The sequence below is a fragment of the Butyrivibrio proteoclasticus genome, from assembly GCF_900115735.1.
GTDB classification, from domain to species: domain Bacteria; phylum Bacillota; class Clostridia; order Lachnospirales; family Lachnospiraceae; genus Butyrivibrio; species Butyrivibrio proteoclasticus_B.
This window is the reverse complement of sequence record NZ_FOXO01000017.1, coordinates 1-57,671: the sequence shown is the minus strand read 5'-3', so window position 1 is coordinate 57,671 and position 57,671 is coordinate 1. Positions and strand designations below refer to the sequence as shown.

Sequence of the window (57,671 nt, the reverse complement as noted above, 5' to 3'; positions counted from 1 at the left end):
AGACATTTCCAATGCATGTTCATTAAATGCCACTCCATTCACCTCCGATACATCTTTTAATGCCTTGCTGCAATCCATTCTCTATCGCATATATAGCATCTATCTTCATTGTTGAGCTGTATAAACTTCCCTTTACTGCCCCAACATGTAGAACAATAATGAATCTGATCTTCATCACCCTCAAGAGTTATATATAATGCATCTTTGTGGCGAATAACTTTCTTCTTTTGATTCAATTCATCTTTCAGTTCTTTATTTTCATTGCGTAGCTGCATTATTTCATTTTGCATATCAAGGGCTTGACTCCCCAAATCAAGAAGTTGCTTATAAAGCTCTATATTATCAGCTTTTTGCACAATACCAGCTACATCTTTTATTCCTTCATATAATCCCATTATTTTAATCCCTTTCATATAAATGATAATTTAGAAGCACAAGCTCAAGCGCTTTTCACTTCATGGTTTATTAATTATGACCCTTTTCAACACTCTATAGATGAAGATGGATTACCGCTTCCTCTTACAGGATGGGAAAATGGAATTCTTGATAATTGTGTTGAATTCATAAATGGTTACGCCTTTAAGAGTGATGATCTCCTTGATGAGCCGACAACAGATTGCTTTGATGTCTTTAAGATGGGAAACATCAAAAAAGGCGGTGGGCTCAATTATGATGGCACCAAAAGCTGGATTGAACGAAAGTACTGTTCTAGTTTAATGCGCTTTGTATTGTCATCAGGAGACATTCTTATGTCCATGACTGACATGAAAGAAAACGTAGCACTCCTAGGACATACTGCTCTTATGGACATCAATAACAAATATATAGTAAATCAACGAGTAGGATTATTACGAACAAATGGCTATCTTGGAATTAGTCCATATCATATTTACCTTCTTACAAATAATCCAACTTTTTTACGTGAATTGAGGCGTCATGCACATATTGGTGTTCAGGTAAATCTCTCAAAAGAAGATATAGTAAACTCACGAGTTATATATGCACCAGAGAATGTAAATATAGCCTTCACCAAAATGGTTAAACCATTATTTGATGCAATATCTCTTAACAATAAAGAAATACAGCAACTCAAAGATGTAGCTTATCAAATACAAGCTCAACTAAGCCGCTAAATTATCATTTATCTTCTTTTTTAACTCTATTCTCTCCTCAATAGTATTATAGGCTTTAACTATTTCTAATTGTTCTTCCATAGGAGGAACCGGAACTTCCATTCTACATAAATCATCCCATGTTATTCCACCTCTGACAGAACCATCTGTCCTAAGCCAGCATTGTCTATCAAATTCAGGTCTTCTAAACCACATCATCAAATATTCTGCATTCAGCAAATCTGTATCAACTACATCAAACATAAAATATGCGGGTGACACTATTCCTGGTTCATCCTCATTGAATAGTGCTATAGGCAATCTTTCATCTCTTCCAACATGCATAGGATTACAAGCAAAATAACCTTTTTTCAGCAGTTTGTATTTGGACAAATCCGTTCCAATTACATTTGCCACTGAAGGCATAAAAAATTTATCAATATTAATTCCCAGTACTCTATCGGTTATTTCTTCCCTATTTCTATCATCTACCAATTGTATGTGATTTCCTAATGGTTCATATCCCTTATGCAATCTTCTCACCTCATCCTATATATTTTCTATGAGCTATTTTTACGTTGCTCTGTTTAACCATCGCATACTGCAATGTCGTATCTATCCGCTGATGTCCAAGTAACTGCTGTAGCTGTTCTATCGGCATTCCTTTATCTATAGCGACTGTAGCTAGTGTCCTTCTAAATCTATGCGGATGCACATTCCGAATTCCAAGATCTCTACCAATTTTCCTTAATCTACTCTCCACACCCCCGATTTTTAAACGATTATGTGGATTATCCAGACTCACAAATAGTGCTGGATTTTCGTCATCTCTTGAATTAAGATACTGCCTTAGATGTAACTTGCTTCTGACATCAAAATAAACTATCCGTTCCTTATCCCCTTTGCCAAGAACCGTACATTCTCTTTCTTCAAAATCTATGTCATCTATATTGAGCTGTACCAGCTCTCCGACTCTCATACCTGTTGAAGCCAAAAAATCAATCAAAGCTAAGTCTCTTATTTCTTGACAAGAATCACGCATCTTCTCAAGATCCTCATCTGTATATGCTTCTTTAATTACCTTACTAGCTTTGACTTTGTGAATGCGCCTAACTGGGCTTTTTATAATCAACTCTTCATCTTCTAGCCATCCAAAAAAACTCGAAAGAATTCTCCGCATATTATCAATCGTAACTTTGCTTGATCCTTTTTTCTCCTGGTAGTCTGCTAAGTACTTCCTCAAGTCCTCAGTAGTAATGCGCTTCACTGTCTTACCTATACTATTAACAGTTTTCTCTATAACACTCTTATAGTAATCAAGCGTTTTCTCTGATCTACCCTCAATCCGCTTAGCAGCAATAAAATCGTCAAGATAATTTCTAGCATCCTCAAGCGAACCATTTTCGATACACACATCCAAAGTTTCAGATAATCTCTCCATCTGTGCATTATCTAACACAGCTAGCATTCTTTGCTTTACAAATAATGCTTGTTCCTCCGTCATAATCAAAATCTCCTTTTTTCATATAAGATAACGATTATGACGTCATTTAGCTAAATGATAATTTAGCTAACATGGCAGATACGATATTTTTTGATAAATTTATAAAGGAAAGCTCAAATAATACCGTATCCTTTACTGATATAGTGCAACTAATGGGTGGTGGAACTCCAAAAACCGAAATTGGTGATTACTGGAACGGAGATATACCTTTTTTCACACCCAAGGATGTATCAGATTCACCGTTTTGCTTAAGCACTGAAAAAAAGCTAACAAATGAGGGCTTAAACAATTGTTCCAGCCGACTCTATCCACCGTACACAACGTTCGTAACCTGCCGCGGTACAGTAGGAAACCTTTCTATGGCAGGAGTTCCGATGGCTATGAATCAGTCATGTTATGCCTTAAAAGGTAAAGATGACTATCCGCCGTTATTTGTCTATGCTTTTACTCGTTATGTTATAGCGACTATGAAAAAGAAAGCATCGGGAGCTGTTTTTAGCGCTTTAGTTACACGTGATTTTGAAATGGAAAAAGTTTTTCTTCCCGACAAAGGTGATGCTATACATTTTCAGAATCTTGTGTACCCTTTATTCTGTGAAATTCTTTCAAATACAAAAGAAATACAGTTGCTTACAGAACTTAAGGGTGGTTTGTTAACACAGATCTCAAGCCGCTAAATTATCATTTATCTTCTTTTTTAGTGCTATCCTATTATCTATCGTCTTATAAGCAGCCACAATTTCATTCTGCTCTTCGATGCTTGGTACAGGAAGTTCAACATCACACATGTCATCCCATGAGAAAATTTCTCTCACGCTTCCATGTGACATATACCTTGCATATCTATCAAACTCTGGTCTGTTAAACCATAGCATCAGGTAATTTGGAGATAATCGATTTTCGTCATTTACTTTGAACACAGAATAGGAGCTGGAGATAATACACTCATCCTCATTCAATAGCGCAACTGATATCTTATCTCCATTCCTTGAAGTAACCGGTCCATATGCAAACTGATTTCTTTTAACAACTTTATAATTAGAAAAGTCTGTTCCAACTGTATTCGCGATTGACTCGATAAATGTTTTTGAAATGCTTACACCAAGAAGCCTATCTATTGCCAAATCTTTATTCCTAATATCCACCGGGCTTATGTAATCGCCAAGTCTTTTATAATTTGATTTCATAACCAAGCTCCTTAAATACTCCAAGCAACTCTTCCTTTGACTTTTCCTCCTGCACTAACAACTCCTGAAGCTCACTCTGCAATGTCTTCATTTTTGTGTCAAAGTCAATGTTTTCATCACGATTTACAAATTCAATATATCTACTTGGAACCAGGGTAAATCCTTTTTCAGCGACTTCATCATAGCCTGCTGAATAACAGAATTCTGGTATATTTTCGTATGTGTTCTCATATCCAACTTGTTGCCAGTTATGATATGTTTCTACAACCTTTGCTCTATCTTCTTCTGTAAGCTCAATATATTTCTTCTCATATGGGCTTCCCATCTGACGAAGATCCATGAAGAGAATTTCCTTTTCTCTGTTACGATAGTGTTTCTCAACACCATTGTTATCAACAGTACGCTCTTTCTTATTCTTGTTAAGAATCCACAGTGTAACACTGATGTCGGTTGTGTAGAAAAGATTTCGAGGCAGAATCAGAATTGCCTCAACCAAATCGTTTTCAATAAGCTGCTGTCTTATCTTAAGCTCAGTACCATCATCAGAAAGTGCTCCATTCGCAAGAAGGAATCCTGCAACACCATTCTGAGAAAGCTTAGATACCATATTTAAAATCCAACCATAGTTTGCATTACTTGTTGGTGGAACCTCATACCCATTCCATCTTGGATCATCAAGGAGCTCATCATCTGCACGCCATTCTTTCTGGTTGAATGGCGGATTTGCCATGATATAATCTGCTTTCAGATCCTTGTGCTGGTCATTTGAAAAAGTATTTGCTGCTGTTTCTCCAAGATTTGCAGCGATACCTCTTATGGCAAGATTCATTTTGGCCAGTTTGTATGTAGTATTTGTATACTCCTGACCATAAATAGAAACTTTCTTTTTATTACCATGATGTGCTTCTACGAACTTAATCGACTGCACAAACATACCACCAGAGCCGCAGCATGGATCGTAAAGTATACCATCATAAGGCTCAATCAATTCTGCAATCAGATTAACAATGCTCTTTGGAGTGTAGAATTCTCCCTTACCCTTTCCTTCAGCAATAGCAAACTTACTGAGGAAATATTCATACATTCTGCCGATGATATCATTTTCTTTATCTTTTGTTGTATCAATCTTATTTATTTCATCCAAAAGTGATGCCAGCTTAGTTGTATCAAGCTGTAATCTTGAATAGTAATTATCCGGTAATGCCCCCTTTAATATAGGGTTGGTATTTTCAATTGTATAAAGGGCAGTATCAATCTTAAGCGCAATGTCATCCTGCTTTGCATTCTCCATCACGTAAGACCATCTGCTTTCAGGTGGTAAGTAGAAAACATTATCCTTTGTATAAAAAGCTATGTTATCTACAAACTTGTCATGTCCTTCTGCAATGATTTTTGCCTTTTGCTCTTCAAATTTATCACTTGCAAATTTAAGGAAGAACAAGCTCAGTACTACATGCTTATACTCTGCAGATTCAACAGAACCTCTAAGTTTATCCGCAGATTTCCAAAGAGCTTCCTCCATTGATACTTCTTTTTTAGCCTTAGGTGCCATGTATATACCTCTTTCAACTATTTATATTTGTTCAATTATAATTGTACGCTTTTATGTATCCTAAAAAATAGACTCTTAAACTTTTCTCTTAAAGCTTTTCTCTTAAATAACAACTGCTATCAGTATATCATATATAGTCTTCGTCAATCAGCCTTTGAAGCATTTCTCTGAAGTTGGATTTTGTAATTTTAAGCTCCTGTCCACTCAGTAATCTTTCAACTCTTGGATAAGCTTCTGACTTTTCAATCTCCGCAATAATACTTCCGCTGTCTCCCTTACCATGTCCACTATGTGGGGTAGGACCAAAGAGAACGACACGATACTGCGGAGCATACTGCATCTTTCTGAAATCGTACTTCTGAGCATCTTCATAATCCAAGCAGAATTCAAAACGCTTTTTATCTATACCAAGCTGTTTGCCAATAGATGCCAGAACATCTTCCTTGACTTCGGTTCCACCTACTACAACAATTTTGCCATCCTTGTATGTTTCAAATTGATTTTCACTGTTAAGAAGATCTGATAGTCCCAGGAGCCTCAATAATTCTTCAAGCTCACCACTTCTATTGGCTCTCGATAAAATCTGTGTTATCTTGTCGGGCAAAACTTCCATGATAGCGTCTTCAAGTTCTGACAATTCTTCAATAGACAACATATCACTTCACCTCCCCGAAGATACCTCTCAAATCATTCTGTGCTTTCTGAATCTTAAGCTGCAGCACTTTTATTTCGTCCTGCTTAGCCTGGTACAGATTTGCAATTTCATTTTGCTTTTCCATTGATGGCAATGGAACAATCAGCTTCTTAAGTGACTCAGCTGAGATATTTGGAATTGTTGCACCTACGGCAATTGACTTAAGAACAGCAGTTCCAACTTCACTATCAAAAAAGGCCTTGATAAAATATGGATTAACCTTTTCTTCATCCAACTCAATGATAAAAAGATTACCATTTCCTAATATCTTTCTTCCTTCCTCAACCTCAGCAACCGCAACCTTGAATGGTGCACCATTTTTTGAAAGCAAAAGGTTTCTATTCCCAATACAATACTTATCTAGCTTTGCATCCAGCTCTTTAAGATATGGTAAATCTTCGGAAATCATTCCATTCTGAATATTTGCAAGCATAAGATACTGTGTATCTGTAGGTTCATCTGAAACCATTTCATCTAACTCACTTGCCCTAAGTGGAGCCCCTCTGGTGATGCGCTTCATTAAACTGCCAAGCTCAACACCATCCTCAATCTCAATGGTCTTTTCAAGATATCGTGAAGGATTAAGCACAAATTCATTATTCTGCAAAGTCTTCAAATCTACAGTAATAGTCTCGTCTCCATCCTCTTTTAATAAACTTATAATGTGTTCAATATTTTCATCAGTAATGACGTTCTGTCTTCTACCCTGCTCACATAAGGCTGTTGCATCTACCAACCTAACTTCTTTATTGCCCCTGCTAAGAACAATCATAGTTGTAGCAATATTTGTAAACTCAAATAGCTTTGCAGGAAGAGAAATAACTGCTTCAACATATCCATTTCTAATGAAGTATTCACGGATTCTCTGATCTATACTGTTCCATGTACTGCCATTAGTCATAATGGCAACTGCCTTACCATTTTCTGTAAGATGATCAAAAATCACTGAATTAAAAATCCAGTCAGATGAAGTAGCTCTTTTTATCTCCGGCATTCTCTTAAGAAGGTCTTCAATATAAGCTGAGCCAGTCTGCAGATGGATTAACCTCATACCAAATGGATAATTTGAAAATATCTTTTCAAACTTTTTATCCATTGAAACCGCAAACATATCGCCAAGTTCAAATTCTGTATTATCAGCAAATAATTCTGCTCTGATTTTTGAGATTTCATATGAATAGGTATTAAGCTCTATTCCGTAGAATGGATTTATCTCATGTCCCTCAGTAGCAAGGGTAATAAAATCACCAGCTCCACTTCCAAAGTCTGCAACTCTCTCATTCTCTTTGATATCCAAAACTCTCACTGCAAGTTTTGAAAGAGACTCTGGTGTTCCATATTCTCCGCCAAATCTTCCTGAGTATTCTCTCGGAAATACAAATAGATAAGCAAGCAAGTCCTCTTCTGAAAATGTTTTTGATAGTTGTAAAGCTATCTCAATACTATCTCTAGCAACTTCTTTTGCGAACATTGCCCTCTGCTCAGAAATTTTATCTTCTATAAAGAAAAGTAAATCATCAATATTATCAATCTCATTTGTTAAAGCTACAAATGCTAAGTACACAAGAACAAAATTCTGCTTTGGATCGGCTGGTGCCATTCCTCTCATAAAGTTAGCTATCTTCCAACTAATCTCACTTACAACCTTAGCATCAATCTTTCTAATTTCGTTTCTATCTAACATGGGTTTCCTCCTTTGGTTATTTATAACCATGTTGTTATCTGATGAATAAAATATATCAACAGATTCTTTGGTTGTCAATAACCAATTTTGGTTTTTAATAACCATGTCGCTTAATTATCTCAATAAATGTGCAAATTATCTACTATGCAAAGCAAAAGCAGACAGCCCATGACTTTTACTAATTCACAGAACTGCTCCTAGTGTTCAATTTACAATCTCAAATGTTTTTACAATTGGTCTCATCAAGAGCCAATCATCACATATCATCCAAATCATCCTCAAATTCCAGCCATCCGAGAAGTCTATCTTCTTCTCTTTCTCTTCTCAGTTCATCCTGACGACGATCAAATTCTCTGCGCTCCTTTTTGCTCATTTTGCTTGTAAGGTCCTTGTATTGCTTATCTGTTAATCTGACATCTTTATCTTTCTTTCCAAAAAACATAACGCTACCTCTCTTTCAATCCAAACTTCCATCTCTCTTGCAGATTTCATAGAACTCGCAAGTGACACAGAAGTGTTTACAGAATCTGTTGTTCCTATGAATACATTTCCTAAGCCAATACAGAAGTTTCTCCATAATGTGTTCTCCTCAAAAAGCAACCTTCTCTTCACCTTGTAACTAAAGTGTAAACCTCTATCAGTCCCATAAAAATAACAGTTCTTTTGTCCAGTATCCATGCGGCTTTCGGAGATTCAACCAGAAGTCCAAATGCAAATAGAGGTAGATATGTGCTATGATCATTTACAAAAATGATAACCACAGGAGTTCTATAATTATGAATGGCATTACAAAAGCTGATTGGAAATTATTCATGGATAAGGTTCCCGAATGGCAGGAAGCGTATATGGAAAGGCTTTTAAAAGAATATGTTAAGATGCTTCAGAACAAGAAACCAGCATCTACCAAGTTCTGGGATCTCGATAAACGAATCAAGAAAGATAAGAAGAATCCCGGTGTGCAGATGCAGCTTGATAAAGGTGAAGCCATTTTTGATATTGTGACCATGATAAATCTTGGAATCATTACACAGGAAGATCTCGCTGACTTCAGTGATGATTTGAAAGAATCGGTTCAGGAACTGATAGACCGTAATTATGGGAAGTAGTAAGTAGAAAGAGCTGTTGATGTTTAACAAATAACACCAGCAGCTCTTTTGCAATTATCTATAAGCTTTTGCCGATTTTGTTTAATAACTGCTGAATCAACTCTTGCAGTAGCACTGTAATTGTAAGAAGGAGTGCTAATACTGTGGCCGCCACTTTCAACAAAATTCTTTTTATCTTTACCTGATATTGTTCTTTATTCTTCAAATAATGTCTAACTGCAACAATGATTATTGCAAGGAATAATTCAAAAATAGCTAACATGTTATCACCGCCTTTCCCAAATGGCACAGGACGGGAAATGATATATGATCATTCCCCGCCCCAACTATAAATCTGTTAATCAATATCCCCATACCATCCAGGAAGCGTGTAGCCATCCTCTCCCTCAGGAAGTCCAATTACATGAAGTTCATCTGCCGAATACACCCAGCCTTTGCCGGAAGTTGTGTTTCCACTAGATGAAGAGCTTCCGGAATCGCTGTATTTATTTGAGCTTTTATTTGATTTACAATTTGGTTTTCTCTTTGAAGTTCCTTTGCTTATGGAATCGATTGCTTCCTGCGTCAGGGTCCCCTCTGCTTCTAACTCGTCCATAAGTTTCTCGTCACGCTCAAGTTGTTTCTGTAGCCATCTCTCGCAATACTCCTCATAACTTTCAGCATCCACTCTGATGCTACTAACCAAAAGCATAAGAGTCATAACTGTAATGGAAGATAATACAATAATCATTTTTCTCATAAGAATCACCTTTTCCTTTCACAAAACTATTGTTATCTTCCCCCAACTGCTTTTCTATGATTCAAATTTTAAACTGTCAATTGTCCAATAATTTCCACAATGAAAAAGCGCATGAACACTGGGATGAGGAGATGTATTTTGAAATCATCTCTCACGTCAGTATCCATGCGCACTTTTTATGCTTGCTTTTTGTTTATTCTTTAAAGCAATCCGGTATTTCTTTTACCCCGCGCCCCATACATAGCGCTGAAGAAGCACCTGTGTATGGAAGGGGATTTCCTTCAATGTCTGTCACGCTGCAGCCTGCTTCCTTGGCGATAAGCGCAGCTGCCGCGTAGTCCCAGATCTGAATCTTCAGTTCAAAGTATAGTCCGCATCTTCCAAGAGCAACGCAGCACATGTCCCATGCAGCAGTTCCGGATCTTCGAAGATCAACGCACTGAGGCAGGAGTCTTTTTGCTATGTCAAAAGATCTGTCTCTGTATTCTTCGTAGTAAGGAGCGGTTCCAAAGCATGCGAGCTGATCAGAAAGTGGTGCCTCTGATGACATTATCTTTTCACCATTCATGTAGGCGCCCTGGCCTGCTGCCGCAGAGAACATCATGTCATCATAGGGATTGTAGACAACGGCCATGTATGGCTTTCCATCCTTGAGAAGTCCCACAGATACAACTGAAGGTCTATACGCATAGATGAAATTTGATGTTCCATCTATTGGATCTATGACAAAGCAGTATCCGCTTGCCATCTTAGCGGAAAAGACATCCTGCCCATCTTCTTCTCCAAGGAACTCAGCCTCAGGCAGCACCGCCTTCAACTTTTCCACAAGGAATCTCTGAACCTTCTCGTCTGTTTCAGTAACAAAATTTGCATGTCCGGACTTTTCCATCACCTTAGGGCGTTTTGCTGTCAGTAGTATATTTCCGGCCTCTCTTACTATTTCAATAATCTCATCTATTTTCATTTTTTCTTTTAACCTATCCTTCTTTTGATCTGCCTTTCGTTTGAGACAGCTACATCCTTAAGGTCCTTTGGTATCATCAGCTCTATCACTACATTCATCCGATTACCAAATCTGCGGCTCTTTTCAACTTTAGTAATCGAAGCATGGGTCTGCACTTTGGGATCTTCCAGAAGTGGAAGGACCACGTAGTAAAGCTCATCCTCATCAAAAGATACTGATCCAAGCACCTTACCTGTCACAATTTCTTCAACAACTGCCCTGTCTTCTCGAAGAAAAATGTTCAAAGGCTCCCCTATAGTTGGTGCAGAAGCTTTCGGATCTGCAGGATTTTCTTTTACAAATCCATTGAAGGTGAATACCTCTGTGTCTCTATCCTCACGGACCTTATTGCCAATCTTTCTGGCTGCATCAGCAGGAAGGACATACTCCTGCATCATGAAATGAAAGATGTCTTTTACCTTATCAGGTGTGAGCCTTGCGCTATAGTCTGTCATGATATCCTTGCAGGCTTCCAGAACGCTCTTGGAAAAGAGCTTGAACTCTTCCATATCAGGATCCCAGACAAACCTCCCTCTGGCCATCTTGGAAAGTGGCAGCTCCTCATCATACATCTTGAACTGAACGTAGATGTTCCTCTCAGAGAATGCAGCCTTGTTCTCAAAGGCATCCCAGGTAAACTCATAAGTGTCGAAGTAGGGCTCTCCTTCAGACTCCTTGATCTTTTTATAAGCTTCAATGACCTGCCTGATCTTATCATCATCCTCAGGATTTCTTTTCCTGGTCGGATCAGAATCCGGATGGTACAGGATAAGAAGCTTTTTGTATTTGGCTTTTATCTCCCGGTCGTCGTCATGTTTAGAGGCGCCGAGGATCTTGTAAGCTTCCTTAAGTGTCATACAGATTAATGTGATATCCTTTTCTCATGTAAGAAACTGATCAGTTCCTCTGAACAATTTGCCTTGATTAGCGTTCTAAGACTGATCTTATCCGTACGTCGCCAGAATATCACTCCTAAAACAGCTCTTTTTCTGGGGAGTGTACGGATAAAATCATGTTCTAGGACTAATCTTATCCGTACGTCGCTAGAATATCACTCCTATAACAGCTCTTTTCCTGGGAAATGTACGGATAAAATCATGTTCTAGGACTAATCTTATCCGTACGTCGCCGGAATATCACTCCTAAAACAGCTCTTTTCTTTGGGAATGTACGGATAAAATCATGTTCTAGGACTGATCTTATCCGTACGTCGCTGGAATCTCACTCCTAAAACAGATCTTTTTCCTGGGGATTGTACGGATAAAATCATGTTCTAGGACTGTTCTTATCCGTACGCCGCTGGAATCTCACTCCCGAACCGAATCTCACTCCTAGAATCTCCCCAAAAAACATCTCTTTTAACATCCCCTACTGTTCCATTATTGGAAGCAATATCTGCAGGGTAAATATGCCGTCCTTGGCATTTACTGTCATAGTGCCGCCGTACTTCTCGGCAAGATATCTGATGCTCTTGACGCCAAAGCCGTGCTGGGTCTTGTCTGTCTTGGTTGTGAGGGGCATGCCATCTTCAAATGACAGGACTCCGTTGTAATAGTTCTGAAGCTGCAGCATGAACATGTTGTTCTGATTAAGGACCTTCAGATTTATAACTCTCTTTTCCTTATCACTTATCTTCTCAACCGCTGTAATGGCGTTATCCAGAGCATTTCCGAATATTGCATAGACATCCTCGAGTTTCATGAATGAGAGTGATCCTGCGTCGGCCATGCAGCTTAGCTGTATATCATGTTCGCAGCAGTACAGCCCCTTATCCATCATCAGGACATTAAGGGCCTCGTTACCAGTATCTATGGCCACATCGTAGATCATAATATCTTTCTTCAGCTCTTTATAGAAAGCCTCTCTGTCGCTATCCTTCTCCATGTGATGAATAGCCTCGATCTGATGCTTTAGATCATGGCACTTTCTATTGATACTGTCGATGGTCTCCTGCTTGATCTTGAACTGCTCCTTTTGGATCATAAATGCCTTATTGATACCCTCAAGCTCGCTTGCATAGTACTCGCTGAGCCGCCTTGTACCCTGTGTCCACAGAATATATACGCAGCAAAGAGCATCAACAATCCTGTAATATACATAATTCCAGGAGAATTCCACATCATAAAAGGTATTGCCTTTATACATGACACTTACAAATAGCACGATCATCATGATCGTTATGATTGGTACCAGATCTGTCTGCTTAAAGCTCTTGGCTTCCATCTTGGCAAAGATTCTTTTGATAACAAAGGCAAATATCCCATAGATAAGAATATAGACAACTATATCTATTACCTGTATTCTGCCAAATATCGCATCAAAGATCTCGCATATATCAAAGGCAACATGCTGCACTGCAAGAGCTACAATGGAGTAGTACAGAACCTGCCTCATGTTGTACTCTGTGCACAAGAATATCTGGAACAATACCCCCGCAATATACAGCGACCAGTAGCCCACAAAGCCTATTACCTCCATGATATTCCTGGAAAAATGATTCATAAAAAGAGATACCAAAATGAAAAGAGCTGCTGAAACAGCATAGCGCAGTCCCCAGTATTTTTTCCTGGGACTAAAAATGATCACTATAGTTCCGGACAATATCAGCTGTACTGCATATGAAATTAGATCCCATATTTCAAACATGGTATTCACAAAGTCTTACCTCCCATGTATTCAGCAATTGCCTGCAAGAACTCCCTCTTTTTGGGGCGGCTTATCTTAAGTCTGTCTCCGCCTACAATTACATCATCCTTATCGACACCGCTTACATGTTTAAGATTGATCAGATAGCAGTTGTTACACCTCTTAAAGGGCAGTTCTGATATCTTAACCTCTATCTCTTTTAGCGTGCCTTTTTGTTTGTAAACCTGATTGGTAGTGTGATAGTAAATATAGTGACCGTTCACCTCTATGTAATAGAGATCGTCACTTGAGATCATGACAAAGCCATGCTCTGTCTGAACTTTAAAGCTCTCTGACCTGTGCCCCTGATAAAAACCAAGAGCGTTCCTCATCTTCATGGCAAAATCACCGTAATTGACAGGTTTTACTATGAAATCAAAAGCCCTGACTTCATAGCCTTTGATAGCCATCTGAGCCAGATTAGTAATAAAGATGATAATGACATCAGAATCGACCTGCCTTATCTTTTTGGCAAGTTCAATTCCATTATCACTATCATCTTCTGTATTAAGCTCAATGTCGAGACAGAGCATCGCATAGCTCTTATCGTACCCGGACAGGAAAGACTCCCTGTCTGAGAACGTAACGACAGACAGGTCGATCCCTATCTCTCCACCAAGTCTTGTGAACATATCTGATAATTTTTGCTGTTCATTAAGATCGTCATCTACAACAGCGATTTTAATCACGTTCTACCTCTGGAAAAATAATCTTATAAACAGGGAAATATATCACCATCTGCACACCACCATTTATAACAGTTATGAGAATGTTATAAACGGCAGGCTCAAGGAACTGCTTACAAACAGGAACATAGATGGACATCAGCACGCTGCACACTACCGTTATTGCGACAAATGCTATGACATACCACATTGCCTGATACCAAACATTTCCATGAGACTTAAAGGTAACATTTCTCTGCATTGGGAAATTTACGCACTGTGCAATAAACAAAGTGATCGCAAAGGCTGCAAAATATCCCATTCCACCAGTTTCATCTCCGGTTACCGGATAATTAAATATATATGTATCTACTATACCCAATTTTACCCTAAAAAGCTGACAAGGTACACTACACCAATCTGTGTTGTTATTAATTACTGTGGGCAAAAAAGTCAGAAGCAAATACTGAAGCAGCGTAACCAAAAGAGAAAAGAGATAAAACTTAACAAACTGAAATAGTAACTTCTTTATCTTTTCTCTATTCATCATCTTACCTCTACAGTGGCCGACGCTGTCAGATTCTTATTAAGTGAAGTAGCATTTATCACTATGTTTCCTTTACTTACAGGTCTTATTACAGCCAGTGCTTCACCGTAGTATGTGTCGCAGACATCATCCAGGTAACTGCCTTCATAATATGGGCAGGCGCTGCCAAGGCCAATGAGCTCTCCACCGGTTACGCTGACCTTAATGTGATCTCTTTCAAGAGGCTTTACCTCTCCTGACTGATCTGTAAACTTAAGTCGAACATAAGCAAGATCGCCGTCACTATTTATTGCTGCAAGCTCCGGCTCTACTACTAACTGAGTCTTTTTCCCAGCAGTTAAAAGAACTGTTGTAGCAATTACTTTACCATTTTCAGCGTATGCCACAGCCTTAAGTTCACCCGGCATATAAGTAACATCAAACACTACTCTGCAATCGTTTTGGGGTCTCTTTTTACCGATAGTTTTACCGTTTAACAGAAGCTCTATCTCGTATGCGCGGGCATAGACCTCTACCTTGGTCTTCTTATTCTCGCATCCTTCCCATGACCAGCTGGCCATGGCATTTGTCATCTTCCATGCAGATGGAGAATGTTTTTGATCAGCATATTTTACAGGGATAACACCTATTGCAATGTCCTTTAGTCCAAAGGCTACGCGGGTGTAATCAGCTTCAGAAAGAGATTTACCTGTAAGATCAACTCTTCCGGAACCCGCTGTAACCCATCCTTTTCCGTGGCTAAAATCCGGTGCATAGTCCTGATATTCCCAGCTTCCGACACCTACTTCTCCCAGGTAATCCATACCTGACCATACGAAGTCGCCTATTATCCTGGGCTCATCTGCAGCAAGCTCCATGAACCTGTAGGCATCGCTGCAAAATGTCTCACTTCCAAGTATCAATCGGTCAGGATATTTCTTTAGATCATGGACATATCTGTTGATTCCATAGTTGTACCCTGCAAAATCCATTCTTGCAAAGGCGTCTCTAGTCAGTACGTCGCAAGGATACAGAGTAGCTCCGAACTTCATGAAATCTGCGCCAAGTATCCCTGCAAGGTTATTAAAGAATTCACTGCCAACTGCCTTCTTCTTTTTGACATTCTTAACTTCCTGCTCTGCCTTTTTATCAGAGTAGATGCCAAGTCCCATTGAACTTAAGAAGTTAAAAAAGATATTGATTCCACATGATACGGGTCTTGAAGGATCAAGTTCATGGAGGTAGTCAGTCATATCGCCGCAAAGCTCGATACCCTTTGCCTGAGCTGTCTCTGCAACTTCATTACCGGTTGAATACATGATAACGCTCGGATGATTGTAATCCTTATCTACAAGGGCCTTTAAGTCTGTTTTGTAGTTCTTTTCAACTGAGGTTGCATAGTCGTATCTGGTCTTGTGGATATACCAGGCATCGACGTACTCATCCATCATCAGGACGCCCATTTCATCGCATGCTCTAAGAATAGCCTCAGAGCAAGGATTGTGAGCACTACGCACTGCATTATAGCCATTTTCCTTCATGAGTCTGATCTTTCTGTAGTCAGAGAACTCATGTCCGGCTGCTCCGAGGATACCATTGTCATGGTGAATGCATGCGCCTCGAAGTATCACTCTTTTTCCATTGATGGCAAAGCCTTTTTTAGCATTAAATTCAAGGGTTCTGATACCAATGCGCTCAGTTCTGACATCATCACCAAAGCTTACCTTAAGGTCATAAAGCTTAGGATTTTCGGGGCTCCAAAGTTCTGCTTTGGGAAGCTCCATGGTAATCTCGGCTACACCATCAGCGTTAGTTATTTCTTTTACCACCGTATCAAGCTCTGCTACAGCGCATGTCACCTGGCCTTCTGCGTTTGTACTAACCGCAACCTTTATCACTGGAGGATCTATTGACAGGGTATCAACCTTAATTCCGTTTATGAGAATATGCTTTTGTGGCATCTGGTATAGCCATACAGGCCTGTAGATACCGGTTCCTGTATACCATCTGCTATTGGGCTGATCAGTATTTATAGCTTCTACAAGAATAGTGTTGTCCTCACCATATTTCAGAAGCTGTGTCACATCCACATAAAATCCGGTGTAACCATAATCCTGATAAGCAGCTTTGACGCCATTTACATATACAGTTGCCTTGTGATAGACACCTTCAAAATACAGAACTGTGATCTGGTCTGCCCATTCCTTTGGAGCCAAAAGAGTCTTTTCAAAAGAGTAATCCTGTGGCACATACCATCCAAGATTTACTCCAGTGACGCTTTCGTCGTCCTTTTCATCCAATAGCATCGCATCATAAGGAAGAGTTACATCAATTGCGGTATCTCTTTTCCCTGTAACAAAACATTTCCAGTTGTCATTTAAGCATATTCTCTTCATAATTAAACTTCTCTTCTTAAAAATCCACTAATAATTGTAAGCAATACTCCAATGCCCATAACAATTGCTATAGACACTATGTTTCCGACCTGTGTGGCATCTCCGAACATGTTAATGCCCTGAAATGCATCTACGAATGATCCGACCTGATCAGCCAGGTGTCTGAACACCGCAAATGAATAGCAAGCTGTTGCAGCTACCAGGAGAAGGTCCTCATCCTTTATCATTATAATAACATTTAATACAATTCCTATTACAAGTGCAGCCACTACCATCGCATTTGTGGCATTATGAGCAGGAGCCCATGCCAGGTATCTGACAAGTGATATAACTGCAACAATAAGCGCCAGCACTACGGCACAAAAGCCATATGATTTTTTTGCTAAAAAGTTCTTCATATTCGTCCACCTCATTCCTTAACAATCTCAATTACAGTTCTGCGTTTCTTCAGATCCATGAATATAAATAAAATGTCAAGTGCAGCAAATACTACGATAAGAACTATCATAAGTGGCTGCCACCAAGGTGTTACAGATACGATTTTAGAATCAACGCTGTATCCGTTCATAACGCTGCTATTTGCAACTGTATAGAGATAATCATGTGCTGACTTTCTGACAAGTGCCAGAAGGTCTCCATCATCAGTGTCTGTGATCTGCTTTGCTACAGCTGTTCCAACTGAACCGGAGAAATCAAGACAGAACTGATCTACACCGGCTGCAACTGCACTTGTAAGATGCCACTTATATGTACCCTCGGCACCTGCTACAGCGTCAGTTTCCTGCTGTCCGACAAATCCCCATTCATTCTCGATTACCTGGCTACAAAGTGCTGTACTCTCTGAGCACCATACAAGGCCAAGTCTGTTAAAGCCGTGCATAAGAGCTTTTCCACCGGCTGCTGCTATGGCTCCTTCTGCTGCTCTTAGAGATGTCTCTCTAAATGCCTGTTCGTTAAAGAATACTGCGATTCCTTCTCTGTTATTTTCCTGATCATTACCAACTACATGCTTGGCACCGGCCTGAACGCCTCTTTCTTCCATAGCAACTACTTCAGGAATAGCACAGAGATAACTCATAACTGCATCTTCTGAATAATATTCAAAGTTTCTGCCACCAAATGGTGTTCTGTGGATGTTAATTCCAGGCATCCAGTCTTCTTCCATTCCGAGATACATGCACTCATTGGCCATGAGCTTGCCTCTGTTGTACATAAGGTCTTTATTAAATGTAGAAGCAAGAACTATCTCTGTTGGGAAGCATGTATCCTGCACGCTTGTTCCGTACTTGCTCTCGTTATATGTACCGCCAACACCATCAGGTCCATCACCTGCAACAATTGCCGGCTTACCTACTGAAGCAATCTCAGTTGTACCAAAGTTATCTGACAGAAGGCTTGTAAGCTCAGATATTGTGAACTGGTTTAAATATGTATCCCATGCCTCATCGTCGTAATCAAGTCCAATAAGTGCAGCAAGTGGCATTCCTACGTTTTCGCCCTGAGTGAAATCAGATACAGAAAGTGCATCTTCACTCTTTTCATAATAATTACCTGCAAGAAGCTCGATCATCTCATCGTTAAGTGTCAGCTGTGTAGCAGATGTTGGATATGTTCCTTCCCAGTCATTTCTTGACAGGTAAGTAACTGTACCGTCCTGCCAGTAGTTAGGATCAGCTTCTTCGAACTGATTTGTAACAACTTCATCTGTGTACTGTGAAGTCTTATATGTTTCTGTATCTAATGCTTCGCTCCATGCGTATACATTAGATACATTTCCTGTTACTTCCTGACCGTTTTCATCAGTAAGTTTCTCTGCTCCCTTTGCTGCAAGAACGTTATTGAGGGCGTCATGTGCATTATCACCGATTGCGATATAATAATCGCCTTCACTCATGATATATCCTTTTGCATTTGTGTAATCGTAGCTTGCAAGAAGGTACTTATCACAAGTAATGCTAAGTGTCTGTGACTGCCCCGGTTCAAGTGTATCTGTCTTTCCAAAATCGAGCAGCTGGATAGCAGATTTTTCTACCAGATTCTTTTTCTCATAATCTCCGTAAGGAGTCTGAGCATATATCTGTATAGAAGTCTTCCCGGCGACATCACCTGTATTTTTTACAGTTACATTAACTGTTATTTCATCTCCATTTATTGTTACGCTATCAAGTGTCTTTTCAAAAGTAGTATATGAAAGTCCATATCCAAATGGGTATGTAACTTCTGCGGCATAGTTCCAATCTTTTCCAAAAGATGAACCGACAGATGAAGTTGCATTGCCCTGTCCGAGGATGCTGTCTTCATATCTTGTCTCGTAGTACTTATATCCAACATAGATGCCTTCTGCCTGAACTGTTGAATAAGATATTCCGGCATCGTCATCATCTATAGCTACAAGTACTTCATCAAGATTAGCCCATGTCTGGTTATTGAAACTTCCGTTTACAACTGCGGGTGCTGAAAGTGAATTAGCAGCATATGTATCTGTAAGTGATCCTGATGGATTGATGCTGCCGCTAAGGATCTGTGCAACTGCTTCAAATCCTCTCTGACCCGGCTCACCGATCCAGAGACATGCATCTACTCCATATTCATCGAGCCACTCAAGCTCCATGGGATTACCACTGTTTATCAGCACGATCACCTTATTGAATACGCCAGATTCTTTTATCATATTCAGAAGGTCTTTTTCCTCCTGATGAAGTGCTAACTGGCTGATTCCTTCAAAGCTGTCCTCGAGAGCCAGCTCCATTCCTTCTCCGCCTTCTCTTGCAAGCATTACGATTGCAACATCGCTGTAATCTGCAAATGAAGCCTTAAGATCATCTGTATAAAAAGAGATGTCTTCTTCACCCATTGACAATACGCTTGTAGTATTAGTTAAAAAGTCATATTTGCCGGTTCCTCTTTCTGTTGAGGACTGAACATATGCATTATAAAGTGTGTCATTGATTTCAAATCCCTGCTCAGAAAGGGCTGTGTACAGGTCAATACCCTCTGATGTATCATATGCCTTTGAACCTGCAGATGCGCTCTTGTACAAAGGCTGTGCAACTGCGTGTCCAAAAAGAGTTACTTTTGTTTCGTCAGATGAAAGTGGAAGTGCGTTATTATCATTTTTTAATAAAACTGCTCCTTCTGCCTCTTCCTGAACCGCCTCATCGTAAGTCTCCCGGATAAGTGTCTGAAGATTCTCAGAATTTAATTCGCCATAATCACTTTCAAAATATGTTGTATCTTCTGACGTATCGCCATCATTTACAACCTTACTGGTAGTAATCCCCAAAGCCTGATTAACTGTACCCGAATACCCCAACATACAGTTAAATCCAACGCTTGACAGTACCAGACAGCATGTACTGACAGATGCCAAACCAGTCCATAACTTGGAATGTTTACTCATTTCTTACATACCTCCATAAATACATAAAATACTTCCTGTGGCCAACATTATCTGATTTTGAAGGCAGTAACAATAGGTTGTTCACAACCTGTAATTCATGGTTCATAAACTGTCTGGTTGTATTGGAAATTTGTATGCCACACATTGGGAGGCAGGGGATAGGGGGGATGTTTTGAATTGATTGTTGTGGGGATAGGGGAGATTGTTAGTCCTTACCTTGATTCAAGGGATTCAATTCTTTTTCCAATCTCTTTATCAGCAGTAAGATCATAAACCATTCTATAGCAATCAAGCGCCTGGTCTTTGTCTCTGCCTTCTGCAGCTTCCTCTGCTGCCTTGTACAAAAGTGCAAGGGTTACAGGGTTAGCCTCTGTCGGAATTTTGTTATCCTTAAGAATCTTCTGAAGCTGAGGCAGGTCTTTTTTGGCAACTTTCTTACCTACAGCCTTCTCCAGGAATTCCAGTTCAGCATCAGCCTGTTGGGATTCGCCAAAATATTTGCTATAGAGATAACATGCTGCAGATACTTCCGGCTTGTATTTTTCCAGGTAATACCATCCAAGGTTTCTGTAATAAGCTGCAAGCTCAGCCCTTGTGCAGCAGTAATTATAAGATTCTGTGGTATAGGAATATTCACCATCTGCATCTCCAAGTTGCTTACAACACAAGATAATTCCAAGGATTGTTTCCATGTCCACAGGGTTCTCAAGGTGTGCACTAAGCCATTCCTGCTGGGCCCCGGAATAATTTCCTGCAAGCAACTGTTCTTTTGCCTTCTCCTTGTGAGGTGTCAATGTATCCTCATCGGATATCTCATATTCATCATCTCCCAAACAGTAATACTCATATAAAAACACTTCCGAAATATGCCTAAGGCAAACTTTTAGTTTACTCATCTTTTCTTTTCCTCTTTAGTATTCCTTTTTTACCTCTGTTACTTTGTACATTTTCTTGAACATTTCCAAATCCTCACTGGTATTGTTCTGTATCATGTTCTGTAGAAAAGCATAACACAATAGAAATTGTTTTGGGCATGTATAATGCGGAAGCATTCGTAATAAAAAACCCGTATCATATGATACGGGCCATTCATTATTTAAATATAAAGAGCTTCATATTATGCACAAATCTGGGCTACAACGACTTGAGCGCCGTTAACTTGAATGTCGAGAAGCAAACCGGAATCTGCGCAGTCTTTCAAGTACTGTGCAAACTCTTCTTTTGTCACGTCCTCAGGGCCGTCTTCACCGCCGACCATCTGGAAGACTGTTTGATCAGTAATGATGAATGCTGCTTCATCTCCATCGTTCATCCCTACCGGATCCTGAGCTTTGTCATTTCTAAAATTGGTAACGCCTTTTACCGTAAGAATATCATCTTCAATATATGCCTCATATATGATTGCCTGAAGAACCCCGGATTCGTCCGGTTCTCCTGCGCTATCTTTATCTGAAGCTCTTAAATATCCGCTCATCCAATATGTGCCTTCATCGGCTAATGCTTCAGTAAAGCTGGTTGAAGCTGTATCAGTTTCAGGCACAGACACTGATTCTGTAACGCTTTCGATGGCTTCTACAGAAACTGCTGTTGCAGCTCCGGCATCGGCGTTTTCTGTCTTTCCACATCCTATTAATGTGGCACAAATTGATACTACTAATAAAAGTGATACTTTTCTCATCTTTCTCCTCCTCGTATAAAAAATAACAACATATTGATTATACCCTAGAAAAAACACCATATTTATTAAAAGAGTATTAAAAGCAAGTACCAGCGCCTGAAAATTTTAGGTGATGGTTGGGTAATCAAATAGTCCATCATTTTTTTCTTCCAATGCCTTCAGCCTTTGCTATGGCATCAAGCTCTTTTACAAGGCCTTCTCTGAGCGCAGCCACATGTTCACTGTCGCTATAGGCTCCTACTCCTACGCCGAGCATAGCAAGTGTACGGATAAGTCCGGCGCAATTCTTTGTTTTTATCCGTACAATATGGCTATCTCTGGCTCCTTTTTCTCTCCTTGTACGGATAGGATTATACGTTGCACGCTGTCTTATCCGTATTCTATATGAGAAAAGAAGTGTATGCTGGCCGTTTATACGGATAAGATTACACGTCACACGCCATCTTATCCGTATTTCATATGAGAAAAGCAGTGTATACTGGCTGTTTATACGGATAAGACGACACTTTATTAGCATTTCTATCCGTACAGCACTTGGAAATAGATCTTTTTACAGCTCCATTGTACGGATAAAGTAGCACATACAATTCTTGAAAAGTGGCAAAAAACCTATCTCGTTTATGTAGTTTATCGCATCCTGCACTGTATGCAGGCATTCGGGGGCGTTCCACTCCACGCCATACATGATCCAGGTTCCGTTTTCATTTCCCATTGATTCTCTCCATCTTCACGTGAGGAATTCCGTCCTCCATAAAGGGCTCTGATACTACCTCAAATCCCTCTTTTTCATAATATCCAATGGCATATTGCTGAGCTTCAAGATAGATCTTTTTTGCCTTAAAGTGCTCTGTTGCGATCCTGACACCCTCATGAAGCATCTGGCCGCCTATTCCTTTGCCGTGCTCTAACGTTACCACTCTGCCAATCTGCGCTACGCCTGCTGCCTCATCATGATCTTTCCAAAATACTCTGAGACACCCTGCAACTCTGCCGTTTTCATTCCAGCAAAAAACATGAATTGCGTCCTGGTCCTTATCATCAAGATCCTGATAGATGCATTCCTGCTCTGTGACAAAAATCTCAAATCTTGTTTTTAAAATCTCGTATAACTCTGTGGTGCTGAGTTCGTTAAAGTGCTTAACCAAAAAATTCATTTATTAAATCCACTCGTTTCTATCGTCTTTATCTTCATAGTACATCGTTTGATGCCTGTGTTGCAAAAGTTTAAGGCTTTTTTGCTTAACTTTTTTCCAAAAAAATAGATGCACCTCAAAAGAGATGCACCTCTTTCATCGCTATTGAAAACCTCTTTGGCGATCCTTCTCATATCCGGAGTTCTTACGCCTATCATGACCTCCGAAGATATGTTAGGTACAAGCTTTGTTTGAAATTCCCTGTATTCCTTATCCTGTGCGCTTAGTAGTCTCTCATATACTGTCATCAGAATTCTCCTTGTTTCATTAAGTACTTTATCAGGAAATGCATAGCTTATTCCTTATCCCTCACACTATCAAGGGCATCTGAAATAAGCTTCTCATCATGCCTGAACATGAGCCCTGTCCCTACCCATGCTGCAGCATAGACAACCACGAAGATTACAGTTATCTGAACAAAGCCATTTTTAGTTTTGTACCAGTTACAAAGATGCCCAAAAGTAATGATGATAATGTACATCAGAAAAAAATGCAGAAGCGTCACCAGGTTATGCATTAATGCAGACAACTCTTTATCGTATTTATCATTATAAAGAAGCAACACTGTTACCAGACTGCATAAAAAGCTGGCAACAAGAATTGACCCCGGAGTATACCAGTCAAAAGACCACTCATTTTTCCTCATTACCAATAATCCGATAATGCTGACAGCGCACAATACCAGGAAACTGACCAGCATCGTTTGTTCCATTACTATTCTTAGTTTTTTCATAGTCCCAACCTCTTCTTCATCTCTTTTACATAGCTTCTGGTAATAAGAATAACCTCTCCATTCAAAAGAACTGCTCTCATCCTGGCATTGGTCTCCGCTTTTACACTTTTTATCTTTCTGATATTGCAAAGCATGGATTTAGAGCACCTAAAGAATCTGAAATCCAGAGCCTTTTCTACCTCGTAGAGACGGCTTCGCAGCTCAATGCAGTCATCCTTAGTATAGGCAAAGCACTTATCATCTACTGTTTCTATGTAATAGATCTTGGAAATCGGGCATGGAATGCTCTCGCCGTCCTTATAGCCCATAATGATCTGCTCCCCGTTTTCAAGCAGCCCAATTGCAGTGTCTATGGCAGTTGTGCGCCCATATGCGTTTACAACCGCGTATTCACTTTCACCCTGCGGAATCTTATTAAACGTTACCTTCAAGGTCTTTCCCCTTTATCTTTTATTATAAACTCTTGGATAGATAATCCTTGTAGCTGCAATAAACGCCACTGTAACTATTATTATATATATGCAGGTCTGATTCAATGACCAAGTTGATGATCCAACCTGTGTGTAAAAAGAGAATTTCTCTCTCATGGCATGAAGAAATGCGCCGCCGTCTACTCCACCTATGCTCTCATCCATATGCTTTAAAACTCCACCGGTCAGGAAATTTCTGATAAGTACAGTGATTCCTGTAGCCGGAATAAGACTACATACATTCTGTATGGTCTTGCTGAATTCAGATAGTGGAAGGTAAGCGCCAACTATAAAGCCCGATACTGCAGAAATGATTCCCATAAATGCACTGCAGGTGCCCATTTTCTTAAAAAACATCATTATAAGAGTAAAGATTGCTGTAGATGAAAGAGTGCCCAGGATAATCACTCCAACAAGACCTATAATATCTGAAATTTCAAAATACATGGTTCCGTTCAAAAGAAGCACTCCAATCCCGCAAAACAGCACAACTAAGGTCTGAAAAAAGGCTGAAACTACCGTTGCCAGGAAATATGAAAGGATGATCTCAGCTCTTTTTACAGGGGTTGATATCATATCAAAATACACTCTGTCTTCCCTGTCCCTGACTATGGTTTCAAGGGCATTGTAAGGAATGGTGATCAGTGCAGTGCTGATGATACCTGTAAGTAATATGCCATTTACAAACTGGTCCATGTCCTTTGCTAATATCAGCTTCTCAAGACCCGTTGCAGCGTGCTCAAGCGATGACAAAAAGGTGCTCTTTAAAAACAATAGATAAAGAATAAGAATAATAAGCGGTGTTAGCATTGAGAAAAATATTGATCCCTTATTATTCATATATACCAGTATGTTTCTTTTTGTAAGACCTAAAAGACCTCTTATTTTAGCCATTGCACTCCACCATTTCCTTTCCTGTAAGTGTTAAAAAAACGTCGTCCATTGTTCCTTTGATTACTTCAAAATCCCTGACAGAATCTTTGTTTTTCCAGATAAATTCCATGATTCCTTCATCCATCAGAATATTGTAGTGATCCGCTTCATAGCTAAAGCTTGGAGCACTGGAAGTTTCGATTATCTTTGTATTTTCATCGTTCTGTGCTGTATACCAAATGAGTTTTTTGCCGGTATATCTGCTCTTTAATTCAGCAGGTGAGCCTTCAGCAATGATGGTTCCCTTATCCATAATCACCACGTTGTCAGCTTCTGCGGTTTCTTCCATGTAATGCGTTGTCAGGAATATAGTCAGGTTCTCGTTTTTCCTTAAGTGATTGATGTAGTCCCACACCATCTTGCGGGACATTGGATCAAGGCCGGTTGTTGGCTCATCCAGAAACAGGATGTCCGGCTTATGGATGAGCGCCCTTGCAATATCTATTCGCCTTCTCTGTCCTCCGGAAAGATTCTCGTATCGCTCATTCCAGATTTCTTCCAGATTAAATTCGGCCCAAAAGAGCGAAAGCCTCTCCATTATCTCTTTTTTTCCATACCCGTAATATGCGCCTCTTGTAAGGAGATTCTGCTTAACTGTCAGGTTCCCATCCAGTACTGAATTCTGAAAAACTATCCCAATAGACTTTCTGATGGCATCATCTTCTTTTCCAAGTTTATACCCCATTAACCTGGCCTGGCCTGAGGTCTTAGGAAGGATCGTGCTTAACATATTTATGGTTGTGGACTTGCCGGCTCCGTTTTCTCCAAGGAATGCAAAAAGAGAGCCCTGCTCAACTTCAAAAGAGATGTTGTTTACTGCTGTTGCATCGCCGTATTGTTTGACCAAATTACTAACTTCAATTGCTTTTTTCATATCTGACCTCTTTCTTGTTACCTGTTTTCCTGTATCTGAAACAGATATTAACTTATTTGAGGCAAGAAAAAAGCAAATTGGCGGTGACTTGCATTTTTTGAGAGGTGAAATGCAAAATGGCTAATTCTTATTTCAAAATCTATAATTATCTCTTTTCAGCTTTTTAGCAGCCTTAGCCCACTTTGAGATTTCTTTTTTCTTAGCGTAATTATTGGTATTTTCCGCGCTTAATGACTTATAGAGGATGTATCGCTCTGCTGAAAGCTCGCCGCTTTCTATTGCTGCCTTCACAGCGCATCCCGGTTCGGTATCATGCTTGCAATCACTGAACTTGCAGCATTGCTCTAGGGCAAGGATATCTGAAAATGTATTGTCTATTCCAAGCTCTGTGTTAGCCATTCCAAGCTCTCTCATGCCCGGTGTATCTATTATTGATACGCCATTTTCAAGCTCAATCAGCTGCCTGTATGTTGTGGTATGTCTTCCTGTGGAGTCTGATTCTCGCACTTCCGAGGTTTTCATTATTTCTTCACCGGCAAAGGCATTTAAAAGCGTCGACTTGCCTGCTCCGGAGGATCCCATAAGGCACAATGTCACGCCCGGCCTCATGTATTCATATAATTCATCAACTCCTATTCCATATAAAGCCGAAATAGCATGAACTCTAACTTTATCAGAGATGCTCTCCACTTCACGAACATATCTGCCGTAGTTGCTGCACAGATCTGATTTTGTCAAAACCACCACTGGAATAGAGTTCCCCTGGAGAACAACGCTCACATATCTGGCGATTCTGTTGTAACTGTAGTCCTCATTTAGAGAGGTGACTATCAACGTGTAATCCACGTTTGCCACCATATACTGCATGACTCCTGTTTTAGCCTGATCAGGCCTCTGCAAAAAGCTTGTTCTATCTTCAACCGCTACGATCAAAGAATCTCCAATTGGATTATTTACAAAAGAGACGTAATCACCCACAACAGGGAAAAACTCAGGTGCCTTCTCTTGAAATGTTCCTTTTAGTCTGGCAGAAATATCTTTTCCTTCAAACCTTATTACATAACTGTTCTTGTATATCGCAGAAACTCTGCCTTTACATAAATTGTTTTCTGTATTATTCATTTTTTTCTCCATATTTTTTCTTTGTTATCAGTATGGAGACTAAGGTTGAGATCATCGCCATGACAATGGCATTTAGAAAAAAAGAAGCCGTGACTAATAAGCCACGGCCAAAGGATCAATTATTTATCTATCACAAACCGAGGTCTTCATACTATATTCTGTTACAATTTCTATTCTCTTTACACTCATCACGAATACCTCGCTTTCCTTAATATTTTTTACAACAGATTCAGTATATCAGCAACATGTTACTATTTCAACACTTTTTAGTCAATTTCAGATTCTGTTCTTTTTCAAAAAAGGCTCTCTTTAGCTGCATATATTCTTCATCAGTGCAGACCTTTTTGCACATAGGTTCAAAGGACTTTGTAACTTCAAAGCATTCCTTCATATTGGCACAGGGATATTCATAGCAATCTGCACAGGTTTTTATGCCTCTTTCTTCACAGCATTTTACTACATGATACCTGCACCAATTCTCAGGTTTGCATCCTGTGCATGATATCTCTTTATTAGTAACAACATGGTCACGGTATCCTATCTTAAGCCATAACTCTGCTGTATGGTGAAGCTCTTCCTCTGTTTTTTCATAAGGATGCGCTATATATCTGGGACAGGATGCACAATCATTTCCGCACGCAGCTAGTACTTTTTCCATCATATTGTAATCTCCATCTGATTTCATGTTTTTTCAAGATGTTCATCAAGCTTGGGAATACTGTCTTCATGTAAGTAAGTGGTCTCTTGGGGACGGAGTTAGAGGTACATTTTCGTATATAACCTTCTTGTAGCTTTTGTTCTGCTACTATTCTATTTCTTGTAATATAGGCAGTGTATTTTAGATGTCCGGTTCTGCCTATATTTATTTTCCTTAAATAGAGGCAGTGCTTTTTAATGTCTGGTTCTGCCTATATTTTACTTTTCATAAATATAGGCATTGAATTTAAGCCATATCTTTCTGCCTCCCTAACGCTCTTTTACAATATAGGCAGAACAACTGCTGTAAAATTAACTGCCTCTATTTCCTATCCATTTGATATAGGCAGAATACCACCCAATAAATCAACTGCCACCATTCGCAAATTCCTTGATATAGGCAGAATTTCGTTCATTCCATTTATGCATAATCCTGCGTTATCTTCCAATAGAACTATAAATAATTCTTTCACTCAAGAGAATTCTTTTCCGTTATGATAACACTTTTCTATCTTTGTTATTATTTTCTAAAGCTCTTTCCGTTTGTGCTGCCTCCATCAACAAGCACATCTACACCAGCAAGATATCCGTTCCTTTCATCTGCTACAGTCGCAATTGCAAATCCAAGCTCATCCGGAGTGCCCATCCTTTTTTCTGCTGCATATTCAAGCATGCTGGCACCTTCCTTTTCTTCAAGTTTGCCCATGTCAGTCGCAATAAGTCCTGGGCTTAGAGAGCACACACGGATTCCTTTCTGCCCATACTCAAAAGCACACTTCTGTGCATACCAGACAACGAAGCTCTTGGAAAGAGCATAAGCAAAGCCTGACTTCTGATAATCCGTTTTGGAAAGGTTACTTGTTTTGATACACTTTGCTATGAATTTTGCTTCATCTGTTTCAGCAAGGGCAAAGGTCTTTTTATTTAGGAGGATCTTCGGTAATGCATATGCAGAATTTGAAGAGATATCCACTATAACGCTGCCCCTTGGCATCACTTTTGAAAACTCCTGATTGATATAAACTGTACCAAGCGCATTAACTCTGAGAAGTGGTTCAGGCTTTGCCATGTTCGGCGACATTCCCGCTGCATTGATAACATTTCTGACAGTTCCTTTTGAAGCCGCAAACTCCACCAGCTTTTTTACGCTTTCCCGGTCTGACGTATCACATGTGCAGGCATATGCTTCATGCCCACCTTCTTTTAGCTGTTCCACAGCCTTTTCAAGCATGGAGATAGTCCTTCCTGATACGATTATTATCTTATCCTTTGGCATCTGAAGAGCTGCTGAAAGCCCCATACCACTGCCACCACCTGTTACTACGCATACATCGCTCATTCATATATCCTCCTGAATTTATTTTATTGAATACTTACGAAATAAACAATGAGGGGGCATTTTCCACTAGTTTCTGCATCTCTTCCTGAGTATTCTTAGTTGGATCAAAGCTCTTCATTGTGCCTGATGCAGCATCATAATATAGCGCAGTAATCTGAGGGCTCATATTTCTGGCCGCTTCTGCACGTTCCTTTGCAGCCTGCGATGAGGCCTTTGCAGCAGCAACAAACTTATCAAGCCAGTCTCTTACCTGTTCTCCAGTGTCTGCCGGTGATGTTATGATTTCTGAGAGTTCATCAAATGGCGTTTCAAATATGATCTCATCAGATACTACCAGATCTATTCCTGCCTTTTCAAACTGCTTCCTAAGTGCATTTACATATTTGTCAGTCGAAAAATCCTGTGTCAGATCAATAATAAATTTCCCACTCTGACATGTCATATTGAGCACAAGACCGCTTGAACAGTTTGAATACAGGTGTACCTCATCCACAAGTTCACCCGGCATATCAAACTGACCTATGTAACTTATAAGATAAGTGTCCAGCGCAAGAATTTCCATGAATCCAAGGAGTTTCTGTCTTCCTGCAAATGAATGAAAATGTCCTATGACACTCAGAAGCATATTGATATTATTAAATTCCTTTGCACAGTGATCATGCTCTTTCTGGGCATTGAGAAGCCTTTTATATTTTGCAGCTATTTCACTGTCTGAAAGGTTCTCCTCTTCTCTTCCGTAAGGCAGAGTCATGCTCTTAACACAGTTTTTGAAGGTGTCATCACAACCTAATATATGTCTTGCATCCATAGGGAAATTACTTACTATAGTCTTATCACAGTCTAAAGAAATCTCTTTTATCCCTCTGCTCATCAGTATGCTCAGATATGTGATCGGAGATGCGCCGATGCTCTTGCAGGCATCCATAAACTGCTTCTGTGAAAAACTGATCTCATAACGCCTATGGTCATCTTTATTCTTTGTTTCAGGAAGCTTATATCCCTTGTCGGACAGGCCTTCAATCTTCATGCTTTTTCCATTTAGCTCGTACTTCTTATCACACGGATCAGTAAGTTCGGCTACCGATAGTTCAGATGCCAGCAAGTGGTGTTCTTCTCTTATCTGCTCATATTCACCCATGTCAGCATTTTTATAATCACTGTAGAATCTGAGCAATGTCTCGAGAAATGTCTTTGCACCTCTTCCATCTGTAAGTCCGTGATGAAAAGAGAGTTTAAGGCTCTTTTCCCAATATGTAACTCCCATGAGATGATAGTTGTTACTATGTCCGCCCAGTGGGATAAATCCATCTTTGTGATGTGCCTCAAGCTTCATTTCATTCCTTACCGCATAGAAATCTCCATCTTTTTCTATGAATCTGACGCCAAAGTAAGGGTATCTGATGACAGTGTCTGCTATCGCCAGTTTCAGAAGTTCACCATTTATGTCTTCCCTCATCCTGACATCATAAACCTCACTTGGAAGGCCCTTGGATCTGTATAAATAAGGCATTCCAGACAAAGCCTTGTCACCATTCTTAAGTATTGTTTCTACATTCTTATTTTCCGTCATTATGCTTCTCCTGTTATCTCTTTAGCAAGTTCCAGAATTTCAAAGGCATATTTTTCCTTGCCCTTTTTCAGAAGCTTCTTGTATAAAGGATAGTTAGTGATGCAGATTGCAGCACCTACTATTCCAAGAAGCACCCCGATGACCATGAAAATTACTCCTGTTCCAAAGACGCCCAGCCCAAAGCACATTCCTGTGCCAAAAATCAGAGTTCCTATGATTCCCAGTGTCATTGCCGAAATGAAAGCCGGAAGCTTTGCTCTTTCATCAAGCTTTTTAAGCTGCCTTACCTTATTTGTTTCCTTTGGCATGTAATCCTTTGCAACACTTTCTGCATAAACCTTATCTAAATCGTTCATCTCATTGTTCTCCTGTCTTTTCTTTCTATAAATAATTATGCTATTTTTCCTGTTTCTTTGAGCCATCTGATCTCGTCACGTATGGTCTCTCTGTATGATCTTGTAGTATAACCAAGTTCCTTACTTGCTTTACTTGAATCAAAGCGGTTGTTCCTTGCAAGATTATAAACGGAGAAAGTTGTCATAAGCGGCTTTTCTCCTGTCTTTTTGGCTTTTTTCTCAAGTATCTTTGCAATGAAGTTTGCTGCTGATATAGGTAAAAAAAACTTCATCTGTTTACATCCGCTCTCCTCTGAAACAAGCTTTGTAAAATCCTTAAAGCTGACAGGCTCATTCCCAAGGATGTAGCACTCTCCGCTTTTTCCCTTATCCGCTGCTCCAATGAGTCCGTCAGCCAGATCCCTTACATCACACAGATTAAAGCTTCCGTCAATTCCGGCGGGCATCTCACCATTGATGATATCAACCAGAGTCCTTGTGGTCTCACCCATTGCAAAGTCCTCAGGTCCGAGGATTCCTGAAGGGTGAACCACACATGCATTAAGCCCTTCCTTTGCAGCCTTGAGCACCACATTTGTTGCCATAGCCTTTGACAATGAATAGCAGCCTTTGATTCTCTCAGGATCAAGCGGGATCGAACCCTCACATTCTCTTATGCTTCCCTTCTCTTCCTCAGGTATTGCTCCTGTTGATGAGCAATAAACGAGCTTTGAAACATTGTGCTCTTTGCACATCTCTATGATATTTTCTGTCCCGCCGACATTTACGTCCATGACTTTCTGGCTGTAGTCGGGATTAACTGTTACGATGCTTGCTATGTGGAGCACGATCACCTCTGTATCTTCAGGCGTCTCAAAGAATCTCTCCAGGTCATCTTTATTACAAAGATCTCCGTATACGATTTCTACTTCTTCCGGAAGATATGCGGCTGACTTATCACCTTCAAGGACAAATGCCCTTACTTTTTCGTTTCTATCAACAAGCTTTCTGCAGACTGTACTTCCAAGAAATCCTGCTGCTCCTGTTACCAGATACATCTTATTTGTTTGGCTCATTTATCTTTTCCTCTCTTATTTTCAATTTGTTTTCTTGCTCTCTGTTTTGAGCTTGAAGTCATTATAGAAAAATGAGCCTGCAAAAAGAACAACACTTTTTGCAAAATGTGTTGATTTAAGGGGCACAGGTCCCGACACGTTTTGTAAAAAGTGTTGATTTGTAAGTCCGATATACTGTTTTTACTGCTCTATGGCTTGATGATACACTTATGTATAACGCTTATGATCTAGATTAAAAACTCCTCTTTCATCTTTATATTCCTCAAATGGAATACCTTTATTTATCAGTTTTTCCTTTATCTCTTCTGATGTTAGTAAAGTTTTCTTCCGATAGAACTGACTATTGCATTTTATTCTGCTTCTGCCACTTTTCTTGAACTTGTTAAAATAGCAGTCGATTTAATAAGGCTGTACTGCCTTTATTGTAGTTTATTTAATAGTGGCAGTATTTTTTAGGCCTGTCTTTCTGCTTCTATCACATTTTTATAAATATAGGCAGTTTTACACCAGTTCAAGTTGTACATAATCAAGCCACTTGTGCTTCTTTAGCGTCATCTTCATCGCTGTTGATTTTGGAGTCAAGCTCTTTTACAACACTTATGGACATCAGAACAACAGCTACTGTAGTTACTATGTCCGCTACAGGAGCTGATAAAAGAGCTCCTTCAACGCCAAAGAACATAGGAAGAAAAATGGCAAGCGGAACACTTAATACAAAGTCCCTGAGTAATGATAGTCCCATAGCCATTACTGGCTTTCCAAGAGACTGAAGGAAAACACTAGTAGACTTCTGAATACATGTCAGAATGATCATTGAAAGGAAAATCCTGAATGAAAGAACCGCAAATTCATTATAAAGACCGTCCTCACTTCCAAATATTGATGTAATCTGAAGAGGGAAAAGCTCAAATAAAAGCACTGAAACCAGCCCTACAATTGCTTCAGCTTTGATGATTGTTGTAAACAGCTCTTTTACCCTTCTGTATTCTCCTGCTCCATAGTTGTAGCCAACGATAGGCTGAGAACCTGCGGCAATTCCGATACATATCGATACTACTATCTGGAATACCTTCATAACAATTCCTACTACTGTAAGTGGGATATCAGCGCCATACTTACTCATTGCTCCATATTTAACAAGAACATTGTTCATTACACCCATGATTACCACAATAGAGAGCTGTGTTAAGAAACTGCTTATTCCAAGAGGGACAAACTTACCTATTACGACCATATCAGGAGTCATGTTTTTTAAAGTGAGCTTAAAGGTCTTTGCCCTGAAGAGAATGTACACAATTCCGCAGATTGCTGTAACAATCTGACCTGCTACAGTCGCGATAGCAGCTCCCTTCATTCCCATATGAAGGGCGAAAATTGCAACAGGGTCAAGAATCACATTGATGATACATCCTGCAAGAGTAGTAATCATGGCAAATTTAGGGCTTCCATCAGCCCTGATAATGGAATTAAGGCCATTACCGACAACAAAGAAAGGAATTCCCAAAATGATGTAATCAAAGTACTCATTTGCATATGGAAGGTTGTTCTCAGTAGCTCCAAACGCTGTAAGGATCTGTGACTTAAATACAGCAAAAAGAACTGCCATTATAACTCCGAATGCCACAAGAAGCATTACAACATTGCCCATGCTCTTATTTCCAGACTTCACATCTTTTTTACCCTGACAAAGACTAAGATATGCAGCAGCGCCATCCCCAAGCATCAGAGCAATCGCAAGTGATATAACTGTGATTGGAAAAACAACATTTGTTGCACCATTTCCAAGATATCCTACGCCTCTTCCAATGAAAATCTGGTCCACTATGTTATAAAGTGACGATACAAGCAGCGACATAATGCAGGGAATTGAAAACTTGAGAAGAAGCTTTCCTATCCTCTCTTCTGCTAGATAGTTATTTGTGTTCTGATTCATTTTTACCTCCTTAAAGTCCGTAAAAAAAGAACACGGTAAGCGAGTCTTCACTTACACGTGTTCGGTTACAACCCAGTATTCATAAATAGCCTGCCCACCGGGCGGCATTCAATTACTCGATTATGATACAGATTTTTTTGAGCTCACGTAATAGTCAGATTTGACAAAAAAAATAGCTTTTTTGAAAATTCCATGCGCCAATAAGTATTAATATATTAAAACTTCCAAGGCAGATTTAATTCGAATTATCGACGATGCGTTTTTTCTGTGCCATCCCCAAATAGCCCATTTACACAAAAAAGCGAATAAATATTCAGTCCTTCTTTTCTTTAAACTGTATCCTCTGAAATCTGTCGGAATACACGAGTTCTACCGGCCTATGAAGTCCATCATCCATATATTCTTCCGGAGTTCTTAATGTATCTCCGTATAATTTGAAATCCCAGATCTTACTTCCTTTACCGTCTACATATTTGCCACAGGCATATAAAGAGCCGTCTTTTTTCTCCGCAAAGGTAACATATGTATAGTTGTAATCATCATTTCCTTCGGCACTTTCACTCTCGGCATATGGTTTAGCTTTTTCAAATCTGACCTCATCCATCCAAACCATTTTTACATCATCCAATACCTTTACCGGTTCTTCTATGAAATCCTGATTCTTACTGTCATATCCGCAGCTTCCAAAGGTATTGTTGCCCCAGGTCCACAATGTACCATCCTCTTTAATGGCAGCCATGCAAAAAGACCCACAGGTAACATAGATTGCATCATCAAGCATTTTAGTAGGCTCCGAGTAACTGCACCCAATTGTATCGTCAGGATGTTTCGCAGATGTATTCCTGATTTGTCCCCACCACCAGACTGAACCATCATTTTTGAGAGCAACGATTCCGCTTTGGCTTGCTCTGGCATATTTGACGTCAGACATCAGGCATACAGGAGTTGTTGCAACTATATCATCATAATAAATCCATTCTCTTCCATATGGATTCTCTAGTCCCATCAATCCATTTTGGTTTGCTCCAACTCCGTATAATTCACCGCTTTCAGTAAGATAAATCACAAAGAATGGTGCGCCATCAACATGAATAACATTCTCTGCCATCTTCTGCGGCGTGCTTTCATAAGATGAACGATTCCCGTTGCCAAGCTGTCCGTCACTGTTATCACCCACACCCCAAAGCACATTATCATCATCAATATAATAGTGATTATACTCATACTCATTTCTAAAATAGTAGTTTGCTATGTCAAAATCGGTATCATTAAGATGAAGTCCATCCATGTTTTCTACATAGTAAACAGGAACCTCAACGATATCTTCCAAGGGTTCTTGGGTACCAGCATCATCTGAGGCAATAATGGCAGGAATAAACTTAGTAAGCACAACCACTCCAATAGCAATGCACAGAATGGTAAATGCCCAGGCTATCCAATTCTTCCTGTCAGGCTCATCAAAATCACTTTCAATTATTTCACTCATATCTTTATCTTCAATACTCATAAGTCACCTTTCACCAGCTCAGCTACTGAAAATCAAGTATATACAATGGAGCCACAACAATAATAATGCTCATCAACAATGTCATAGCCTTAAGAGCTTTACTTTTTTTCCACAATAATTGATATGAAAGAAACTGTAATACCGTAATAGCTGTAAAATATAGAATCCATTTCAATTCCCATGGAACCAGAGACATCCATGAGCCATCACCATAGTATGTAAAAACAATACTTAGAACTAATATCCAAAGGAAAGGCATAAGCATAATAACTTCAAATGCCAACAATGCTAATACCCTTTTTCTCTTAGTAGCATTTCGCACAAAGAATGAAATGCAAACAGATAATATGCATAACAAAACTGTCCTATAGAGATCTGAAAAAATAATTTCTGCTATCAAATTCAGCCTACTTTCCTCTTTGGATCAACGTCTTAGCAATTTCATTCCTGTCTGGACTAATTGTTTTTCAATACGACGAAGTCAATTTTTCTTTTTACTGTTCCCCAACATATTCAAAGCTCATCCCGTCATCGTGTGAAACATATAATCCTGATGGGTGTTTACCCAGTTCTTCGCTGTAATAGTCCCCTGACCATGGGCTCTGGCCAACGAGCAGATACAGATTGCCATCCTCTACCCAAACCTTTTCCGGGATTACAAACGGATTGTAGATTGTTCCATCAGGCAGTTTTACTTTAGCAGATGGATAGTTTACCTGGGCAAAAGACTTACCTCCGTCTTCAGTCCTAAAGAGCATACCCTCGTCTCCACCACTGTATGTAAGGCAGGCAAAGCCAAGATTGGTATCATCGATAAACTCAATCCATTTTGCATCTCCACCCATTCCATTGAAAGGATTCTCGTTTATTTCTGATGGTTTGTCGCCGGCTTTCTTATAAGCTACCAGGCAGTAATAGTTACTTCCAGCAGCTCTGTCTACAGGAAGCATTCCGTAAGTGACCCCGTCTTTTGTTGTATAAGAACAATCCGGTTCTATACCCTGCAGGTACTCATCTCCCCCATTATCTACAAATTCCAGCATACCATAGCTCTGATTTTTTACAGGATAATCAGCAGAAGTCAGTTTACCATCGACAAAATCGTAAAGTGCTTCATATAGAGCATCTCTGTCATATTTTCCACTTATATAAGGGGATGGATCAAATGATCCTGATACAGATGGCATTGCAATGGATATCTCTTTATATAGCCATGGTGCATCCTCGTACGGAACTTCTTCAAGGCATTCTTTCAGCCAGTCGCAGATATTTTCGCAGAACCATGACATATCCTGGGTGCCATTTTCATCAATTATCGGAACCTGCGTGGTACCAATACTGTTGTCTGCACAGTCTTTTTCCTGCCAATAAAGCCCACGTTGAAATTTCTCAGGATACGTATCCTCTGTTATCTCTATAAACTTATTGAGAAGCTCATATTCTTTTTTCTGTTCCTCTGATATATCTACACCAGTATTATCAAGGTTTTCCAGGTCAATAACTGAATTATCTTCAAAGCCGTTAACATAAGCATAGAAAATGCCTTCTACAACTGAATCTTCATAATAACCGATATTTATCCCATACTTTCTGTAAAAAACGCCATCCTTAGACCAGATAGAATAACTTCCTTCATCGTTATAGCCAATGTGCTTTATAAGAATGTAATCATCTTTTTCCATAACTACATAATCACCATCATCAAGGAATAAGTTCAGCCACTTATCCGCAAGAAATATAAGTGCGCACAGACATATGATCAAGGTCATTCCTCTTCCAATGTATAAAGCAGGCCTTGGCACGTCTTTAAATACCTTTATCCACAGCAGAATGCCAAAAACAATAACAACAATCTGCCAAATAACAACGCCCCAAATGGCTATGTCAGAATATACATTATAGAGAACACGATTTGGCGTCTCATTATGTTTGAGTACAACATAAGCAATCGTTAAAACAGCTAGGATTGCCACAAAAACTGATAATATGATTATCCCCTTTTTCTTCACTTTTTCACTCCAGCTAACATTTTTGATTATTTTTCTGTAATAGCTTTTAAGTATGTCCCTCCAAAATCAGAGTCCTGCCATATTCCAGAATGCACTGGCATCTGGGCTTTGAATTCATCTCCCGGAGTCTGATCCGGTGAAATGAATACCTCAGAAGATTCTTCTGATGAAGCTGCTACTGAATTCTGTTCTGCTTCTTTTGAATTGGAAAAAGAGCATGCAGACATAATAAGCATGCCAATAAGAATTGCCCCAACTACTTTCTTTCTCATATCAGTCACTGTTCAGATTCCATTTCCCCAAATAGAATCTGGATTCTCCTTTTTTCATACCCTTATATTTTAATAATTTTCCATTTGAAATTAAAGCAATAAAAGAATGTCGTTTGCGACATTCTCGCGCCGAGCGCGGTTGCATTTATGCAACATTTTCCATTCGCGCGAGTGCGCTTCCTTAGCGGAGCGATTTTTTATATCATAGGAAGCAATTTCCTATGATATAAAAAACCTGGCTTCGGAGAAAACTCCCACACCAGGCCTTATAAATGGAATTTTATATTACCGTTTTATGTTCTATCATTCATCTCGAAAAATTTAATCCCGTTTTTTTAGTCTCCATTTTTCAGTCCTTCCAATTCGTTGGTACTATTTTTGCACCATTCAAGAAGCATAGTTTCAAAGGATTTCCAAATATTGCATCTTTACGACATTTTCATTAAAAAATATAAATGCCTTGTGTGATAAATCTGCTATAGGATTATAATGGAAAATCATAATAAAACATATACCCAAGGCAATGGTATAACTAACCAATATAGGCCATATCTTATACGTTAATTTTATTTTTTTATTCAATAAATCTATAATCAACGGAATAATCATTATGATTGCAAAAATAGCGCTAACTATATTATTTATTAACCTTCCCGCTTCTGTATAACATACTGCGTACATAGTACCATCGCCAAAATCTACCGAAAGTGAAGGTCCCTGAAGATTAAATCCATAAAAAAAAGATATAAATATAAAACCATAAATAATAAATAATAATAATTTCTTTCTCATCATGTCCTCTGGCAATTTGAAGTTATCAAGCTTTTCGCTTATAGAAGAGCCCTACAAATATCGATCCTTACATAGTGCATTACTCCATTCAGGCAGATACAAATTACTGTCAAGGATGTTTTTGTCAGATTATCTTCAGATAAAACTCACCTACACATCATCCCGACGAAACTTCAGTTTGTATAATTATCTATGCAATCCGGAAAAATATATTGAAGTTGAAAAAATAGTTTGTAAAAAAATACGCTTTAATCACAGAAATAAGCGCCAGAAATGCCATATTACCGGATACCCCCAAGGTTGCTCTCAAAGCGCCTCAGCAGTTCATTTTGGTAAGCACCCGAATACGAATCCGACACAAATAATGAAAATGCCTTATCTTTCAATTCGCTCCAGGATTCATTCTCGTGGTTTACCAGAATCGGGAAAAAGAGTACCCCGTTTTCTGCTGCAGCATTTTCATCGCCGGGAGCATCACCGCACATGAGAACATGTTCGGGCTCATACCCTTTCTTTAATATCTCCCCGATGCAAAAGGACTTGCTTCCCATATCCTGGGTGCAAATAAGATCAACATATTCAAGCAAGCCAAGTCTCTCCCACTCAGCCCTTACAGCTTCCGGATTTGCACTGGATACAACTGCAATATCACAGAATTCATGGATCATCTTAAAGGCCTCTCGAACTCCGTGAAAAGGCTTAATCTCTTCTTTAGGGAGTTTCTCAATTAAAGAGTTAACTGATTTGCTCCACTTGAGTGCTTTAGAAAAAATACTCCCCTTATCAATCATCTTATCCAGCGATGCATTAGACAGCTCCGCTGCATTGTCTACCCAGTCCTTTAGTGCATCTATACCTTCAATTGCGCAGTACTTTTCATCAACCTCCGCCAGCATCAAAGCAAGTCCCTTAAATCTATTGATGCCTCTTGTCATGGAAAAAAGATTTATCTCATTCCATCGGTTCAGGATTTCATTTCTCCATTTCCCAAGATCCCACTCATCAACCATGCATGGCCCAAAACATCTTATATGCTTGATATTCATGGTATCCACGGCGCAACCATCTGAATCTATGCAAACTATCCTGTCTTTACTCTTCCAAAAAATATCAAATGCTGACATTGTTATACTTTCCTTTACTTAATTCCTGTTTTCACAGCCTTGTGTCCCATCTTCCGCAGAACACCGATTCATCTGCTTTGCCCTTAAAAGAGCTTTGTCCCAACATCTTCTCTATGACAGCCTTTATATTTTCTCTTCTCGCTCCATAGGCATTTATAAATGTATGAACCTGCGGAAGGTCTATCAGATGGTTTGTGTAGTTGAGGCTTACAGCTATCGTCGGAATTTCCTCATTATACCAGGGAAGCTCACAGCTGTGGTTGATGCTCCATCTTACTCTTACATTATTCTCCTGCGCATATCCCTTTACATTGATCACAATAAGAGCCAGGTCATGCTGTGAAATGAATTTTTCTCTTTTTTCATGGTTCAACATCTTTATAAAATTCATTGGCGTAATACCATTATCAAGCTCAAGCTCAAAGTAATTGGGGCATACGTCTACTTCAAATCCTGCTTCTGTCAGCTCATCGATGATCATCTGCTTAACCGGATCTTTTTTATAGCCAAGTGTAGTAGGAGATGAACCAACATAAACCAGAAATACTCTGTTACCCGTTGACAGGTCCAGCGGCAGGTAGCCTCTTGTATCCTTGACAAGAGTGATGCATTCATCTGCAGCCTGAACCGCATATTTTTTATGTTCACTGCATCCCACAATATCAATCATATCCTCCGATGGATAGTTTCTTTTTTCAGAATCCATGCCAAGATGAGCCTTCATTCCAAGGATCCTCATCAGTGCATCATGAAGTCGTTCCTCTGTGAGCCTTCCATCCTCATAAGCATTACGAAGAAAAGATATGTCCTCTTCTATGTCATTGGCAAAAAGGATCATATCGCAACCTGCCATGATTGCCGAAGGAAGCGCATCACTCCTCTTACTTGTAGCAGCAAAGCCTATCATGTGTGTAGCATCTGTAACCACAAGACCGTTAAAGCCCATATCGTCCCTAAGCAAATCTGTCAGTAACTCTTTTGCGAGAGTTGCAGGTTTTATGTCTTTATCCTCAATGCCTGGGCAGAGCTTCCTTGTCATCTCAGGAAGGGCTATATGTCCAACCATTATTGTTTCAAGTCCCTCATCAATAAGAGTTCTGTAGACATAACCAAAGCTCTTTTCCCATTCACTTACGGAAAGTGAATTTACACCCATTGCCAGGTGCTGATCCAACTCTTCAACACCATCTCCCGGAAAATGTTTGGCTGTACATGCCATATTGGGATTGGCATCTTTGACTCCTTTTATATATGCTCTGGCATTCTCCAATACTTTTTCAGGATCTTGACCAAAGCTTCTGGTATTAACAATGGTATTTCTCCAGTTCATATAGATATCCACCACCGGATTAAACATCCAGTTGCAGCCCACAGCAGATGCTTCTCTTCCGGAGACGTATCCAAGATGGTATGCATTCTCTACTCCTTCTCCGGCTCCACATTCTGCTGCTGTAGCCACAAATGTTCCTTCCGGAGCAACTCCAATACCGCCGTCGTCGCAGTTCGCCGCAATAAAAAGTGGATATTTGCTGTTTTCCTGAAATAGCTTATTTAACTTATATGCATCTGTCTTACTACCACCCTGCCATCTATGTCCGCCCTGGTTATATTCAGCAAGGGTCTTTTTTATCCTCTCCTCATTGATACCTGGCTCTGCCTTCAAGAGTACAAAAAGCTGACCCAATTTTTCCTTAATTGTCATTTCATTTATAGTATCCGTTACCCACCTTATCTGATTCTCATTCAGATAGAAGGGCTTTTGAGTTAAATCTACCATTTCTTACATCACCTCAATTATTTATGAACGTAAAGCTCTCAAATTGAACAGCATCTACGCACTCAATCACAAAGTAAAGAGCATGTTTCCCGTTTACTTTTTCGATTTCAACAGCATAGTCATTAAATTCCAGGGCAGTCAGTTCCATTTCTTTAGAACCAATCAGATGCCCTTTCGGAGAATCAATAAAAATCTTCACTTTGACCCTGCCATCGCCCCGTAGCTTCAGATTTATAACTGAAGGCTCTCTGAAATCAAAATACTTGTATCCCACAGTGACACTTTCTCTGATGTTGGCAATATAGTGCAGGTACCTGCTCTCATCTTCACCGGTTTTTTCCTCATAAATATGAGGTTCAGTATCTCTCCTGCACTCTCTTACAGTAAGTCTTTGCCTACTTATAATGGGTGAGGTCAGATGACAGCAGTAGCATGCATTATAACTGCCTGCAGTAGGAAGTGGTCCTTCCCCAAGGCCACAGCTTGTGATTTCCGCCTGCCCAAACCATCCATCAGGAAGTATTGGAAGTTTTTCTGCGCAGCCCTGCCTGCAGCACTCTATAGCATGTGTCTGTCTGTGGTAGAAGATATACCAGCTGCCATTAAGTAAAACAAGTCCCCCATGGTTGTTGCCATAAGGCATCACCTGTTCAGTGTTTTCCATAAATCCAAAATCACCGTTACTGACAAGAACACCTTTATACTCATATTTGCCAAGAGGTTCATCGGAAATAGCATATGCCAACTCATGACTTAGCTCAGTTGAATATACCATTACATATTTTCCATTTATCTTTCTGGGGCTTGAGGCTTCATAAAAGCCGTGTCCCTCAAAAGCGGTGCCTAAAGCTTTGTTTGCCCCCGGTATTATCTGCACCGGTCCCCTTACTATTGTCTTCATATCGTCAGCAAGTTCAAAGCCAAGACTACTCTCCGGAAGGGGTGGATAAGAGTTTCTAAACTTCTCGGGAACCGGCCCCGGCATATTGAAGCCGATGAAGAGATAAACCTTTCCATCATCGTCCACTAGTACTCCCGGATCAAACATCTTAACATCTTCATATCTTATTCCATCAGCACTGCTCACTTCCCCGTAATATTTAAAGGGACCTTCCGGTCTGTCACTTACTGCTACCTGACAGCACAACTGACTAGACAGGTTGAAGTACATATAGAAGCGACCATCTGTTCCTTTTACAACATCCGGAGCTGCCATGGCATCCTTTCCCGGCTCCAATTTAATAAACGGACATTCCTTTCTACGAAAAGCCACACCATCACAGCGCCACTGACTAATATCCGATAAAGGCGCTGAATAGACCATGTAGTCTCCCGGACAAAATCCCAGCTCTCCCCCTGCAAAGTCATGAGAGCCATAGACATAGAGTCTGTCCCCGAATATCCGTGGCTCACCATCAGGAATATACTCATAAAGGGGCAGGTAAGGATTCATGACTATGCTTTTTCTTATCTTATTCAGTCTTTCATTAACTACATATAAAAGTTCATCAGGAAACATCTTTGATATGTGGTGCCAGATGCTATGAAGGCTCATGGAACCACCTGTCTTCATCCTATCTGCCATTTGAGGATTAACCATAGCCATAGGCTTAGCCACCAGTTCCTGAATTGCCTCGTATCCTTCCTTGCATTTGTAGACCTCTTCCAGTGGATCGAAGACAGAAAGGCATCCTTCGTTTACAGTAAGCTCTTTTACATCAGTTTCTTCTTCTCCTGCTATTCCTGCAAACCACTGTGTCACTGCCTCTGAAAGATTTTTCTCTTCCTTAAAAATATACTCAGCAGGGATTTCATTAACCTTTTCGATGGTCAGTGTGTCACTTGCAACATAATCTTTTCCTGTTTTTTCTTCGCTCCTCATAACTTCATGAGTATAAAGTGCCTTTGCCTCGAGTACGGTTTTGCCTGCTGACAATGGAACATCTTCAAAAATAAAAATGCCGCTGTCACTGCTCTTCTCACTAAAGATCTTCCCGTCTACAATTAGCTGCAACAATCTGCAGTTACTGTACACTTTGACCTGTATGGTATTCTCCCATCGTTTTGTGAATCTCCTGCCACATATGTACACAAAGGGGTCCGTACTCCAAAGCGCCTTGTAGAGATAAAATGCCTGCTTCTTTGTTTTCCTGTCATATGTAACAAGTCCCTTATTGTTGCGACCTTTACAGCCGCCCTCATCTCTGGCATCTGCAGCAAAATCAAACATATTCCAAAGCCAGGTTCCGAAAAGATACGGTCTTTCTCTGAAGGCCTTTAGCGCCTCCTCATGGACAAAGGCCTGATATTCCTCTGTATAATCTTTTACCTTTGGGCAGTCAGAATGCCACATCATAACCGCATCAGCGCCGTACTCACTTATTCCAAGAGGAACATCCTTAAGTTCTTTGTGCATTTCGTCACAAAATGGTCCCAGATCTTCTGCGACACCCTCATACCATCCCTTGTAGATATTGTAAGTTGCCACATCTGTCGAATGGAAAAGAGGGCTGTCAGGTTTTGTGCCCCCAAAGCTGGCCATAGTTGTAAGCCTCGTGGGATCCAGCTCTTTTGTAAGAGAATTTAGTTCCTTTAAAATTCTGTACTGCTCAGGGCTCTCACCGCCGATTCCGGTCTCGTTTGCAATTCCCCAAAAACAGATTGAAGGATGGTTGAAGTTCTGCATGATAAGCTCGCTCATCTGTAGAAGAAGATTTTCATCAGCTTCTTTTCTTGTATCATAAACGCTGATAAATGGAATCTCAGCCCAAACCACCATTCCGTTTTTATCACACAGGTCATAAAAATATGGAGCCTGCTGGTAATGAGCAAGTCTCACCGTATTAGCTCCAATCTCCCTGATAAGCTCCATATCCTCGAGATGTTCTTTTCCTGTAATAGCCCAGCCCATGTTTTCTCTGTCCTGATGTCTGCACACACCATGAAGAGGATATACTCTCTCATTCAAGATAAAGCCTTCATCAACATCCACTCTAAAGCTCCTGAATCCAAAAATAGCAGTAATAAGATCACACAAATGATCACCATTTTTCAGCTCCAGTTCAAGACTGTACAGAAACGGACTGCCTACTCCATCCCAAAGCTTTGCTTCATTCACCGTAAAGCTTCCCTCAAGAAAACCACTGGCATTTTCACATACAGGAAGATTATCAATCTCCTTCACAAGCTTTCTGGCTTCTCCATTTCCTTCATATACTTTCAGACAAAAAGAAGCGCCATCGAAATTATGTTGAAGGCAGGTACGTAAAGTAACCCCTCCGTCAGCTTGAGCAGTAACAAAGATTCCGTCCACGCCATATGCATCAACTTTTAAATGCTCTTTACTGTCAAAGCATATAAGTGACGCCTCCCTGTATAAGCCTCCAAAAAAAGTAAAATCAGCCTGCATCGGGTAGATTGGAAGCTCTCTACTGTTATCCACCATCACCAACAGCTCGTCATTTTCACCACGCAGTTTATCTGTAATACTTACTGTAAAAGCGGCAAAACCACCTTCATGAATTCCGATAAGCTCTCCATTAAGATATATTTCTGCTCTCTTACTTGCAGCCCCAAACCTTACAAACACATCCTTGTCAAATCCCTCAGGAATCAGCTCTTTTCCAAGTTCCTTCCTGTACCAAGCCTTACCCTGATAATAATCGTTTCCTCCGTCCTGTCCGTCCAGATTATTCCAGGTATGAGGAAGGCTTATTGCCTCCCAGTCATAGCTTTCTTTATTCTCAAAAGAGATATCTCCTTTATAAAAAAACCAGTCCGAATTAAATCCTAATTCTTTTCTCATATGTTCATCCTCCGTCGCAGTTCTCCCAATCCGCGTTATCATTAAAAATCTTCTTCAAAGCTATCCTCTATCACAATACATGGGATTCTGATAATCGTAACAGCTCCATCTTCATTTTTCATTTCAACAGATGCCTTGTCATCAAAGATGAGTTTCAGCCGCTGATTTATATTGTTGAGCCCCACATGTCCATCCTCAGAAAGTTCATCAAAAGAACATGCAAGGATTCTTTCGGGATATCCTGCCCCATTGTCCTTTATCCTGAGAGTCAGATACTCTTTTTTGTCATCCGCAAAAGCAGCTACAGAAATCCTGCAGTTCTTTTGCGTAGAGAATGCGTATTTTACACTATTTTCCACAAATGTAAGAATAATAAAAGGTGGAACAAGACAACTCCTGAGATTCTCAGGTATATCAACAGCGACATCTATCTGTTTCATATATCTTATTTCCTGAATCTCCATATAGTAACTTAAATGCTCAAGTTCTTTTTCTAGCTCAACCAATTCCCTTGTGTCCTTGAACATATACCTTGAATAGTTCACAATTGCTTTTGACATCCTCTGGATTGTCTCAAAGTCCTTCCGTTCCGCGAGGGAATAGATTATATTCAGGACATTGGCATAAAAGTGAGGTTTTGTCTGCTGCTGAAGATATTGCATGGTGGCTTTTTGAGCTTCAAGCTCCATCTCATATTTCTCAATCTTTAATGCACCTATCCTGTTGATCATATGGTTAAATGACTTTACCAGGATATCCAGTTCTTTTATCTTAAATTCGCTGTCCACCTGAGCCTCAAGATCGCCTTCAGAAATCTCGTTCATGGTATCAGCAATCATCTCTATGGGATTTTCAATATTTCTTCTGATAAGTAGCATTGATATGGGTATCAGGATAATAATAATAAGAGATACAAAAGCATAGATTATGTCAAAGGAAAGTGTATCCTTCAATATTGAAGATCTATTTGTCAGAGTTCCAAAATAGTATCCGCTCTGGTCAGAAAGATAGCCCGTCTGCAGGTACTTGCTCCCGTTTACTGTTATATAGGTCCCTTCATTTTCGGGATCAACAACACATTCTATAGGAGAGGAAGAAAAGATTAGTCGCCCACCTTTATCAGCAGCAAAAACTATACTTTCATCGTCAAAGGATGCAGCTTGTAAAGTTGATATGATTTCTTTTCTTGATACTCCCACAATCAGATAACTTCCACTGACCTTCAGAATCCGGAGCATTTGGTTGCCTTCTTCATCCGGCCATATCATGTATCTTCGTATACTTTTGTCTTCTCCTTTTTCAAGGTCCTTGGACCATCGTGACATAATCCTGTCCCTGACCAGAACGCTTTCTCCGCTTCCAACTTCCAACCATTTATAATCATCCAGCCTGTCGGTATAAAGCATGATGTAATCGATCATGGGAGACCATGTGACTATACTTTGAAGGGATGACAGTACAGAAGTTCTGGCACTCATCAGTGATACGGGATTGGATTCACTTCTAAGCTCATAGTATAGATGAGAAGCCTGTTGTGTTGTATTGCTATATAGGCCCTCATTTACAAAGCCGTCTACCATCTGTAGCGATTTTTCAATACCTTCGGCAGATACTGCTATGCTTTTTCTTATGTTTTTTTCAGTCCTTGTTGTAACACTCCGTACAAGAGTTATATGCAGGAACAAAAAAAGCACAACAAAAAAAAGTGCCGTCAGTACCCAATATCTTCTCAGCCATTTTTGCAGTGCTGTTTTCTTCACTTATACCTCCCGGATCAAAATGTATTGGCACGGTTACTTCGTAATCCTATCTATAACCTCTTGTTCTGTCTGAATTCCTGAGGTGTCATACCTGTGTGCTCTTTGAATGTTTTGGTGAAATATGATGAATAGGTAAAACCTACCCTGCTGGAAACATCCGTGATTGAAAGTGATGTCTTTGCCAAAAGCTGCTTAGCTACATATATACGCTTCTTTACTATATAATCACTGATAGCAAAGCCGGTTTCCTTCTTGAATATTCTTCCCAAATATCCCGAGCTTACATGAACCATGGCAGCAAGCTCATCCCGCTGTAGATTTCCTACGGAAAGATTATCAGCAATCAGTTTTTTTACCTGATCAACAATTCTTTCGGGAGATTCCTTCAAGCTGTCTTCAGCAAGCTCAGAGAAATCCACCTGCTTGTTTTCGATAAGGATCTTATTCTCTATTTTCATAATTATATTTTCAAGCTCATCATACGGAATTGGCTTAAGAAGGTAGTCTTCAACGCCCAGTCTCAATGCTTCCTGGGCATAAGTAAACTCAGCATGACCTGTATAGAAAACCGATTTAACATCCGGTTTATTTTCATGAAGCCACCTTATCAGCTCTATACCGCTGCCTCCCGGCATCTCAATATCCGTGATGATAATATCAATATCATATGTCTTGAGCATTCTTATGGCAGTGTCCTTACTGTGACATTTGAATATTTTATCAGCATTAAGTTTTTCCCAATCAACGCCTTCTTCAAGGCCCAGAAGAGCCATCTCTTCATCATCTGTCAACAGAAAACTGAACTTTCTCATAATGTATCCAATCGTTATTAATATATTATTCCAAAGTGATGAACCTTCCGCTGTCGCCACACTCTTCCCAAAACTCCTCTCTATTATCAGGAATATTAGGATTTCCGGTTTTCATAAAATTCGTCCAGTAAGTGATCATCTTATCGGAAAGTTCGTAATCTCTCTTTTCAAAAGGGCGCCAACAGTACTTAAGACTTCCAAAAACATACCAAAGTTCTGCAGAATGAAAAGAACCTGCATCATCTCCCGGAAGCTTTCTGTCAAAATAATAAACGTATCCACCTGCTCTTTTGGCAAATTCAATGTCAGCTGCATGCATTGGGTTAGTTTCGGGACACTTTATTTCAATTCCCTCCGTTGTCATATCGTCGCCATTACACCCAAGAATATAAGGAATCTTTAAGTATTTCCCTTCACGAGTAAGCTCATCCAGGCTATCCTTTAAAAGTTCACCATCTATCACAGGAACAAATGGCATTCCTTTTTTTTCCTGAAAACTGCGACCAATTACATTGCCAACCTTCTGCATAAGTTGTTCTTCACTGATAGTATACAATTGTTTGAGCGCATTTTCTTTGTATGTTTCATCACTTAGACATCTTTTCGTGTCAATTCCAAGCTCTTCAAAGAAAAATTCACCTATCTCCTTAGCCTTATCAAGTGTTCTAAGTTCTCCCAGCGGATTTTTGTATCCACCGCCGCTTTGAAGAATCATCCTGTTACACAGCCCCTGCATCTTTGTAGTATGGGCCAGTGCCTGCAGGCTCATGGCTCCGGCAGACTGTCCAAATGCCGTGATATTGTCAGGATCCCCTCCGAAATCGGAGATATTTTCATTAATCCACTTAAATGCTTCAAGTTGATCCCAAAGCCCGAAATTGCCACCTGCTTCATTTTCACCCTCCGATGCTATCAAAGGATGACTTAAAAAACCCAAAGCACCAAGGCGATAATTCAACGTTACTGCTATAACGCCTCTTTCACAGATCTTATCACATATAAAAGGAAGGTTTGATCCTGCGCCGCCTAAAAAAGCCCCGCCGTGAACGTAAACAGCAACAGGAAGATTTTCTCCCTTCCTACATCTGCCCTCAGGAATTCGAATATTCAGATACAGACAATCCTCACTCTCCGGTGTATCGAACCTTGGATCTGAATAGAATTCTTTATCATAAAATCCGCCGCGTTTTGGTCCCTGCATGGCATGTGCCGAAAACTTATCCGCCTTATAAATCCCACTCCAGGCTTTAAGTGGAAATGGTTTCTTAAACCTTTTTTCTCCAATGGGAGGCTGTGCATAGGGAACCCCGTTAAATACAACAAGTCTGTTTTCGGTAAAGCCTTCTATTTTTCCATATTTTGTCTCAACTACCATTATACTCTCCAATCATCATCCCTTAACAGCGCCTACTGTAAGTCCTTCCATATAGTACTTCTGGAAGAATGGATATAGCGCAACCATGGGCAGCATTCCAACTACAGCAATCGCCATACGTATTCCCAATGTCGGTATGTTTACCATGTCAGTCGCACCAAGTGAAGCATCCATTGACTGTGAAAGATATTGGACATTGGTGAGCATGTTGTTAAGAAGTGCCTGAATGCTGACAAACTGCTTGTCTGTCACAAAATAGAGACTGTTCTTCCAGTCATTCCAGTACATAAGCGCTTTCATAAAGCCAATTGTTGCGATAATAGGCTTACTTAACGGCAACACCATCCTAAAAAAGATTCCAAACTCTGACAGACCATCCATTCTCGCACTCTCCAGAATCTCCTGTGGAATATTGTTTTTGAAATATGTCCTTGTTATCATGATGTGAAATGCACTGACAAAAATAAATGGGAATACCAATGCCCAGAGCGTATTCTTAATATGAAAAAGGTTACACCAGCTCATATAGCTTGGTACAAGTCCCCCTGAAAAAAGCATCGTAAACAGCACATAAAAGCTAAGAAGCTGTTTACCGGGCAGTCCCGGAACCGTCAAAGTATACGAAATCATGGTTGTGACAATAACACCGGCTACAGTGCCAAAAAGAGTTACAACAATCGTAATCAGATATGCATGATACACGCTTCCTTCAGAAAAGATAAACTTATATGAAGTTAGATCGATGTGTTTTGGAACCAGTGAATATCCGTATTTTATAATATCCGATTCAGCAGAGATTGATGCCATGAATAAGAGCAGAATCGGAAAAATTACCAAAACAGCCATTAATATAAGTACTACATGGGCAAGGATCTGAAATCCTTTATCATTCTTTACCATTTTTATTCTCTCCCTTAAAACATTGCATTCTCTTTGCTGATTTTTTTCACCAGGTGATTTGTGATCATCACCAGAATGAATCCCACTACAGACTGGTAGAAACAAGCAGCGGCGCTCATTCCCATATTGGCCGTATTCATAAGTCCTCTGTAAACATAAGTATCAATGGTCTGTGTAACATTGATGAGGGCTCCGCTGTTCATAGGAACCTGATAAAAGAGACCGAAATCAGAATTGAATATTTTACCTACTGCAAGTATAGTCAGTGTGATAATAGTAGGAATAAGACACGGTATGGTTATATGAATAAAAGTGTGCCATCTGCTGGCTCCGTCAAGGCTTGCCGCCTCGTAGAGTCCAGGATCGATTGCGGACATATTTGCCAGATATAATATGCAGTTTGTACCTGTCATCTGCCACAAATGAACAAACACAAGTATAAAAGGCCAATACTTTGACTCACTGTAAAATGAGATTGGCTCTAGCCCCATGGGGATAAGAATATTGTTATTAATAAATCCGGTATCTCCTGCAAGAACTGCGTTGACTAAGTAAGAAACAATAATTATTGATAATAAACTGGGGAAAAGAATTGTTGTCTGATAGAGTTTTCTTGGAAGATTCCCTTTTAACTCATGAAGAAGATATGCAACTACTATTGAAACCACCGTTCCAAGTATAATAAATATCAGGTTGTAAACAATTGTATTTCTAGTCATCAGCCACGCATCTGCGCTGGAAAACAAAAATTTGAAGTTTGACAGTCCTACCTTCTGACTTCCGAAAATCCCTCCTTTTACCGTATATTTTTCAAAAGCAAGGATAAGTCCTCCCATGGGTATATAACTGTTAATGAAAAAATATATTATTCCCGGAAGTGCCATCACATAAAAAGGCAGAAATTTTTTCAGTTTTACGAAAGCATTTGATTTAGACATTTTATTTCCTCTCTAAAAAAGACACAGTGTAAAGGAATTTTTCACCTTGGCACCGTGTCTTTTATATGTATTAATTCTCTACCAGATCATTACTGTGCAAGAAACGCATCAAGCTGTGCCTGCTTTTCTGCAATAACCTTATCAAGTCCGGCATCCTTTAGTGCACTTATAAATTCAGGCAGATACTGCTCAGGATCAAGAGTACCGGTCTCAAGTCCGGCCTGATACTTACTGCATACATTATCAAGCTGAGTAATCTCATTTGTTACATTCGCAGTATCGAAAGAGAATCCAAGCGCAATCGACTTCTTATCATTAGAATTGTGTTCAACAAGAAGCTCAGGGTAATCAGGATTTTCTGTCTCCCAAAGAATTCTGTTGATGTTGGAAATGTTTGAGCCAAGGTGGTAAGTTGATGATCCTGCATCTACGCCGTCAGGATACTTGCCCATTCCATTTTCATCAAGAACATAATGTTTGCCTTCTATACCATAGCTTATAAGTGTGCCCACATCCTTGTTTGACATCCAGAGATTCAAAAACTTCATAGCAGCCTCAGGATGCTCTGTGTTAGACATGATGGTATAGCATACATTGTTGTAAGTTCTAGCTACCTGATCACCAAACAAAGTTACTCCCATGGGTTTGTTACATGTCGTAGACTGGTAAAATGCTGTATTGAAATCTGCTTGTCCAAGAGTGCAGAATGCTGCATCATTTTTTGTCAAAACTGTAAAGGAATCAGTCTGAGTCTGGATGTCTTTGTCACAGTAGCCTTTATTGTACCAGTCATGCATTACACTACACAGATGAGCATACTGATCAGACTCAAACACATTTGTAACTTCTTTGTCACTTGTAGGATCCATAAGAACGCCATAGAAATTTCCAAGGTCATCCCAGGTACCATATTTAAAGTTAGGTGCTGTAGTTCCATTGTTAAGGACATAAGGTGTCATATCGGGGTATGCTTCCTTAACTGCAGCAAGGATTGGCTCCCAGTCCTCAAGCTTTGTTGCCTTTTCAGCTGCCTCGGTTAGTCCAAGTTCATCAACAATGTCCTTCCTGTAAATCATGCCCATTGTCCAGGAATAACCTGCATAAATCGGAACGGCATATTGGCGTCCGTCGATTTCACCGCTTTTAAGGTACTCGCCTTCTCTTTCGATTATGTCCTGACCGTATTCCTGAATCAGGTCTGTCATGTCATAAGCAGCCCCCTGTGAAACTGCATTAAGATATCCGCCATAGTTGGCCAGAATATCAACATCCTCGGTTCCGCTAAGAAACAATGAGTATTGCTGGAACCACTGTCCAAACTCATAGGCCTTAAATTCAACTTCGACACCGATTTCCGGAACCGTAATCTCATTCACAGCCGCCATGACCTCTTCGATATCATCAGCCTTTCCACCGGTAGGAACAAAGATTTTAATTTTTTCAACTTCCTTGGATTCCTCTGCAGAAGTCTCTTTAGTCTCGGAAGATGAAGATTCCGAGGTATCTTTTGTTGAAGTAGAGCCGCAGCCTGTAAGGAGTGATGCTGCCATTGCCGTTGTTAGAATTAGTGATAAAGCTTTCTTTTTCATTTCCTTTCTCCCTCCTGTTGATAGACTAATTCTATCCAAACGACCTCTTCATTTATATCAATTTGAAAACCATAATTTATACTTTGAGAACCTGATTATATTTTTATCATTTGACTACGATATCTGTTATATTCTGGTTTAAGGTGAGTTTTTTACCATCTACTGTGCTTTCTATATACTTCAAGGCTGGACGCAGCCTCTCAAGTACCGCGGCAGTCTCATCATCTGTCTCATCGTAGTGAAGCTCTAAATAGTTTTCTTCTAAATCTTTTTCTCTACTGTGGCTGTTTTTATATTTCTTCTTATAAGAAGGTATGCGCTTCCAAAAACAAATCCACCGATTGCTGTATAGATGCCCATTCCTAATGAGCTTTTTGAATACCAGTGACCAAGTCCCCAAGTAAGAAGTTGCAAAAAACGTTATCTCTGTTACTACTCAATATGTCTTGCTATCATTTTTAGATTTTCAATGATAGTTATATGCTGAGGACAAACACCCTCACACTGACCACAGGCTATGCAATCTGCTACCTTTCCTCCTCCATTCTCTAAAAGTTGCGGATAGTCTTCATATTTCACTGACCATTCCTTTTCTTCAAGATCATCAAAGGTGTTTTCGTTGTACATCTTGAAATATTTCGGAATTGAAATTTTCATAGGGCAACCCGAAGTGCAGTAGGAACAACCGGTACAGGGAATGGCAAGCTTACTTATTAGCTTTTCTCCGGCTTTTAAACACAACTTCTTTTCATCCTCTGAAAGAGCTTTAAAATTCTCCATGTAAGAGGTATTATCCTCCATCTGCGCTATACTGCTCATTCCGGAAAGGACAACCATTACATTGTCCAGACTTGCAACAAATCGTATCGCCCAGCTTGGAATTGACATCGCAGGATCTTTTTCCTTAAAGAGCATTTCTATATCCTGCGGTAGATTAGCAAGGGTTCCTCCCCTTACCGGTTCCATTACAGTTACAGGTTTTCCATGTTTCACAGCTACCTCATAACACGCCCGTGACTGAACCCACTCACTATTCCAATCCAGGTAATTGATCATTAACTGTACAAACTCCATCTCGGGATGTTTTGTCAGAATCTCATCTAATAGCTCAGGAGTATCATGAAAAGAGAATCCAGCATGCTTTACAAGTCCAGCCCTCTTTTTTTCAAGAAGCCAGTTAAAACAATCCAACTTTTCATATATTTCCAGTAGTTCTTCATCTATTCCATGGATAAGGTAATAGTCAAAAAAACTTGCTCCAGTCTTTCTGAGCTGCTCATTAAAAATCCTATTTCTGTCCTCTTTGGTCTTTATATACTCGCCATGTAATTTGGTGGCAAGGGTAAAGTTGTTCCTTGGATATCTATCCACTAAAGCAGCCTTTACCACATTTTCACTATTAAAATCATGGTACATCCAGGCAGTGTCAAAATAGGTAAAGCCTCTTTCCAAAAACATATCCACCATTTTGCAAACCTGCTCTACATCCACAGATGCTTCATCTGAAGGATTCAGCAAAGGCATTCGCATTAGCCCAAATCCAAGCTTCTTCTTTGGCTTAAAATCCATCATTGATTTTTCTCCTCTCAGATATCAAAAAATCCTAATGTTTTTAGCATTGCAATTGCATTTTCGATATATTCATTATCGGTAATATGCCAATGGAATCCCAGTCTGTAAAGTGCCTTCACCGTAAACTTATTATCTACATCATTTTCGATAATATTCTCATCATTATCGGTTTTATAGTTTACAAGCGGTGAAACAAAACGGTTGATACGCTCATCCATAAGAGCTCTATTCAGCCTTTCATTAAACTCTTTTTCGTCTACCACATCCACTTTCAGGTCATTATCATTAAGCGCCTGTACTAGGTCTCCCATTTCTATAGTATGGGAGTTATAGGCATGAAAAACAGTAAACTCACTATTGGTTCCTGCCAGCAGTACTGTAGCTCTGGCCACTTCATCAATAGGTGAGAATTCATCCTCTTCGTCCATGTCCTGCACAGGGAAGCACCCAAGAACCACGTAAGACTTTAATGTATTCATAAAATTATTAGTGTTAAAGTTGATCTGGAACTCACCATCTTCATATCTGCTCATGAGATTACCCATTCGGATTATCTTTGCATTAAGTCCCTTCTCCTCTATAGCATCAAGAATGAGCTTTTCAGCCAGATACTTCGAATATACGTAACCATTTGATTCTACCTGCTGTCCGATATCAAGGGCATTCTCTCTAAGCGTCGTCTCTCCATTAGAACCGACATCCCTTTCGCCACATACTGAAACCGTAGATATATGCACCAGACGAATATCCTTTTTAAGGCACAAATCAACAAGGTTAGCTACTCCGTATACATTGACATTCTTAAGAAACTCCAGATCTGCAAAGTGTTTGACTGAAGCGGCACAGTTTATAAGTGTATTAATGTCGTATTCTTCAAGTTTCTTGATGCTCTGTGCATCCGTGATATCTCCTTCAATTGCAACTATCCTGTTTCCAAAGTAATCCTCGTCCAGGTCATCGAAGTAGTAGAAGAAACTTTCTCTAAGTCGTCTCATTGCTCCAATTTTACCACCACGAAGCAGACAGTAGACTTTCATAGTTCCGGAATCAATGAGCTGTCTAAGCACATGAATTCCCAAAAAGCCCGTAGCACCAGTCAAAAGAACTGTCCCAAGCCCCTCGGTTTTTATATTATCCAAATACTGCGGCAAGTTGTGGGAAAGGGCTTTTGCATACTCATTCACCGTTACACTTTCCTCATTAGTCTGATCTATTTGATTTTGAACAGTTTCTTCATTCCACTGATCCTTAATCTTTAAGAAAAGATGCTCAGAAAGCTGTCTTGGTGTTGGTTTATTAAATATATCCTGATAAACTACAGGATAATCTTTGACCATTATGGCCATCATTACCTTGGCCGCCAAAAGAGACGTTCCACCATATTCAAAGAAATTATCATCCAAATGGAAATCATCTTTTTTCAATGTCTTTCTGAATATCTCCAGAATCTGTTCTGTCAGCGCCTCCAGTTGCTTCGATCCTTCAAATGCTACTGCAGTTTCTTTTGGCCCCTGAGAATCTTTAACGGTATCCGGAATATCTTTTTTCTCAACTAATTCTTGTTCTGCCCGGAATTCTTTTACTTCGCTAAGAGAAAGCACATCTTCAACTGTTCTGCAGGTTAATAGTCCTTGGATTACCTCTTCCATCAGCTTATAAAAGCGCTCCATCGTGGTCTTGCCATACATCTCTGTATCATACTCAAATTCATAGACCACCTTATCATCCTTAAGATTTATATCAAGTCCAAATGGCGACTTTGCTTTGAAAGCTCCTAGTCCGAGTTCCTTCTCTTTGGCCTCTTTTCCTCCAATAAGGATAGCATCATCTGTCTGGTCTCCCTGATATGCGAAAAGCACATCAGAACTAAGTCCATAGGTGCTGCATACCTCAGCAAAACTGAATATATCGCAGGACATGGCATTTAACAACATCTTCTGGCATTCACCTACTGCATGAGATATATCCATCTGAGGTGAAGGACTTATTGATACCGGAATGGTCTTTACAAACATTCCGATACTACGGTTTAGCCTGCTGTCATTTCGGCCATTATAAATTGAGGCAAATACTGCATTCTCAGAACCAGTACATACTTTCAGCGAAAGTCCCATAGCCATGGTAAAGAACGCATTTAGACCCAAACGGTTCTTCTCGCAGAACGCTCTGATATCATTTGCCGAAATCCTTCCTGTCAAAACGAAGTTTCCATCATCATCTGTTGCAGTTGCTTTTTCTGTTGGAGGAAGAGTAACTTTTTTGCAGTTGCCAAAAATTCTATCATGCCACTCTTTTGCTTTTTCAAATTTGTCAGAATTTCTTCTCTTCTTCTCAACAACAGCTGCCTCATATCCTGTATACTGCTCTGCTTCAACATTTTCGCCCAAATATGCCCTGTTGATGTCTTCCATAAGAATACTTAAAGATTCACCGTCACTTATAATGTGATGGGTATCAATGAAAAGGTATTTACCCTCATTGGAAGCAAACAACCCGATTCTGCAAAGAGGCTCTCCCAAAGTCAGATCAAATGGTCTGACCAGTTCCTCATCAGAAGGCAAAACAGTCCCCTCAGAAATTTCCACCTTTATTTCATCACTTCTTACAGCAAATACTTCTCCTTCTTCATTCACCATAAGAGTCATAGACAGATATGGGTGAGCTTTCAATGTCTTTTCTATTGCCAGACGGAGCCTGTTCATATCTATTTCCGGAGAAAGCTCATAAAGGATCGGTATATTATAGATAGTAGAATCTTTGTAATGGATGCTCTCAACAAATATTCCCATCTGAGTCATAGAAAGAGGATATTCTTTTCTTAGTTCAAACTCTTCACCCTCTTCCTTAGTCTCCAGAAGCTTTTCTATGTCAATAACTGTTTTGGTTTCAAACAGTTCGGCGATGGTCACATTCTTGCCAAACTCCCCTGCCAGCATTGTGCATAGTCTTATACATCCAAGAGATGAAAGACCTGCAGCAAAAAGATCTGTAGTGATTCCAACAGGAACTTCACCTATTATCTTCTTTATAATCTCTAGAATAGCCTTCTGGCACTCAGTCTCAGGAAGCACAACCTTTTCCTCTTCCTTTCCAGGATCAGGCAGGGCTTTCTTATCAATCTTGCCATTTGCAGTAAGGGGCATCTCCTCCAGCTGTACAAAAGCCTGTGGAACCATATAAGCAGTAAGCTGAGATGAAAGATGTGCCTTGAGAGCATCAATGTCAATTTCATTG

General features: G+C 39.9%; 56 protein-coding genes (1 of these 56 running past the window's edge). 3 read left to right on the top strand and 53 right to left on the bottom strand.

Going from position 1 to position 57,671, the window contains the following annotated elements; all coding sequences use genetic code 11:
* Both BM146_RS11405 and BM146_RS11400 read right to left on the bottom strand, forming a co-directional pair.
* On the bottom strand, positions 1–33 hold the 5' end (the start) of the coding sequence (locus tag BM146_RS11405; RefSeq protein ID WP_330391823.1) for a type I restriction endonuclease subunit R. 3,108 nt of this gene lie to the left of the window's left edge; the window shows 33 of its 3,141 coding nt (coding positions 1–33); its start codon is at positions 31–33; the stop codon falls past the left edge of the window.
* Between the two features lie 23 nt (positions 34–56).
* On the bottom strand, positions 57–395 hold the full coding sequence (locus BM146_RS11400; RefSeq protein ID WP_074888852.1) for a hypothetical protein: 339 nt from the start codon (positions 393–395) through the stop codon (positions 57–59).
* Positions 396–413: 18 nt separating this feature from the next.
* Here BM146_RS11400 and BM146_RS11395 point away from each other — a divergent pair, with 18 nt between their 5' ends.
* Positions 414–1,133 carry a restriction endonuclease subunit S gene (locus BM146_RS11395; RefSeq protein WP_083413512.1) on the top strand — a complete coding sequence of 240 codons (720 nt, stop codon included), beginning with the start codon at positions 414–416 and terminating at the stop codon, positions 1,131–1,133.
* Here the strand turns inward: BM146_RS11395 and BM146_RS11390 are convergent.
* Positions 1,122–1,607: a restriction endonuclease subunit S gene (locus BM146_RS11390; protein ID WP_242949388.1), complete on the bottom strand. Its 486-nt coding sequence runs from the start codon at positions 1,605–1,607 to the stop codon at positions 1,122–1,124. The genes BM146_RS11395 and BM146_RS11390 overlap by 12 nt on opposite strands.
* A 49-nt stretch (positions 1,608–1,656) precedes the next feature.
* Positions 1,657–2,616, bottom strand: a complete 960-nt coding sequence (gene xerA / locus BM146_RS11385; protein ID WP_074888840.1) for a site-specific tyrosine recombinase/integron integrase — start codon at positions 2,614–2,616, stop codon at positions 1,657–1,659.
* Positions 2,617–2,687: 71 nt separating this feature from the next.
* Between xerA and BM146_RS11380 the strand changes: the two genes are divergently transcribed.
* Positions 2,688–3,293 carry a restriction endonuclease subunit S gene (locus tag BM146_RS11380; RefSeq protein ID WP_074888837.1) on the top strand — a complete coding sequence of 202 codons (606 nt, stop codon included), beginning with the start codon at positions 2,688–2,690 and terminating at the stop codon, positions 3,291–3,293.
* Here the strand turns inward: BM146_RS11380 and BM146_RS11375 are convergent.
* From BM146_RS11375 to BM146_RS11355, 5 genes are all read right to left on the bottom strand, one after another.
* Complete coding sequence (locus BM146_RS11375; RefSeq protein ID WP_074888834.1) at positions 3,282–3,803, bottom strand: restriction endonuclease subunit S; 522 nt, start codon at positions 3,801–3,803, stop codon at positions 3,282–3,284. The genes BM146_RS11380 and BM146_RS11375 overlap by 12 nt on opposite strands.
* Positions 3,787–5,355, bottom strand: a complete 1,569-nt coding sequence (locus tag BM146_RS11370; protein ID WP_074888831.1) for a type I restriction-modification system subunit M — start codon at positions 5,353–5,355, stop codon at positions 3,787–3,789. Before BM146_RS11370 ends, BM146_RS11375 begins: the two co-directional genes overlap by 17 nt.
* Positions 5,356–5,482: 127 nt before the next feature.
* Positions 5,483–6,010 (bottom strand): hypothetical protein, encoded by a 528-nt coding sequence (locus BM146_RS11365; RefSeq protein WP_074888828.1) that lies wholly within the window; start codon positions 6,008–6,010, stop codon positions 5,483–5,485.
* Between the two features lies 1 nt (position 6,011).
* Positions 6,012–7,733 carry an N-6 DNA methylase gene (locus BM146_RS11360; RefSeq protein WP_074888825.1) on the bottom strand — a complete coding sequence of 574 codons (1,722 nt, stop codon included), beginning with the start codon at positions 7,731–7,733 and terminating at the stop codon, positions 6,012–6,014.
* Between the two features lie 256 nt (positions 7,734–7,989).
* The gene (locus BM146_RS11355) at positions 7,990–8,175 is read right to left on the bottom strand and encodes a hypothetical protein (protein ID WP_074888822.1); all 186 of its coding nucleotides are present in this window, start codon (positions 8,173–8,175) and stop codon (positions 7,990–7,992) included.
* A gap of 334 nt (positions 8,176–8,509) precedes the next feature.
* Between BM146_RS11355 and BM146_RS11345 the strand changes: the two genes are divergently transcribed.
* Entirely contained in the window at positions 8,510–8,839 is a 330-nt protein-coding gene (locus BM146_RS11345; protein WP_074888817.1) for a multidrug transporter, read from the top strand.
* A 58-nt stretch (positions 8,840–8,897) separates the two neighbouring features.
* On the opposite strand, the gene BM146_RS11340 is transcribed toward BM146_RS11345, so the two are convergent.
* From BM146_RS11340 to BM146_RS11135, 44 genes are all read right to left on the bottom strand, one after another.
* The gene (locus tag BM146_RS11340) at positions 8,898–9,101 is read right to left on the bottom strand and encodes a hypothetical protein (protein WP_074888814.1); all 204 of its coding nucleotides are present in this window, start codon (positions 9,099–9,101) and stop codon (positions 8,898–8,900) included.
* Between the two features lie 75 nt (positions 9,102–9,176).
* Positions 9,177–9,578: a hypothetical protein gene (locus BM146_RS11335; RefSeq protein ID WP_074888812.1), complete on the bottom strand. Its 402-nt coding sequence runs from the start codon at positions 9,576–9,578 to the stop codon at positions 9,177–9,179.
* 193 nt (positions 9,579–9,771) lie between these two features.
* Positions 9,772–10,542, bottom strand: coding sequence for an inositol monophosphatase family protein (locus tag BM146_RS11330; protein ID WP_074888809.1), 771 nt, complete (start codon positions 10,540–10,542; stop codon positions 9,772–9,774).
* A gap of 8 nt (positions 10,543–10,550) precedes the next feature.
* Positions 10,551–11,438 carry a DnaJ domain-containing protein gene (locus tag BM146_RS11325; RefSeq protein WP_074888806.1) on the bottom strand — a complete coding sequence of 296 codons (888 nt, stop codon included), beginning with the start codon at positions 11,436–11,438 and terminating at the stop codon, positions 10,551–10,553.
* A 511-nt stretch (positions 11,439–11,949) separates the two neighbouring features.
* Complete coding sequence (locus BM146_RS11320; protein WP_242949389.1) at positions 11,950–13,227, bottom strand: ATP-binding protein; 1,278 nt, start codon at positions 13,225–13,227, stop codon at positions 11,950–11,952.
* 5 nt (positions 13,228–13,232) lie between these two features.
* Positions 13,233–13,955, bottom strand: coding sequence for a LytR/AlgR family response regulator transcription factor (locus BM146_RS11315; protein WP_074888803.1), 723 nt, complete (start codon positions 13,953–13,955; stop codon positions 13,233–13,235).
* Positions 13,948–14,481: a hypothetical protein gene (locus BM146_RS11310; protein ID WP_074888800.1), complete on the bottom strand. Its 534-nt coding sequence runs from the start codon at positions 14,479–14,481 to the stop codon at positions 13,948–13,950. The genes BM146_RS11315 and BM146_RS11310 overlap by 8 nt, the downstream gene beginning before the upstream one ends.
* Positions 14,478–16,853: a glycoside hydrolase family 2 TIM barrel-domain containing protein gene (locus BM146_RS11305; protein ID WP_074888796.1), complete on the bottom strand. Its 2,376-nt coding sequence runs from the start codon at positions 16,851–16,853 to the stop codon at positions 14,478–14,480. Before BM146_RS11305 ends, BM146_RS11310 begins: the two co-directional genes overlap by 4 nt.
* Positions 16,854–16,855: 2 nt before the next feature.
* The gene (locus BM146_RS11300; protein WP_074888793.1) at positions 16,856–17,251 is read right to left on the bottom strand and encodes a hypothetical protein; all 396 of its coding nucleotides are present in this window, start codon (positions 17,249–17,251) and stop codon (positions 16,856–16,858) included.
* A gap of 11 nt (positions 17,252–17,262) precedes the next feature.
* On the bottom strand, positions 17,263–20,253 hold the full coding sequence (locus BM146_RS11295; RefSeq protein ID WP_074888790.1) for a glycoside hydrolase family 3 protein: 2,991 nt from the start codon (positions 20,251–20,253) through the stop codon (positions 17,263–17,265).
* A 212-nt stretch (positions 20,254–20,465) separates the two neighbouring features.
* Positions 20,466–21,149: a hypothetical protein gene (locus BM146_RS11290; RefSeq protein WP_074888787.1), complete on the bottom strand. Its 684-nt coding sequence runs from the start codon at positions 21,147–21,149 to the stop codon at positions 20,466–20,468.
* A gap of 221 nt (positions 21,150–21,370) precedes the next feature.
* Complete coding sequence (locus BM146_RS11285; protein ID WP_074888784.1) at positions 21,371–21,931, bottom strand: hypothetical protein; 561 nt, start codon at positions 21,929–21,931, stop codon at positions 21,371–21,373.
* 136 nt (positions 21,932–22,067) lie between these two features.
* Complete coding sequence (locus BM146_RS11280; RefSeq protein WP_177201645.1) at positions 22,068–22,448, bottom strand: hypothetical protein; 381 nt, start codon at positions 22,446–22,448, stop codon at positions 22,068–22,070.
* Between the two features lie 33 nt (positions 22,449–22,481).
* Positions 22,482–22,643, bottom strand: coding sequence for a hypothetical protein (locus BM146_RS19495; protein ID WP_177201644.1), 162 nt, complete (start codon positions 22,641–22,643; stop codon positions 22,482–22,484).
* Entirely contained in the window at positions 22,633–23,085 is a 453-nt protein-coding gene (locus tag BM146_RS11275; RefSeq protein WP_074888778.1) for a GNAT family N-acetyltransferase, read from the bottom strand. Before BM146_RS11275 ends, BM146_RS19495 begins: the two co-directional genes overlap by 11 nt.
* Positions 23,082–23,372, bottom strand: coding sequence for a DNA alkylation repair protein (locus BM146_RS11270; RefSeq protein WP_074888775.1), 291 nt, complete (start codon positions 23,370–23,372; stop codon positions 23,082–23,084). Before BM146_RS11270 ends, BM146_RS11275 begins: the two co-directional genes overlap by 4 nt.
* A 47-nt stretch (positions 23,373–23,419) precedes the next feature.
* Positions 23,420–23,857 carry a DUF3021 family protein gene (locus BM146_RS11265; protein WP_074888771.1) on the bottom strand — a complete coding sequence of 146 codons (438 nt, stop codon included), beginning with the start codon at positions 23,855–23,857 and terminating at the stop codon, positions 23,420–23,422.
* Positions 23,854–24,288 (bottom strand): LytTR family DNA-binding domain-containing protein, encoded by a 435-nt coding sequence (locus tag BM146_RS11260; protein ID WP_074888768.1) that lies wholly within the window; start codon positions 24,286–24,288, stop codon positions 23,854–23,856. The genes BM146_RS11265 and BM146_RS11260 overlap by 4 nt, the downstream gene beginning before the upstream one ends.
* Positions 24,289–24,300: 12 nt before the next feature.
* A complete protein-coding gene (locus BM146_RS11255; protein ID WP_083413509.1) occupies positions 24,301–25,221 on the bottom strand; it encodes an ABC transporter permease in 921 nt (306 codons plus the stop codon).
* Positions 25,214–26,134, bottom strand: coding sequence for an ABC transporter ATP-binding protein (locus BM146_RS11250; RefSeq protein ID WP_074888765.1), 921 nt, complete (start codon positions 26,132–26,134; stop codon positions 25,214–25,216). The genes BM146_RS11255 and BM146_RS11250 overlap by 8 nt, the downstream gene beginning before the upstream one ends.
* A gap of 132 nt (positions 26,135–26,266) precedes the next feature.
* The gene (gene rsgA, locus BM146_RS11245; protein ID WP_160110713.1) at positions 26,267–27,256 is read right to left on the bottom strand and encodes a ribosome small subunit-dependent GTPase A; all 990 of its coding nucleotides are present in this window, start codon (positions 27,254–27,256) and stop codon (positions 26,267–26,269) included.
* 256 nt (positions 27,257–27,512) lie between these two features.
* Positions 27,513–27,917, bottom strand: a complete 405-nt coding sequence (locus BM146_RS11240) for a DUF3795 domain-containing protein (protein ID WP_207649918.1) — start codon at positions 27,915–27,917, stop codon at positions 27,513–27,515.
* 555 nt (positions 27,918–28,472) lie between these two features.
* Complete coding sequence (locus BM146_RS11235) at positions 28,473–29,291, bottom strand: SDR family NAD(P)-dependent oxidoreductase (RefSeq protein WP_074888759.1); 819 nt, start codon at positions 29,289–29,291, stop codon at positions 28,473–28,475.
* A gap of 34 nt (positions 29,292–29,325) precedes the next feature.
* A complete protein-coding gene (locus BM146_RS11230; protein ID WP_074888756.1) occupies positions 29,326–30,861 on the bottom strand; it encodes a hypothetical protein in 1,536 nt (511 codons plus the stop codon).
* A complete protein-coding gene (locus BM146_RS11225) occupies positions 30,861–31,217 on the bottom strand; it encodes an AtpZ/AtpI family protein (RefSeq protein WP_074888753.1) in 357 nt (118 codons plus the stop codon). Before BM146_RS11225 ends, BM146_RS11230 begins: the two co-directional genes overlap by 1 nt.
* A gap of 35 nt (positions 31,218–31,252) precedes the next feature.
* Complete coding sequence (locus BM146_RS11220; protein WP_074888749.1) at positions 31,253–32,272, bottom strand: NAD-dependent epimerase/dehydratase family protein; 1,020 nt, start codon at positions 32,270–32,272, stop codon at positions 31,253–31,255.
* Between the two features lie 526 nt (positions 32,273–32,798).
* Complete coding sequence (locus tag BM146_RS11215) at positions 32,799–34,205, bottom strand: MATE family efflux transporter (protein ID WP_074888746.1); 1,407 nt, start codon at positions 34,203–34,205, stop codon at positions 32,799–32,801.
* Positions 34,206–34,518: 313 nt separating this feature from the next.
* Positions 34,519–35,712 (bottom strand): RCC1 domain-containing protein, encoded by a 1,194-nt coding sequence (locus BM146_RS11210; protein WP_074888743.1) that lies wholly within the window; start codon positions 35,710–35,712, stop codon positions 34,519–34,521.
* Positions 35,713–35,734: 22 nt separating this feature from the next.
* Positions 35,735–35,995 (bottom strand): hypothetical protein, encoded by a 261-nt coding sequence (locus BM146_RS11205; RefSeq protein WP_143087472.1) that lies wholly within the window; start codon positions 35,993–35,995, stop codon positions 35,735–35,737.
* Positions 35,996–36,206: 211 nt separating this feature from the next.
* Positions 36,207–37,721, bottom strand: coding sequence for a beta propeller repeat protein (locus tag BM146_RS11200; RefSeq protein WP_074888737.1), 1,515 nt, complete (start codon positions 37,719–37,721; stop codon positions 36,207–36,209).
* Positions 37,722–37,747: 26 nt separating this feature from the next.
* Entirely contained in the window at positions 37,748–37,993 is a 246-nt protein-coding gene (locus BM146_RS11195; protein WP_074888734.1) for a hypothetical protein, read from the bottom strand.
* Between the two features lie 402 nt (positions 37,994–38,395).
* Complete coding sequence (locus BM146_RS11190) at positions 38,396–38,788, bottom strand: hypothetical protein (protein ID WP_177201643.1); 393 nt, start codon at positions 38,786–38,788, stop codon at positions 38,396–38,398.
* A 278-nt stretch (positions 38,789–39,066) separates the two neighbouring features.
* Complete coding sequence (locus tag BM146_RS11185; RefSeq protein WP_074888728.1) at positions 39,067–39,909, bottom strand: HAD family hydrolase; 843 nt, start codon at positions 39,907–39,909, stop codon at positions 39,067–39,069.
* A gap of 31 nt (positions 39,910–39,940) precedes the next feature.
* Positions 39,941–41,686, bottom strand: coding sequence for a glycoside hydrolase family 3 protein (locus tag BM146_RS11180; protein ID WP_074888724.1), 1,746 nt, complete (start codon positions 41,684–41,686; stop codon positions 39,941–39,943).
* 13 nt (positions 41,687–41,699) lie between these two features.
* Positions 41,700–45,491 carry a glycoside hydrolase family 2 TIM barrel-domain containing protein gene (locus BM146_RS11175; RefSeq protein WP_074888721.1) on the bottom strand — a complete coding sequence of 1,264 codons (3,792 nt, stop codon included), beginning with the start codon at positions 45,489–45,491 and terminating at the stop codon, positions 41,700–41,702.
* A gap of 41 nt (positions 45,492–45,532) precedes the next feature.
* On the bottom strand, positions 45,533–47,251 hold the full coding sequence (locus BM146_RS11170; protein ID WP_074888718.1) for a sensor histidine kinase: 1,719 nt from the start codon (positions 47,249–47,251) through the stop codon (positions 45,533–45,535).
* A gap of 50 nt (positions 47,252–47,301) precedes the next feature.
* Positions 47,302–48,063: a response regulator transcription factor gene (locus tag BM146_RS11165; protein WP_074888715.1), complete on the bottom strand. Its 762-nt coding sequence runs from the start codon at positions 48,061–48,063 to the stop codon at positions 47,302–47,304.
* Positions 48,064–48,088: 25 nt separating this feature from the next.
* A complete protein-coding gene (locus BM146_RS11160; RefSeq protein ID WP_083413506.1) occupies positions 48,089–49,438 on the bottom strand; it encodes a carboxylesterase/lipase family protein in 1,350 nt (449 codons plus the stop codon).
* 15 nt (positions 49,439–49,453) lie between these two features.
* Positions 49,454–50,338, bottom strand: a complete 885-nt coding sequence (locus BM146_RS11155) for a carbohydrate ABC transporter permease (RefSeq protein ID WP_074888712.1) — start codon at positions 50,336–50,338, stop codon at positions 49,454–49,456.
* Positions 50,339–50,352: 14 nt separating this feature from the next.
* Positions 50,353–51,276: an ABC transporter permease gene (locus tag BM146_RS11150; protein WP_074888708.1), complete on the bottom strand. Its 924-nt coding sequence runs from the start codon at positions 51,274–51,276 to the stop codon at positions 50,353–50,355.
* Positions 51,277–51,365: 89 nt separating this feature from the next.
* Entirely contained in the window at positions 51,366–52,865 is a 1,500-nt protein-coding gene (locus tag BM146_RS11145; RefSeq protein WP_074888705.1) for an ABC transporter substrate-binding protein, read from the bottom strand.
* A 261-nt stretch (positions 52,866–53,126) separates the two neighbouring features.
* Positions 53,127–53,279: a hypothetical protein gene (locus tag BM146_RS19490; RefSeq protein ID WP_177201642.1), complete on the bottom strand. Its 153-nt coding sequence runs from the start codon at positions 53,277–53,279 to the stop codon at positions 53,127–53,129.
* 18 nt (positions 53,280–53,297) lie between these two features.
* Positions 53,298–54,437: an aldo/keto reductase gene (locus BM146_RS11140; protein ID WP_242949387.1), complete on the bottom strand. Its 1,140-nt coding sequence runs from the start codon at positions 54,435–54,437 to the stop codon at positions 53,298–53,300.
* A gap of 14 nt (positions 54,438–54,451) precedes the next feature.
* A partial coding sequence (locus BM146_RS11135) for a condensation domain-containing protein (protein ID WP_143087471.1) occupies positions 54,452–57,671 on the bottom strand: 3,220 nt, incomplete at its 5' end.

What these genes read in the sequence shown, in the direction of transcription:
- BM146_RS19495 (WP_177201644.1), bottom strand. Translation starts at nt 22,643, where the DNA reads ATGGGAAATGAAAACGGAACCTGGATCATGTATGGCGTGGAGTGGAAC.
- BM146_RS11335 (WP_074888812.1), bottom strand. Translation starts at nt 9,578, where the DNA reads ATGAGAAAAATGATTATTGTATTATCTTCCATTACAGTTATGACTCTT.
- xerA (WP_074888840.1), bottom strand. Translation starts at nt 2,616, where the DNA reads ATGACGGAGGAACAAGCATTATTTGTAAAGCAAAGAATGCTAGCTGTG.
- BM146_RS11255 (WP_083413509.1), bottom strand. Translation starts at nt 25,221, where the DNA reads ATGGCTAAAATAAGAGGTCTTTTAGGTCTTACAAAAAGAAACATACTG.
- BM146_RS11275 (WP_074888778.1), bottom strand. Translation starts at nt 23,085, where the DNA reads ATGAATTTTTTGGTTAAGCACTTTAACGAACTCAGCACCACAGAGTTA.
- BM146_RS11140 (WP_242949387.1), bottom strand. Translation starts at nt 54,437, where the DNA reads ATGATGGATTTTAAGCCAAAGAAGAAGCTTGGATTTGGGCTAATGCGA.
- BM146_RS11155 (WP_074888712.1), bottom strand. Translation starts at nt 50,338, where the DNA reads ATGGTAAAGAATGATAAAGGATTTCAGATCCTTGCCCATGTAGTACTT.
- BM146_RS11310 (WP_074888800.1), bottom strand. Translation starts at nt 14,481, where the DNA reads ATGATGAATAGAGAAAAGATAAAGAAGTTACTATTTCAGTTTGTTAAG.
- BM146_RS11400 (WP_074888852.1), bottom strand. Translation starts at nt 395, where the DNA reads ATGGGATTATATGAAGGAATAAAAGATGTAGCTGGTATTGTGCAAAAA.
- BM146_RS11180 (WP_074888724.1), bottom strand. Translation starts at nt 41,686, where the DNA reads ATGGTAGATTTAACTCAAAAGCCCTTCTATCTGAATGAGAATCAGATA.
- BM146_RS11305 (WP_074888796.1), bottom strand. Translation starts at nt 16,853, where the DNA reads ATGAAGAGAATATGCTTAAATGACAACTGGAAATGTTTTGTTACAGGG.
- BM146_RS11280 (WP_177201645.1), bottom strand. Translation starts at nt 22,448, where the DNA reads ATGCTAATAAAGTGTCGTCTTATCCGTATAAACAGCCAGTATACACTG.
- BM146_RS11270 (WP_074888775.1), bottom strand. Translation starts at nt 23,372, where the DNA reads ATGACAGTATATGAGAGACTACTAAGCGCACAGGATAAGGAATACAGG.
- BM146_RS11175 (WP_074888721.1), bottom strand. Translation starts at nt 45,491, where the DNA reads ATGAGAAAAGAATTAGGATTTAATTCGGACTGGTTTTTTTATAAAGGA.
- BM146_RS11220 (WP_074888749.1), bottom strand. Translation starts at nt 32,272, where the DNA reads ATGAGCCAAACAAATAAGATGTATCTGGTAACAGGAGCAGCAGGATTT.
- BM146_RS11215 (WP_074888746.1), bottom strand. Translation starts at nt 34,205, where the DNA reads ATGAATCAGAACACAAATAACTATCTAGCAGAAGAGAGGATAGGAAAG.
- BM146_RS11370 (WP_074888831.1), bottom strand. Translation starts at nt 5,355, where the DNA reads ATGGCACCTAAGGCTAAAAAAGAAGTATCAATGGAGGAAGCTCTTTGG.
- BM146_RS11195 (WP_074888734.1), bottom strand. Translation starts at nt 37,993, where the DNA reads ATGAGAAAGAAAGTAGTTGGGGCAATTCTTATTGGCATGCTTATTATG.
- BM146_RS11150 (WP_074888708.1), bottom strand. Translation starts at nt 51,276, where the DNA reads ATGTCTAAATCAAATGCTTTCGTAAAACTGAAAAAATTTCTGCCTTTT.
- BM146_RS11240 (WP_207649918.1), bottom strand. Translation starts at nt 27,917, where the DNA reads ATGATGGAAAAAGTACTAGCTGCGTGCGGAAATGATTGTGCATCCTGT.
- BM146_RS11165 (WP_074888715.1), bottom strand. Translation starts at nt 48,063, where the DNA reads ATGAGAAAGTTCAGTTTTCTGTTGACAGATGATGAAGAGATGGCTCTT.
- BM146_RS11190 (WP_177201643.1), bottom strand. Translation starts at nt 38,788, where the DNA reads ATGATGAGAAAGAAATTATTATTATTTATTATTTATGGTTTTATATTT.
- BM146_RS11320 (WP_242949389.1), bottom strand. Translation starts at nt 13,227, where the DNA reads ATGTTTGAAATATGGGATCTAATTTCATATGCAGTACAGCTGATATTG.
- BM146_RS11145 (WP_074888705.1), bottom strand. Translation starts at nt 52,865, where the DNA reads ATGAAAAAGAAAGCTTTATCACTAATTCTAACAACGGCAATGGCAGCA.
- BM146_RS11160 (WP_083413506.1), bottom strand. Translation starts at nt 49,438, where the DNA reads ATGGTAGTTGAGACAAAATATGGAAAAATAGAAGGCTTTACCGAAAAC.
- rsgA (WP_160110713.1), bottom strand. Translation starts at nt 27,256, where the DNA reads ATGAATAATACAGAAAACAATTTATGTAAAGGCAGAGTTTCTGCGATA.
- BM146_RS11365 (WP_074888828.1), bottom strand. Translation starts at nt 6,010, where the DNA reads ATGTTGTCTATTGAAGAATTGTCAGAACTTGAAGACGCTATCATGGAA.
- BM146_RS11340 (WP_074888814.1), bottom strand. Translation starts at nt 9,101, where the DNA reads ATGTTAGCTATTTTTGAATTATTCCTTGCAATAATCATTGTTGCAGTT.
- BM146_RS11355 (WP_074888822.1), bottom strand. Translation starts at nt 8,175, where the DNA reads ATGTTTTTTGGAAAGAAAGATAAAGATGTCAGATTAACAGATAAGCAA.
- BM146_RS11265 (WP_074888771.1), bottom strand. Translation starts at nt 23,857, where the DNA reads ATGAAAAAACTAAGAATAGTAATGGAACAAACGATGCTGGTCAGTTTC.
- BM146_RS11250 (WP_074888765.1), bottom strand. Translation starts at nt 26,134, where the DNA reads ATGAAAAAAGCAATTGAAGTTAGTAATTTGGTCAAACAATACGGCGAT.
- BM146_RS11185 (WP_074888728.1), bottom strand. Translation starts at nt 39,909, where the DNA reads ATGTCAGCATTTGATATTTTTTGGAAGAGTAAAGACAGGATAGTTTGC.
- BM146_RS11325 (WP_074888806.1), bottom strand. Translation starts at nt 11,438, where the DNA reads ATGACACTTAAGGAAGCTTACAAGATCCTCGGCGCCTCTAAACATGAC.
- BM146_RS11295 (WP_074888790.1), bottom strand. Translation starts at nt 20,253, where the DNA reads ATGAGTAAACATTCCAAGTTATGGACTGGTTTGGCATCTGTCAGTACA.
- BM146_RS11330 (WP_074888809.1), bottom strand. Translation starts at nt 10,542, where the DNA reads ATGAAAATAGATGAGATTATTGAAATAGTAAGAGAGGCCGGAAATATA.
- BM146_RS11235 (WP_074888759.1), bottom strand. Translation starts at nt 29,291, where the DNA reads ATGAGCGATGTATGCGTAGTAACAGGTGGTGGCAGTGGTATGGGGCTT.
- BM146_RS11375 (WP_074888834.1), bottom strand. Translation starts at nt 3,803, where the DNA reads ATGAAATCAAATTATAAAAGACTTGGCGATTACATAAGCCCGGTGGAT.
- BM146_RS11210 (WP_074888743.1), bottom strand. Translation starts at nt 35,712, where the DNA reads ATGAGTATTGAAGATAAAGATATGAGTGAAATAATTGAAAGTGATTTT.
- BM146_RS11380 (WP_074888837.1), top strand. Translation starts at nt 2,688, where the DNA reads ATGGCAGATACGATATTTTTTGATAAATTTATAAAGGAAAGCTCAAAT.
- BM146_RS11300 (WP_074888793.1), bottom strand. Translation starts at nt 17,251, where the DNA reads ATGAAGAACTTTTTAGCAAAAAAATCATATGGCTTTTGTGCCGTAGTG.
- BM146_RS11290 (WP_074888787.1), bottom strand. Translation starts at nt 21,149, where the DNA reads ATGAGTAAACTAAAAGTTTGCCTTAGGCATATTTCGGAAGTGTTTTTA.
- BM146_RS11345 (WP_074888817.1), top strand. Translation starts at nt 8,510, where the DNA reads ATGAATGGCATTACAAAAGCTGATTGGAAATTATTCATGGATAAGGTT.
- BM146_RS11285 (WP_074888784.1), bottom strand. Translation starts at nt 21,931, where the DNA reads ATGAGAAAAGTATCACTTTTATTAGTAGTATCAATTTGTGCCACATTA.
- BM146_RS11230 (WP_074888756.1), bottom strand. Translation starts at nt 30,861, where the DNA reads ATGACGGAAAATAAGAATGTAGAAACAATACTTAAGAATGGTGACAAG.
- BM146_RS11360 (WP_074888825.1), bottom strand. Translation starts at nt 7,733, where the DNA reads ATGTTAGATAGAAACGAAATTAGAAAGATTGATGCTAAGGTTGTAAGT.
- BM146_RS11225 (WP_074888753.1), bottom strand. Translation starts at nt 31,217, where the DNA reads ATGAACGATTTAGATAAGGTTTATGCAGAAAGTGTTGCAAAGGATTAC.